Source organism: Paenibacillus sp. NPDC057934 (assembly GCF_042887565.1).
Taxonomy (GTDB): Bacteria; Bacillota; Bacilli; order Paenibacillales; family Paenibacillaceae; genus Paenibacillus_AQ.
Genome location: NZ_JBHVPB010000003.1, coordinates 525,969 through 583,639 on the forward strand (window position 1 = coordinate 525,969; position 57,671 = coordinate 583,639).

The window sequence follows — 57,671 nt, forward strand, 5'->3', positions numbered from 1 at the left end:
CGCTAAAGGCGCAGGTGTGTCCCTGGCCATCGGTATTGCGGGTCAAGACGGCGGAAGCGCACATCTGCTGGATGCCGATATCGTGATATCGGGCTTCCATGAACTTTCGATTTCTTCCTAAGTACAGTATAGAAAGGATGGACTGAATGCCCATGGATCAATTACAAACCTTGACTTCCTGGATTAAAGATAGTGAATCTATTGTTTTCTTCGGCGGGGCGGGTACTTCTACGGAAAGCGGAATTCCCGATTTTCGTTCTGCGGCAGGGTTGTATCAGACCGAGCATCAGTCGCCTTATCCCCCTGAGGAGATGCTCAGCCGCACGTTTTTCATGTCCTCACCGGACATTTTTTTTGATTTCTACCGCAGCAAAATGATTCATCCGCAGGCTCAGCCGAACGGGGCACATCTTCTATTGGCGGAGCTGGAGCAACAAGGCAAGCTCAAGGCTGTCATTACGCAAAATATTGACGGTCTGCATCAGAAAGCGGGCAGCCGCCGGGTGCTGGAGCTGCACGGTTCGATTCACCGGAACTACTGCATGGATTGTGCCCGTGATTACGGGCTGGAGCAGATTGCGGATAGCCAAGACGTCGTGCCTCGCTGCCCGGATTGCGGCGGTATGATTAGGCCGGATGTGGTGCTTTATGAAGAGGAACTGGACCATACGGTACTGACAGAGAGTGTGGAGGCTATCCGTGGGGCCGATTTGCTGCTGATTGGCGGCACTTCGCTGACCGTGTATCCGGCGGCTAGCCTGATTACTTATTTTCGCGGAAGGCATACGGTATTGCTGAATGGTGAACCTACACCATATGACCGTCATGCAAATCTTATCATTACAGATCGTATTGGTGAGGTGCTTGGCAAGGTGGGTTCGCTGTTGCGGAAGTCTTGATTGCTTTTTTCACAATGCTTAAGAGTACGTGGGCTCCTTAAGGTTAAAATAGGGTAGTGAGTACACTCGAAATTTAAGAGGGCTTGAATAACGGGAAAACATAACGTTAATGTTTCCCTTTTCCGTATTTATTGATGAATAACAGGAATTTCTCCAGTTAAAAACCTCTTTTCGCCGTAAATTGGGTAGTTACAAGAAGATTAACGGGATTTTTTGCAGTTATATCAAAAAAAGAAGGTAATTGAATCAAAATAACAGGAGCCAATCCTGTTACTCCAATCCCTTACCGAGTGAAGCTGATCTTTTTTGTCGCATTTGTCACCTTCGTAAGCTACGAGATGAGCGTTATTGAGACGTCAGAGTCATTTTCCAAACACTGAAGATCAAGCTTAGTCTTAACCTAGCGACTTATGGTAGGCACAATAACAGCCCGTTTCCTTATACAGAAACGGGCTGTTATTATGCCTAATGTTAGCGCTGGGAGGAGCGCTTATTCAGAGGTAAGGATTAGCGTGAAGATTTGTCTCCCTTTCTCGCTGTGGCGATGCGGTAAGCCGTCGGGGACTGGCCGCAAAAGCGCTTGAACTGGCGCGAGAAATATAGCGCATCTGTCAGGCCGACGGAGGCCGCCACCTGCTCTACAGACAGCTCCGGGCGTTCCCGCAGCAGCTGCCTGGATTTATCAATGCGCAGCTTCAGCAGGTAAGTCACCGGGGACAGTCCGGTTTCCTGTTTGAACACCCGGGACAGGTAGGCTCGGTTATAGCCCAGGCTGTCGCACATTTGTTCAATAGAGACAGGATGGGCATACTGGGAGGACATGTAGTGAATCATCTGCTTCACGGTTCGCTGCACCTGTGACCCCGCGCCGGGCAGACGTGAGTGAGAAGATAAACGCTCCGCTGCTTCTCCTATGATGAGATACAAATAACCTAGAGAGGTGAGATGTGCGCTCTCCCTATTGGCATTGAAGGCGCCCATCATCCCGGCCAGCGCTTCGGGTATCACGCTGCCCTCGGCAGCGGACAGCACCGGCGTGTCTGGACTGAACCCGGCCTGCTGCACCAGCCGGTCGGCCTCTGCCCCGGTAAAAGCGGCCCAGCGGTAGCGCCAAGGCTGATTCGGGTCGGAGATATAGCTAACCAACTGGGCAGGATGGATCAGGAAGCAATCCCCTTCGCCCAGTTCGTACTTGTGTTGCTCCGTATGAAAGCTGCCCGACCCTGATTCAATGAAGTGGAGCAGATAATAATCGTAGATCTTAGGACCGGCCTGGTGCATTGGCAGCGTCTGGCTCTCGCCGGCGAATAGGACGTGAAGCGGTTGGCTGTCGTAGGAGACGGGATTAGAGCCAACGGAATAGGTATAGGAATGGGAACCGGATGAATCCATAGGCAGGACAACCCCTTTTGTCGGCCGCTCAGAAAAATTGTTGGTTAGCCGGCGGTGTTTTTACAATTGATTATATCCGGAAAAGTCACATATATCCATACATTACACACATGATTGCATTATCAGACCAAGTCTGATTTTATTATAATATAAGCAGAAAGAAAGCATTACCAAATCCCGCGATCGCAAATAGTGAAAGGATGGAGTGGCATTTATGAGCATACAACAACTTAGCCAGACGTTTATCGAAAAATATGGGGAGAGCAGCAAGGAAGCTAGCGTGTTTTACGCACCAGGCCGTGTCAACCTCATTGGTGAGCACCTGGATTACAACGGTGGATATGTGCTTCCCGCAGCACTTGAATTCGGTACCACGCTGATCGTGCGCCCGCGCAGTGACAGCAAGGTCACTTTTGCATCGACTAACTTCCCTTACGAAGCATCTATAGATTTCAGTGATATTGGCAAGGCCAAGACCGGTGAGTGGGTGGATTACCCGATCGGCGTAATGGTTGAATTGCAGAAGAAGAACCAACCTCTGACTCAAGGCTACGATCTGCTGTTCCATGGGGATATCCCGAACGGAGCAGGCTTGTCTTCCTCCGCATCCCTTGAGGTGGTAACCGCCTATGCATTCCTGACGCTCGAAGGCGGCGATACCGACACTGTTGAGATTGCCCTGCTCTCCCAGCGTGCTGAGAACCAATATGTTGGCGTGAACTCCGGAATCATGGACCAGTTCGCCGTGGCTAACGGCAAGCGCGATCATGCCATTCTGCTTATGTGCGATACGCTTGAATACAACCTGGTGCCTTTCGTGACCGGTTCCTATAAACTGATCATCGGTAATACGAATAAGCGCAGAGGCCTGGTGGATTCCAAGTATAATGAACGCCGTCAGCAGTGTGATGAAGCCCTGTCCATTCTGCAAAAAGAAGTTCCGTCCCTGTCCTATCTGGCCCAGCTCACACGTGAGCAGTTCGAGACTCATCAAGACAAGATTGTTGACGAGACGGTAAGACGCCGCGCACGCCATGTGGTGGAAGAGAACCAGCGCGTGCTTGATTCGGTAGAAGTCCTGAAGAACAACGACCTGAAGCAGTTCGGTCAATACATGAACGATTCCCACGCTTCTCTTCGTGATCTGTATGAGGTAAGTTGTACGGAGCTGGATATCATGGTGGAAGAAGCACAGCGCATTCCAGGTACACTTGGTGCGCGTATGACAGGTGCAGGTTTTGGCGGTTGTACGGTATCCCTGGTGCATGAAGATGACGTGGAACGCTTTATTAGTGAAGTAGGCGCGGCTTACAAGGAAAGATCCGGTCTGACTGGCGAATTCTATGTATGCGGCATCGGCAATGGCGTAGAAGAACTGAAGGGAGAGAAGTAAACATGGCGATTCTGGTAACGGGCGGTGCCGGGTATATCGGTTCCCACACAGTAGCTGAGCTTCTGGCACGCGGCGAAGAAGTTGTAGTCATCGACAATTTGCTGACAGGGCATCGCGAGGCACTCCTGGGCGGCAAATTGTACGAAGGCGACCTGCGGGACAAGGAACTTTTGGCCAAGCTGTTCTCCGAGAATAACATTGAGGCGGTCATTCACTTTGCGGCCAGTTCCCTGGTGGGCGAAAGCATGAAGGACCCGGTTAAATATTATGACAACAACGTCTACGGTACCCAATGTCTGCTGGAAGCTATGCAGAAGGCAGGCGTGGACAAAATCGTCTTTTCCTCCACGGCCGCAACCTACGGCGAACCGGAAAAGGTGCCGATTGAAGAGACAGACCGCACCGAGCCTGCGAATGTCTATGGCGAGACCAAGCTGACCATGGAGCGCATGATGTCCTGGTTCGATAAAGTGCTCGGCATTAAATACGTGGCTTTGCGTTACTTCAACGCGGCAGGCGCACATGCCAGCGGCAAAATCGGAGAAGATCACCGTCCAGAGAGCCATCTGATTCCACTGGTACTGCAAACTGCGTTGAAGCAACGTGAGAGCATTGCCGTGTTCGGTGATGACTATCCGACGGAAGACGGAACCTGTGTACGCGACTACATTCATGTCAGTGATCTGGCTGACGCCCATGTTCGTGCAGTGAGCTATCTGCGCAGCGGAAACGAAAGTAACGTATTCAACCTTGGAAACGGCCTGGGCTTCTCCGTGAAGCAAGTGATTGAAACAGCTAAGAAAGTGACCGGTTTGGAAATTCCCGTAGTTATTCAGGAACGCCGTGCCGGCGACCCTGCCGTACTTGTGGCTTCATCGGCGAAGGCGCGCTCTGTACTGGGCTGGAATCCTCAGCATGCGGATCTGGAGAACATCATCCAAAGCGCTTGGAACTGGCATTCGGCTAATCCGCAAGGGTACGGGGAATAAAGGAGAAATTGAAATGGACAACGAGAAGATAACGGCTGCTGCCGGGCAAGAGGCACTGCATGCTATAGAGCAGTTGGTTCTGTTTGCTCTGCGGCAAGACCTCATCAAACCTGCGGATATTGATTATAGTCGCAACCTGTTGCTGGACCAGTTTGGGTTCACCGAGCCCTTTGCCGGAGAAGTGGATCACACGGTGCTGGAGGGCCCGCAAGGTCCGCTGGACCAATTGATTGATTACGGCTTCGAAATCGGTCTGTTCCCGGAGAACAGCGATACTTACCGGGATCTGCTCGACGCCAAGATTATGGGCCAGCTAATGGCTCGTCCTTCGGCAGTGAACGAGGAGTTCAATCGTTTGAGACAGGAACAGGGCGTTGAGGCTGCAACGGATCGTTTCTACAAGCTGAGCATTGATTCCAATTATATCCGTATGGACCGCATCTCCAAGAACGTCTACTGGCTGCAGGAGTCGTCTTATGGGGACATCGAGATGACGATCAACCTGTCCAAGCCAGAGAAAAGTCCAAAGGAAATTGCGATGGCCCGGCTGCTTCCACCGCCGGTCTATCCGAAATGCCTGCTCTGCCGTGAGAATGTCGGTTATGCCGGCCGGGTCAACCACCCGCCACGCCAGAATCTGCGCGTTATTCCGCTGGAATTGAATAAAGAGAAATGGCTGTTCCAATATTCTCCTTATGTTTATTATAATGAGCATTGCATTGTGTTCCATCATGACCATGTGCCAATGAAGCTGACAAAGAATACGCTGAAGCGCCTACTTGGCTTCGTGGAGTCTTTCCCACATTACTTTATCGGTTCTAATGCCGATCTGCCGATTGTCGGCGGTTCAATCCTGACGCATGACCACTTCCAGGGGGGACGTCATACGTTCCCAATTCAGAAGGCGCCGAAGGAAGATACCTTCAGTCATCCGGATTATCCGGGCGTTAGCATCAGCATTGTGAAGTGGCCAATGTCTGTACTGCGCATGAACAGCCAGAACCCGGCCGTGCTGCTGGAATGCGGCAATGCCATTTATGAGGCTTGGAAAGCTTACAGTGATCCTGAAGCCGAAGTTTTCGCTTTCAGCGAAGTGGATGGCGAGCAGCAACCTCATAATACGGTTACGCCGATTGTGCGTCGAGGTGAAGACGGAAGTTTCGAGATGGATCTGGTACTGCGCAACAACCGGACCAGCGAGCAGTATCCGGAGGGGATTTTCCATCCGCATCGGGAGATGCACCATATCAAGAAAGAAAACATTGGCTTGATCGAAGTCATGGGTCTGGCGATTCTGCCTGGCCGCCTGAAGGAAGAGCTGGATGCTATCGCTGGCATTCTTGCCGGTGATACGGCTTCTCGTGAGGCGTTAAAAGGTAATGCTGATCACCCACTGGTGCTACATGCAGCCTGGGTAGAGGAACTGGCAGAACGCTTTGGTACTTCTCTTGAGCGGGAAGCTGCTGTAAAGACAGTGCAGAACGAAGTTGGCATCAAATTCACACAGATTCTTGAGCACGCCGGTGTCTACAAGCGTACACCGGAAGGGCAAGCGGCTTTCCGCCGATTTGTCGGAAGCTTCGGAGCACAGTAATATATTCTTTAACCTTACAAAACAGGGATGCTTGGGAGTCGTGGACTCCTGCAGCGTCCCTGTTTTTATTGCGGTTCCAACCCTTTTCACAAGGATCATTCCATCACGACAAGGGGAATCACTATGGTGGAGACTATGCTACTGTTTTTATATTTGGTTATTTTTCGTCACCGATTTGAAAGGAGACAGACAGAAGTCTATAATAGTGGGTGCATTACCAAATCACGAACTTACGGAGGCCTGTACACATGCGGAATTTTGAATTCTACAACCCAACGAAGCTGATCTTTGGCCGGGATACCTTGGAAGCATTGCGTCAAGAAGTTCCCAAGTACGGAAAAAACGTACTTCTCATGTACGGAGGCGGTAGCATCAAGCGAAGCGGCCTTTATGATAAAGTTATTGCCCATCTCAAGGAACTGGATGTGCAGATCACTGAACTTAGCGGCGTTGAGCCGAATCCTCGCCTTTCCACAGTACATAAAGGGGTGGAGCTCTGTCATCAACACAACATTGATCTCATCCTGGCCGTGGGTGGCGGAAGTGTAATCGACTGTGCGAAGGCCGTTGCAGTGGGTGCCAAGTATGACGGCGATATGTGGGACTTCCTGGAACGCAAGGCGGTGCCGCAAGCTGCTCTCCCGCTGGGTACGGTTCTGACAATCGCTGCCACTGGTTCGGAAATGAACGGCGGTTCTGTGATTACAAACGAAGTTACGCAGGAAAAATTGGCTTGGGGAAGCATTCACGCTTATCCGGCGTTCTCCATTCTTGATCCTGTGCATACCTTTACCCTGCCTCGCGATCAGACCGTATATGGCATGGTAGACATCATGTCCCACGTGCTGGAGCATTATTTCCACACGGATGGCAATACGCTCGCACAGGACGGATTTTGCGAGGGTCTACTCCGCACGGTGATCGAGACTGGTCCCAAACTAGTGGAAGATCTGGAGAACTATGAGCTTCGCGAGACTATCCTCTACTGTGGCACCATGGCACTGAATGGAATGGTAAGCATGGGATTTGCCGGCGACTGGGCCACACACAACATTGAGCATGCGGTCTCTGCGGTATACGACATTCCGCACGGCGGCGGACTAGCGATCCTGTTCCCGCAATGGATGAAATATAACTTGTCCAGCAATCCGGCCCGTTTCCGTAAGCTGGCGGTTAATGCTTTTGGCGTGAATCCTGAAGGCAAGACTGACGAAGAGATTGGACTTGAGGGCATTGAAGCACTGCGCCGGTTCTGGGATTCTATCGGCGCACCGAAAACATTGGCCGATTACGATATTGGCGATGGTCAAATTGGTGTAATGGCGGATAAGGCGATGCGCTTTGGGGCTTTCGGTAACTTCCGCAAACTGAACCGTGAGGATGTTGTAGAGATTTATACAATGTCGCTATAAAGACACGCGTCATAATGTGATATTAGCAGCCTGAGCTTGTTAAGAGCCTGGGCTGCTTTTTTAAATTGGATTAGAAATGAATATCGTACTCCATATGTTTAGCCGTGCGTTGCGCCACATCTGTGCCCAGCAGGCGCTGAACGACGTGAAAGGCCATATGAATGCCAGCAGATATACCTGCTGAAGTGACGATCTTTCCAGCATCCACAAACTTCGTATTCTCTTTGACCCTAACAGATGGATAAGTCTCTCTCATTCGCTCGATGCTAGCCCAGTGGGTGGTGGCGGCTTTGCCCTCCAAAATGCCGGCTTGCGCCAACAAGAAAGACCCTGTACAGACCGAAGTCATGAGCTCTACCTCCGGGAACTTTTCCTGAATCCAGGAAATCACATTCCGGTTATGCACTTCCTTACGAGTACCCATCCCTCCAGGAATGACGAGAATGTCGTACGAAGGCGCGCTTGAAAAGCTGTAATCGGTGGTGACCTTTAGCCCATTGCGGGCGGTGATCATTCCCCCTTGCTCAGAAACAGTCGTAACAGAGAAGGGGGCGAAGGCTTCGGTTGTGGAACGCTGGGTAACGGTGACGGCGAATACTTCAAAGGGTCCGGCGAAATCAAGTACCTCAACATCATCAAACAGGAAAATTCCTACTGTGCGTACGTTCACGTTCATCACCTCTTCATGGATTTTTACTACTTGAAAATATAGGTTTGTGCATATTGTATTATAATAATAATTGTTCGCCTATCGCTCTAAAGGGTCATGTTTGCTCAGTGAAATCGGAATTAGAAGCGTATTCAAAGGGATTCCTAGAAAAAAATCCAAAGTTTGTGAAACCAAGGACGAACTTTTCACGTTTAATATAGCATGACAGTCCGGAACAAAGACGGGAGGAGAAAACTATGCAAACGCTGTATTTGGGCTGCTTGGCGCTAGGCGTCATTTTTGCCATAGTCAGCGTGTTGGTGGGAGATCTGATCGGAAGTGCACTGGATGGAATTTTCGATATTGTGTCCTTTGATTTTCTTAATCCCACCGTCGTGGCAGGAGCAGTGACCGTATTCGGCGGCGCTGGCATTCTGCTAACCCGCTACAGCACACTTGATGACGGGCCGATTGTCGCTTTATCCCTGCTGACTGCCGCATTCATGGGGGTGCTCTTGTTCCTGGGGTTTGTAAAACCAATGGATAAGAGCCAGACCTCAAATGGATTTTCCATGCAGGAACTGCCAGGAATGATCGGTGAGATTACGGTTCCCATCCCGGCAAAGGGCTATGGAGAGATCATGGTGAAATTCGGGGCTGGCAACAGTTTGCATACGGCGTCCAGCTTTGATCACCGGCCCTTGTTGGCTGGAACGAAGGTTGTTGTGGTTGATGTCAATGAGGGAGTAGCGCTGGTGTCAGAATTTGAAGAGAGAAGAGGAGTGGATATTTAATGTTCGGCATACCTGACTTTTTGTTAATTCCTGCTGTGGTAGTTGCTGTTCTGCTGGTACTTGGTATAGCGTTCTGGGCCCGTTACAAAACGGTGGGACCGGATGAAGGCATGATCGTTACGGGTTCATTTCTCGGGAAAAATCATATTTCAGATGACGGCTCTGGTCGGAAAATCAAGATTGTCCGCGGGGGCGGCGCCTTTATTCTTCCTATCTTTCAGAAGGCTGAATTCATGTCCTTGCTGTCTCATAAGCTCGATGTAACGACACCGGAAGTGTATACAGAGCAAGGCGTGCCGGTTATCGCGGACGGTGTGGCCATCATCAAGGTTGGTAGTTCCACTGAAGATGTGGCGACTGCTGCTGAGCAGTTTATGGGTAAGCCGATTGAATCTCTGAAGAGCGAGGCTCAGGAAGTGCTGGAAGGCCATCTGCGGGCGATACTTGGTTCCATGACTGTTGAGGAAGTATATCGTAACCGTGATCGGTTCGCGCAGGAAGTACAGGGCGTAGCGGCACGCGATCTCAAGAAAATGGGTCTGCAGATTGTCTCCTTTACTATTAAGGACGTCCGCGACAAACACGGTTATCTAGATGCACTTGGGAAGCCGCGGATTGCTGCCGTAAAGCGGGATGCAGAGATTGCCGAAGCGGAAGCTGTGCGGGATGCGCGTATCCAGAAGGCCAACGCCGAAGAGCAAGGGCAGAAGGCGGAACTGTTGCGTGATACGAATATCGCTGAGGCCTCCAAAGAGAATCAGTTGAAAGTAGCAGCCTTCAAACGCGATCAGGACACGGCGAAAGCGGAAGCTGACCAGGCTTACCATATTCAGGAGGCACGCGCCAAGCAGACTGTGGTGGAAGAGCAGATGAAGGTTGAACTTGTTCGTAAAATGCGGGAGATTGACCTGCAGGAGAAAGAGATTCAGGTCCGCGAGAAACAGTATGATGCGGAAGTGAAGAAGAAGGCCGAGGCAGATCGTTACGCAGTAGAGCAGGCGGCAGAAGCTGATAAGGCGAAAAGAATGCGCGAGGCCGATGCGGTGCAATACAGCATCGAGACGCAGGCGAAGGCGACTTCGGAGCAGAAGCGGCTTGAGGGCCAAGCGATTGCGGATGCTGAGCTGGCCAAAGGTAAGGCGGAGTCCGAAGTTATCCGCCTGCGCGGTCTGGCGGAAGCAGAAGCCAAGGAGAAGCTGGCGGAGGCATTCCAGAAGTTCGGCGAAGCTGCCGTGCTGGATATCATCGTCAAGATGCTGCCGGAACTGGCGGGCAAGATTGCCGAGCCGCTGGCATCTATCGACAAGCTTACAGTGGTCGATACTGGCAACGGCGAGGGCGCAGCCCGGGTCAGCAATTATGTGACCCAACTCATGTCCACTGCGCCTGAAATGCTGAAAAGCGTCTCCGGTATTGATGTGGAAGAACTGATCAAAGGACTGACTCGCAAAGCTGCTCCGGCATCGGTGAGCCCCTATACCCCTGTGTCTACCGTGGCTCCGGTAGCTTCGGTTCAGGCACCGGTCACAAATTTCAAAGCAGCCGTAGAGGAAAAACCTGGGGAATAGAGAATACCTAGTATAGTTGCAGTGAAATATGTCCGGCAATTTGCCGGGCATATTTTGTTGTTCTGACGGTTTCATCCCCGTCTACGCATACATAACAAGACACCTAAAGGAGCTTAATTAATGAACACTGAGCTAGACTTTAACAACACTCCACAAGCCAAGACCAGTCTGACGCCATGGCTGGCCGTCTGGACGGCACCGCGCCGCACGATCCGTGGATTTCTGGATTCCGATAACCCGCGCCGGAATATGATCTGGCTGTCTATGGCCGCTGGATTCCTAAGTGCGCTGGGGCGTGCATCTTCCAAGAACCTCGGCGACGTTATGTCGCTGCCCACGATCTTCCTGATGTCCATTCCAGCGGGCATCGTCGGCGGGCTGTTTGCACTTTATGTGGGCAGCTTCCTGCTGAAAATAATCGGCGGATGGTTGGGAGGCCAAGGCAGCCGGGCAGAGCTGCAAACGGCGCTGGCGCGAGGATTGTTTATGCCAGCAGTCCTGCTTGGGGTGCTGTGGGTTCCGGAGTTGCTATTCCTTGGCAAAGAGATGTTTACCTTGGAAATGCCGACGCTGGAGAGCAACTTGGCCGCAACGACGGTTTATTTTATTTGCGTAGTCCTGGAGCTTGTATTTGGAGTCTGGAGCTTCATAATCACCATGAAGGCCATTGGAGAAGCACACCGTTTCTCTGCCTGGAAAGCACTACTTAGCAGTGTAATGCCTTTCCTGATCCTGCTTGTGTTGTTCTTCCTTGTAATGCTGATGGTTCAGTAGGCCCTTCTTTTCCCGAAGTCTTGCTGTGGGGTTGGCTGCACATGTATAATCTACTAGTGCCCTTTAACGAAATAGCTGCTTCCAGCAGTGGGGATTCAGAATTAAAAGAGGTGTCTTTATTGAGCAGTATCACCGTAGCCAAGGTATTGAATAACAATGTTATCATTGCCGAGCATCCCCAATATGCCGAAGTAGTCGTGATTGGCAAGGGGATTGGCTTTAACCGCAAAGTACGCGATCATATTAATCTGTCCTCCGTTGAGAAGATGTTCATTCTCCGCAGCCGCGAGGAGCAGGAACAATATAAACAGCTAGTTCCTCAGGTCGATGAGAGGCTGATTGAGGTAGTTCAGGAGATTGTACTTCATATCATGCACAGCAGCCGTCAGCCGCTGAATGAGCATATTCATATTGCCCTTACCGACCATATCTCATTTGCCATACGTCGCCATGAACAGGACATTGCCATTCATAATCCGTTTCTGTATGAGACCAAGGAGATTTATCCCGAGGAATACAGCATGGCTGAATATGCGGTCGACCGGATTAACGAGGCTATGGGCGTTACGCTCCCGGCAGATGAAGTGGGTTTCGTTGCATTGCATATTGTCAGTGCGATCAGCAACAGACATATTTCGGAGGTTAAGGAGCACTCCCAACTCATCGGGGACCTTGTGAATCTGGTAGAGAACATTCTCGAGTATCATATTCCACGCGAATCGCTGGATTACTCCCGGCTCGTGACTCATCTGCGGTTTGTATTGGAGAGGCTGCGCCGGGGTGAAGCGGTGCAGGAGACGTCGTCACTGGATGGACTTATGAAGCGCGAGTATCCTGAGATGTATTCGTTATCCTGGAAGTTGACCAAGGTGATTGAGCAGCGTATGCGCATCCCTGTGTATCCCGCAGAGGTAAGTTACCTGACGATACATTTGCAGCGCCTAGCTCAGAAAAAAGAAGATGAGGCAGATATGCGGCGGAGTAGTAGCGACCAATGAGTTTTTTTGCAAAAGTGGCTTGCAAGTTCAAATAAACGGTGCTAAACTGGGTTCAGTTAAGTAACAAAACAGAATATCCAACGTGTAACTGATACGATCAGGCATGAGTGATTTACAGTATTTTGGTTGTTTAATCCCCTGTTGGGGTAATCTAACTTTAGAGTTAGATACAACCTGTATGCTGTATTGCTCATGCCTTTTTTGACTTTGTTGGTTTCTGTTGAATGAACATTAAGAAACTAAGGAAGTGACCACAATGTTCAAAAAGCTATTTGGCGTCCTGCAAAGAGTCGGCAAAGCGCTGATGCTTCCAGTGGCGATCTTGCCTGCGGCTGGCCTGCTTCTTGGGATCGGCAATATGCTGGTGAACCCTGACTTTCTTCAATACGTGCCTGCGCTGGAGAATAGCGTAGTTCAAGCTATTGCTAACGTATTGATGAACTCGGGGCAAGTAGTCTTTAACAATCTGTCGCTGCTGTTCGCAGTCGGTGTTGCCATTGGTTTGGCTGGCGGCGAAGGCGTGGCGGGGCTTGCAGCGATCATTGGTTATCTCGTAATGAACATTACGATGGGTACGGTAGTAGGCGTTAATGATTATGTACTCAGTCAGGGCAACTTTGCCTATGCTAATGTTTTAGGGATTCCAACACTGCAAACTGGGGTCTTTGGCGGTATTCTCGTCGGGATTCTAGCGGCTTCAATGTACACGAGGTTTTTCAAAATCGAACTGCCATCCTACCTTGGATTTTTCGCAGGTAAACGATTCGTTCCAATCATGACTGCGGTTACGTCGCTGATCCTTGGCCTTGTCTTGACGTTGGTATGGCCACCGATTCAGCACGGTTTGAACTATGTATCGCAGAGCATGATCGATACCAACAAGACACTTGCCGCCTTTATTTTCGGTTTGATCGAGCGTTCACTCATTCCGTTCGGCTTGCACCATATCTTCTATTCGCCGTTCTGGTATGAGTTCGGCAGTTATGTCGATAAAGCCGGCGACCTGATTCGCGGCGATCAGCGCATCTTCATGCAACAGCTTCGCGATGGTGTGCCGTTCACAGCGGGTACGTTTACTACAGGTAAATATCCGTTCATGATGTTCGGACTTCCAGCTGCGGCGCTGGCGATCTACCATGAGGCAAGACCAGAGAACAAGAAAATTGTCGGCAGTTTGATGATTTCCGCTGCGCTGACCTCGTTCCTGACGGGGATTACCGAGCCGCTGGAATTCTCATTCCTGTTCGTAGCTCCATTATTGTTCGCGGTGCACGCCGTATTTGCCGGACTTTCCTTTATGACCATGCATCTTCTGAATGTGAAGATTGGGATGACGTTCTCCGGCGGCTTTATCGACTTTGTGCTCTTCGGGATTATCCCGAACCGTACACACTGGTGGTTAGTGATTCCAGTAGGACTGGTTCTCGCGGTGATCTATTACTTCGGATTCCGGTTCGTTATTCGCAAGTTTAACCTCAAGACACCTGGTCGTGAGGACAAGAGTGAAGACGCTGAGGTTAATACAGCTAGCGTGTCTACCAGCGGAGATGATCTGCCGCGTAATATATTGGCCGCCCTGGGCGGCAAAGAGAACATTACCCATCTGGATGCCTGCATTACCCGCTTACGGGTTGAGGTTAAGGATAAAGGTGGGGTCGATAAGAACCGGCTGAAGAAGCTGGGCGCCTCTGGTGTGCTGGAGGTCGGTAACAACGTGCAAGCAATCTTCGGCACTCGTTCCGATACAATCAAGTCACAGATTCAGGATGTCATTAGCGGTAGAACACCTTCTCCGGCCGCGGATGCCCCGCAGCCTGTTCTTGAGAAGCAAGCCGGTGAAGAGGACGATGCAATGATCCCTGAGGATATTGTGTCACCAGTAAACGGGGAGCTGCTGGATATTACGCAGGTTCCAGATGCCGTGTTCTCGCAAAAAATGACAGGTGATGGCTTCGCCTTCCTATCGGATGACGGTAAAATCGCTTCACCGGTAAACGGAAAGGTATTCAATGTATTCCCAAGTAAGCATGCGATCGGCATCATGTCTGATGGGGGCAAGGAAGTTCTTGTTCATATCGGTGTGAACACCGTCAAGCTGAAGGGCCAGGGATTCACTATTCTTGTAGAAGAAGGGGATCTTGTAGCGGCTGGACAGCCGATTATGGAAGTGGACTTGGAGTATGTGAAGGCTCATGCGCCTTCCGTTATATCACCGGTTATATTCTCTAATCTGCCTGAAGGTTCCTCGGTTACGCTCAAGAAACCAGGTAAGGTATCCATTGGCGACAAGGATATTATCACCATCCAGTAATGTGCAATGGCCTAACACTTCCTTTATAATTTAAAGGGAGAGGAAGGTCTTTCACCATAAATTAACTTATACCTAGAAAGCGAGTTGGATATTATGCAAACAACATTCAGAATTATCGACGAAGATGGAATTCACGCCCGTCCGGCAACAGCGCTGGTGAATACAGCTACAAAATTCAAAGGCACTGAAGCTTTTGCAGAAGCTAAAGGCAAGAAAGTAACACTGAAATCTATCCTGGGCGTATTGTCCCTTGGTCTTGAAGCAGGCGACACCTTGACCCTGATTACTGAAGGCAGCGAAGAAGCAGAAGCTTTGAACGCCCTTCAAGAAATCATGGTTAAAGAAGGGCTGGGAGAAGTTCATGAGTAAGATTTCAGGAATCGCGGCTTCAGCAGGGATTGCAGTAGCCCGTGCGTTTATCCTGGAACACCCGGATTATTCCATTGCAAAGACAGCCATCAGCGACACCGAAGCGGAAGTTGCCAAGCTGAATGACGCGTTGGAGAAGTCCAAAGCCGAGCTGACGGCCATCAAGGAACGCACTTTGGCTGAACTGGGTGAGAAAAAAGCGGAGATTTTCGAATCGCATCTGCTGATTCTTGAAGACCCAGAGCTGATAAGCCCTGTAACTGATAAAATTCGTGAGGAACTGGTCAATGCGGATTATGCATTGAATGTAGTTGCCGCACAATTTATTGAGATGTTCGAGAACATGAAGAGCGCGTACCTCCAGGAACGAGCTGCTGATATGCGCGATGTGACCAAACGTGTGCTGAACCATCTGCTCGGTATTCACTATGTGAGCCCTGCTGAAATCCGCGAAGAAGTCATCGTTATCGCTGAAGACCTGACACCTTCCGATACAGCGCAGTTGAACCGTCAGTACGTCAAAGGCTTCACTACCAACATTGGTGGACGTACATCCCACTCGGCCATTATGGCCCGCTCGCTAGAGATTCCAGCGGTTGTGGGAACGAAGAATGTGCTTAGCCAAGTGAAGTCGGGCGATCTTGTGATCATCGACGGACTTAGCGGAGATGTCCTTATTAATCCAAGCGATGACGAAGTCGCTGAATATAAGAAGAAGCAGGAAGCTTACAATCTGCAAATTGCAGAATGGAAAAAGCTTCGTGATGAGCCAACCGTTTCGGCAGATGGCAAGCATGTGGAACTGGCTGCGAACATCGGGACTCCGAACGATGTGAACGGAGTTATCGACAATGGTGGGGAAGCTGTAGGGCTTTACCGTACAGAATTCCTCTACATGGGTCGTGACAAACTGCCGTCCGAAGAGGTTCAGTACAATGCGTATCGCACGGTGCTGGAGAATATGAAAGGCAAGCCGGTTGTTGTACGTACGCTGGACATTGGCGGTGACAAGGAACTGCCGTATCTGGATCTGCCAAAGGAAATGAATCCATTCCTCGGCTACCGTGCGATCCGTCTTTGTCTGGATCGTCAGGAGATCTTCCGCACGCAGCTTCGCGCGCTCCTGAGAGCAAGCGTGCACGGTGATCTGCGCATCATGTTCCCAATGATTGCTACGCTTGGTGAATTCCGTGCAGCCCGCGATCTGTTGCTTGAAGAGAAGAGCAATCTGATTGCAGAAGGCAAGGAAGTATCCGAGAACATCCAGCTCGGCATTATGGTGGAGATTCCATCCACAGCGGTGCTGGCTGATCAGTTCGCCAAGGAAGTGGACTTTTTCAGTATTGGAACGAACGATTTGATCCAATACACAATGGCTGCTGACCGGATGAACGAACAGGTATCCTACCTGTATCAACCGTACAACCCAGCTATCCTACGTCTCATCAAAATCGTCATCGATGCTGCCCATGCCGAAGGCAAATGGACCGGTATGTGCGGCGAAATGGCTGGCGACAGCACAGCGATTCCGTTGCTGCTCGGTCTCGGTCTTGATGAATTCAGCATGAGTGCCACCTCCATCCTGCCGGCGCGTAGCCAGATTTCCAAGCTGTCCGCGGCCGATATGAAGGATTTAGCTGCTAAAGCGCTGCAACTCGGTACTGCTGAAGAAGTGGCTGCGCTGGTGCAAAGTATCAACAAGTAAGATTTCGCCAAGGTTTTTCCCGTTTTACTCACTTTTCCGACTTCTTTTGCCGGCCCTATGGGGCCGGTTTTTTTATGGGTTTGGGTACGCAGCCAATATTTTATATTGGTGAATCCATTTCATAAATCAATAAGTGAAATGCGCATTATGAAATTGATTCTGGTGTCTGTCATTCGGTGGACATTATACTTTCTCCATACAACGGTTGTGTTCTTTGGACAACTTAAATGCAGAGGGGTGTACACCGATAGTATAATAGTAGGTAGGAAGTATAGGGATAAACCCAAACATGTGAACTTACGGCTACATATTATAGTAATATGTAGGGGAAGCAATGACCTGAATTCTTATAGATGTCTTGCAGAGCAGTGCAAGTATTAATATGGTCTTTAATGGAAATATATGGACTTAAAAGCTCCGCGTTGTAAGAACTGGGAGTGACTCAGGATGGTGATGACGAATGAACAGCAATTATATAAATGCAGGATCTGCGGTGGAATTTTACGAGGGCAAGGATCTGGGGATAACGTATACACCTAGGAGCAGTGTGTTCAAAGTCTGGGCACCCGCGGCCTTTGCCGTGTCCCTGGTGTTGTATGAGACCGGTGGAAATAATAATCTGCCGGAAGCTGGAAGCGGAATCAAGGACAACGGTAAGATCGTACAGATGCAGCACCAGGATACGGGCGTATGGCACACCACAGTTCATGGTGATGTTAAAGGGAATTACTACATGTACCGGTCTGTTTTCTCCGATGGAACCATCCGGGAGGCTGTGGACCCTTATGCTGTGGCCGTATCGGCCAACGGTATCCGGACAGCGATTGTGGACCTGAGAGATACCGATCCACTGAACTGGAACAGCGATATCTCGCCGACACTGGCTCACCCGTCGGACGCCATTATTTATGAGCTGCATGTGCGTGATTTCTCCTCGCATAGTAGCTCCGGCATGCAGTACAAGGGCCTCTTCAAAGCTTTCACCGAGAACGGGCTAACGGATGCAGACGGGAATTCTCTCGGTATTGACCATCTGGTTGAGCTGGGCATTACTCATGTACATTTACTGCCAGTGTTCGATTATCAGACGGTTGATGAGCTGAAGCAGGACGGACCAAGTGCGGCAGCGCCGCATTTTACCGACTATAACTGGGGTTATGACCCACAGAATTATAATGTACCGGAAGGTTCCTATAGCACTAATCCTTCTGATCCGGCTGCCCGTATCCTTGAACTTAAAGAACTGGTGCAGGTACTGCACAGTCACGGGATCTCTGTGATCATGGATGTAGTCTACAATCATACCTTTTCGGTGGAAAAAGGTCCTTTTGATGGGCTGGCGCCAGATTATTTCTACCGCCGTGATGTGTACGGTCAATTATCTAATGGTTCAGGTGTAGGAAATGAAGTTGCTACGGAACGTCCAATGGTGCGCAAATATATTAAAGATTCCCTGGCCTACTGGGCAACGGAATATCATATCGACGGTTTCCGGTTTGATCTTATGGGACTGATGGACCTTGTAACGATGCGGGAGATTGCCGAGGAGCTGCGGCTGGAGATTAATCCCGAGCTGCTCTTGTACGGCGAACCATGGACAGGCGGAGATTCCCCGCTGCCGGACAAGACGCTGAAGGGCGTGCAGAGAGGCAAAGGCTACGCCGTGTTCAACGACAACTTCCGTTCGGCCATCAAAGGGGACAGTGACGGCGGGGGTAAGGGATTTGCCACCGGGGAATACGGTAAGGAGGGCGAGGTTGCGTCAGGTATCCAGGGGGCAATTTATGATTTTGCCGACTCGCCGGTGGAAACAGTGAACTATACTACAGCTCATGACAACCTGAATTTGTGGGATAAAATATTGACCGTTCAAGGCCTGCGAGAAAATGCCGCTCTACCGGAACTAGAGAACGGCAGGCTGAAGAATGGAGGCAGTGTAGAGGCCGCTGTCGCTTTGGCCGATCCTTATGTCACTGTGGACAAAGGGGACATTTTGAAGAATGAGACGGTTCGCCGTTCTCTTTTGGCCAATGGGATTGTACTGACTTCACAGGGCATACCGTTCCTCCATGCCGGGGATGAACTGTTACGTAGCAAGTATGGCGACCATAACAGCTACCGAAGCAGCGATACCATCAATGGGATTCATTGGGGTAACAAGCAGGTATTCAAACCTGTATTTCAATATTATAAAGGCTTGATTGCGTTACGGCGTTCCCATCCGGCATTTCGTCTGCATGGACGCGAGGAGATTGAACGCTGTCTGGAAATTCTGCGCTGCGACAGCGGGATTGTGTCCTATATACTCAAGAATCATGCGGGGGGCGACTCGTGGCGGAATATTGTTGTTATTTTTAACGCCAATCCAGGGACTGTAACCCTCTGTCTTCCAAATGTCGCTGAACGCTGGAATGTGGTGGTGGATCACACTGCTGCCGGTCAAGATGCCTTCCGGCTGATTGAAGGCGGCGAGGTGGAGATTGAAGGACTGTCCATGATGGTGCTATACGATGTGTATGGAGAACCAGCCCCCCGCTCCAAGGTGATTGAGGTGCATTATGAGCGTCCAGACGGCGATTACCGGGGCTGGAACTTGTGGGTATGGGATACTGGCATTCAGGATGGCCAGTGTGATTTTCGGACATTGGAGGATGGACGCGCGGTAGCCCGCATAGAAGTGATGCCGGAAGTCGAATCCATTGGCTACATTCTGCGTCTGAATGACTGGGAAGAGAAGGACGGGGAAGGCGATCGTTTTATCGACTGTCCTCCAGGGGAAGATGTCTTCCGGGTGCTGATCCTCGAGCGTGAACAAGGGAACGGCGAGGCAACCGTGGAACATTTGCAATTAATGATCTAACGGAGGTCGGTTGCCGACAGGTGAGCGCCTAGCGGAAGCGCGACTAAGTTGAAGTATAAATGAGGGTTAACCCAAAAAGGCTGTTCATCTGGACCTATCGTAGCGGTAGTCCAGGTGAACAGCCTTTTAACTATGGGGAGAAGCAATCTGCCGCCTCAGCTATTCTTCTGCTCAATATATTCTTCTTCCATATTGGGGTCGTAGAGATTGGACTGATTACCGCCGCAGTTTTTGGAGTAATACATCGCAACATCGGCGGCATGAAGCAGTTCATTAATGGTATTGCCGTGCTGCGGATAGAGAGCTACGCCGATGCTGGCCGAGGTATGGAAGCTGGAGCTATTCTGCAAAGACCATGATTTGCTGAACAGTTGAAGCACCCGTTTTAACATTTCCTCAAGTCTCTCAGGGCTTGTAAAGCGGTGTAGTACCACTGCGAATTCATCTCCACCAATGCGGAAGGCCTGGCCCACGCCTTTGACTGTCTGCTGCAGTTCACCAGAGAGCAGCTGTAGGAACTCGTCGCCTGCAAGATGACCCAGTGTGTCATTGAGCTGCTTGAAGCGGTCGCAGTCGAGCATTGCGAGGGCAACCTCCTGCCTGCGCTCCGGCGGCTGCGAGATCAGATTTTCCATGTACATGATGAAATGCGCCCGATTGGGGATGGAGGTCAGATGATCATAGAAGGCTAGCTTGTGCAGCCGTTCTTCATACTGCTTCCGCTGGGTAATTTCCCGGGATACCAGCATAAATTGCGCTGGAAAGGCAGCACTGTCCTGCACAGGTGTGACTTTGGTCTCCAGCCATACCCAATGCCCCTCGGAGCCACGCATACGCAGTTCTGAGGTCCGCGGAGTTCCTTGAACAACGCTTTTCAGCTTGGCCCACGCAATCTCCGGCTCCCGGATATAATTGGATAGGGGTGCGCCTTTTTGTGGAACATAGCCGAGAATAACTGAGTGGGAAGGGGAGGCGTACAGGATCAGGCCGTTCGGATCAGTCAGAATAATGAAGTCGGACATTTTCTCACCGATCAACTGATAGAGGTTCTGTTCTTCCAGCTTTTCATTTTGGAGGGTGAGGATTTTACGGCCCAGATAAACAATAACCAAGAGGAGCCCGGATAACAGAATTGCGAACAGGGCAAGCAGAGTAAATTTCTTGCTTTGGAATTCATGATGTAACTGCTCGGCATCGCTGAGCGCCGCCTGATGGGGATCATGGTCTGCACTCAGGATTTGTTCGGAGCTGTGGTACATATTGCTGTCCAGGAAACTTGATAGTTTGTTGATGGTGTTATTCAAATAGACCAGTGAAGCAATGCTGATGCCGATCAGAAGCACAGAGATAGAGGAGAATAATAGAATTAATTTTCTTCTTAGGCTAACTTCGTACATATCAGCCACTTTCATTCACTCCTTCAAACCTATTCACGGCGGGATTTCAGTCTCACCATATTACCCAGTACAAATGGTAGTTTTCTTTACTATACCAGAATTTACAAATCTCACATACAGGTTTATCTATTATGTAATATTTGCAGAAAGCAGAAGGCAGGAGCAGAAGGCATTCATTGTTTCATCTACTCTAAAACTCAAAAGTGTTGCAGGGTCCTGTTGCCTTATTCATATTCCGGCTTCCGCGACCTAGTACATAGTTTGCAACCAAGTAGTGCAGAGGATTGTCCATCTAATCGCAAAAAACTGCCACCTCCCCATAAAATCATGGGAGGTGACAGTCGATCTTACCAGTATTTTGACCGTGCAGGTGCTTAGTCAACACGGAGTGCATGAATTGGCCGCAGTCTTGCTGCCTTATTCGCGGGCATCATTCCGAAGACTACACCGATCAATAGGGAAAAGAGGAACGATACCAGCACCATATTCCAGGCGATGGATACCGACAAAGGGGAATACTTGCCGAGCAGCCAGCTGCCCCCAACACCTATTCCTACACCGATGATACCTCCTAGGCCACTAAGGACTACGGATTCAATCATGAACTGGACGAGAATATCGAGCTTCTTGGCTCCGATTGCTTTGCGAACCCCAATCTCTCGTGTTCTTTCATTAACCGATACAATCATAATGTTCATGATGCCGATACCGCCAACCAGCAGCGAGATTCCGGCGATGCCAGCGAGCGCCATTGACAGCGTGTTGGTTGTGGAATTGACTGTATCCAGCATTTGCTGGGAGTCGAATACCGTGTAGGCGTTGGTAGCATTGCTGAATTTGGCGGCTAAAATGGATTCAAGTCGACTCTTAACCGTAGCTACAGTATCTGCCGAGGTGGTAGCAATCGTAATGGAGCGCACGCCTTTGCTTTGCAACTGACGTTCTGCCGTAGAGATCGGAATCAGGATCTTATCGTCGTTGGAGCCCCCAAGGCTGCTGCCCTTGGTCTCCAGCAAGCCGACGATTTTGTAGCTGATACCATTTAACTGGACAGTCTGTCCGACAGGACTATCTGTGCCAAACAAATCAGTGGCTGTACTGGAGCCGATCAGGGCGACCTTTTGCCGATACTGGGTATCAATATCCAGTAGAAAACGCCCGGATTGGACGTGAAAATCCTTCACATTCTCATAGGAAGGCGTAATGCCTTCCACAGAGACACTGACATTATCTGTGTTATGCTTGGCCGTCACATTACCACTGATTACTGGTGCGACATCCTTGACACCTGGTATATCGCCCAGCGCCAGCGCTTCATCATAGGTGAGGGAGGTGGTTGCTCCGCGTCCGGTGATGTTGACAGTCAATTGGTTGGTCCCTAATCCGTTTAACTGCTCGGTAATCTGTGAGGTGGTACCCTGGCCTACGGATACCAGAATAATGACGGAAGAGACGCCGATTATAATCCCCAGCATGGTGAGCAAAGACCGGACCTTGCTGCTGTAGATGCTTTTTAATGCCATTCTCATGCTTTGAAATAACTTCACCTACGCCTTCCTCCGATCTTCCACGAGATTGCCATCCTGTATACGTATGATGCGGTTGGCCTGTTCAGCTATCTCCAGATCATGCGTAATCAGGATAATCGTATGGCCTTGCTCGTTCAGTTGTCTGATCATTCCCATCACTTCCTTGCCGGTCCGGGTGTCGAGTGCCCCAGTGGGCTCGTCGGCAAGCAGGATGGGCGGGGAGCCTGCCATCGCCCGCGCAATGGCTACCCGCTGCTGCTGTCCACCGGACAGTTCGGCCGGCCTATGGTGCATGCGGTCACTCAGACCGACCTTGGTCAAGGCTTCCTCGGCAAGCTGTCGCCGTTGCCGCTGCGATAGTCCGCGATAGACGAGTGGAAGCTCCACATTCTCCACAGCTGAGAGCTTCGGAAGCAGATTGAAGCTTTGAAAAATAAAGCCGATTTTCTCGTTACGTATGGCTGCAAGCTTGTTGTCGGATAGCTTGCGGATCTCTTGTCCGTCTAGAAGATAGCTGCCTGTATCCGAAACGTCCAGGCAGCCGAGCATATTCATAAGTGTGGACTTGCCGGAACCGGAAGGGCCGATAATCGCTACGAACTCGCCAAAGTTTATCGTAAACGACAGGTTCTTCAGGACGGTCATTCGCTCACCAGCCATGGTGTAGCCATGACTCATGTCACTGACCTCGATTAGCGTGCCTGATGTACTCATTGTCCTCCACCCCTAGTCCCTGTACCGCCACCGCCTGTACCAGCTCCGGCTCCGCCAGAGCCACCACCTCCAAAGCCACCGCCGCTTCTTCCGCCTGCACCGAAGCCACCGGACCCTGGAATACCGCCGGTCGCACCGCCGCCAAAGCCGCCGAAACCACCAAAGCCTGTACCTCCTTGACCTTGCTGAGCTGCTGCGCTATTACCGGAAGAAATGACGGTTGGAATAACGATTTGATCGCCTTCTTTAAGGCCGCTGGTAATTTCCATGCGACTCTCGTCATGCAGGCCCACTTCAACAGTGATCATTCGCTGGGCAGGTGTTGTACCAGTTCCAGTTCCAGTGCCTGTTCCTGCTTTCCCGGCTTGACCCATACCTCCGCGGGCGCCTCGGGCACCACCACCGTAAGCCCCGCTTCCACTGGCTGTACCCCCAAAGTCGCCACGATTTCCTGCTACAGGGGCGCCGCCCGAGCCAGCGGTGTTACTCTTATCGTTTGTTCCGCCAGGAGCTGCGCCGCCTGCGCTACCGGGAACCTGCCCTGTACCTGCGGCCCCGGCCCCTTCCCCGGTCCCGACCGCTCCAGAGGTTGCCGGCACGGCGACCATGTAGGTACCGTTTCTATCCCGGACTGCTTCAATGGGCACGGTTAGAACATCCTTTTTCTCGGCGGTTGTGATGGACACTTCTGCTGACATTCCTGCACGTGCGCCCTTGGAGTCTGTCAAATCTACTGTAACATCAAACAGAGATACACCGTTGGAGCTGGTGCCTTCATTGGCAATAGCGGTTACCTTACCCTGATACTTCTTATCGGGCAAAGCGTCTAGCTTAATGGAGGCCGGCATACCCAGTTCCACCGATGGAACGTCGAGCTCATCAACCTGAACGACAGCGCTGAGGTTGGCATAATCAGTAATGTCAATCAGTTCCGAGCCATCCATAGCTTTTTCACCATCCGAAATATTTACCGCCGTAACGGTTCCGTCAATGGTTGCAGTCAGTGGAGCAGGCGGCACCATTGATTCCTCTACAGAGGCAACTTTGTATTGCTGATTCTCGACATCTGTCTTTGCTTTATCGAGCGAACGTTTGGAACTTTTTACTTGATCCTCTGGGGCACCGCTGTCAGCAAGCTTGTGATACTGTTCTCGCTTGTCTTCGAGGTCCAACTGTAAGTTGGCGAGATTGCTTTTTTCCTGCCGAAGATTATCGCTGAGGTCTGCTCCTTCGAATGTAATCAGAGTTTGTCCCTTCTTAACGATATCGCCTTCCTTGACTAATACCTTTAAAACTTTGCCGGAGTCCTTGGTCTTGACCTTGCCCGTACGGGGAGCTGTGACAGATCCTGCACCGGTCACACTCACCACAATGTCGCCCTTCGTGACAGCAGCCGTATTAAGGGGAACTTCTGCCAAAGCGCTGCTTTTGTCAGGCAGATAGGCATAAACCAGCAGTCCAGCTGTTACGACAGCCGCTGCCCCAATGGACAGTATTGCTACTCTCTTCTTTTTCATCGTTGTCCTCCGTCTAATCGTTAAATTTCTGGATCATTACTTGCTGTCGCCTGAAAATATCAAATGTGGCTGAATGCTAGCTGAAAATTGCGGCCAAAACCGGCCTTGAACCTTAAAGCCAGCTTAAGGGAAGATAAAGATTTGCCCAAATTTGTCCGGCTTGCCAATGCCAATGAATTTGCATATAATAAAGTGACATATCTTTTCATAGGGAAAGATGATTGAACATTTGAAAGAACTACCAAATGCAGTGATGGAGAAGAGTACGCAGTGCCTGACTTACAGGGAGGAGACGCCGTTGATTGAGAGCGTTTCTAAGGATGCAGAGCTGCTGAAGTTCACTCCGGAGCAGTTCCCTGAAATTATCTAAGAGGCTTAGCTCCTCTGGAAATGGGTAGGGGATACCGGCCGCAGACCGTTACTTCTGCATAAAGTGAGACAGGACTGTTGTTAGTGAAGGGTGTAGATTATACTCTTGAACGAAACAGGCTATGCTGTCTAACAAGGGTGGTACCACGGTCTTTTCGTCCCTTACCGGGAGGAAAGGCCTTTTTTTGTTGGCTTGGCTGACTACACAATGATTGAAGGGGGCTGTACACGGCCATGAAAGAAAAGTTGGAAGCATTGAAGGCTGAAGCGCTGGCGAAGCTGCAGGAAGTCTCAGACCCGCAGGTACTTAATGACTTGCGCGTGAAATACTTGGGGAAAAAAGGTGAACTGACAGAGGTGCTGCGCGGCATGGGCAGCTTGAGCGCTGAGGAACGTCCGGTTATCGGGCAAGTTGCCAACATCGTCCGGGGTGCGATTGAAGAGATTATTGGAACCAAGCAGGAAGTTTTCCAGCAGCAGGAGACGCAAAACCGTCTGCAAGCGGAGAAAGTGGATGTTACTCTGCCAGGACGCCGTTTGCCGCAGGGCGGAATTCACCCGCTCAGCAGAGTGGTGCAGGAGATCGAAGATGTTTTCATCGGCATGGGCTATCGTGTGGCTGAAGGTCCAGAAGTGGAGACTGATTATTACAACTTTGAGGCGCTCAACCTGCCCAAGAACCATCCGGCACGTGATATGCAGGACTCCTTTTATTTGACGGAAGACTTGCTCATGCGCACCCAGACTTCTCCGGTGCAGATCCGTACCATGCAAGCTATGAAGGGTGAAGCTCCGGTCAAAATCATCTGTCCCGGCAAAGTATTCCGCCGCGATGATGATGATGCAACCCACTCCTTCCAGTTCCATCAGATTGAAGGTCTGGTGATCGGACGGAATATCCGTATGAGCGACCTGAAGGGCACACTTCAACAATTTGTACAGGAGTTGTTCGGGCCAAGCACAGGCATTCGCCTGCGTCCAAGCTTCTTCCCGTTCACAGAACCAAGCGTTGAGGTAGACGTGAGCTGCTTCAAATGCGGCGGCGAAGGCTGCCGTCTGTGCAAGCAAAGTGGCTGGCTAGAAATCCTTGGTGCAGGGATGGTGCATCCGAATGTACTGCGTATGGGTGGTTATGACCCTGAGGAATTCAGCGGTTTCGCATTCGGTATGGGTGTAGAGCGGATAGCAATGCTCAAGTACGGCATCGACGATATCCGTCACTTCTATAACAATGACATGAGTTTTGTGAAGCAATTCAAGGGACTCTAGGCATTTGTCAGGCCGCTGGCAATGTTTTTTGTACGGAATAAATACATTGAATTAAGAGGAAGTGAGCCGAAATGAAAGTATCAACGTCATGGTTGAGTGATTATATATCGCTAGATGGAGTAACCGCCGATGAGCTGGCTGAGAAGATTACGGCTGCAGGCATCGAGATCGACGGTGTGGAAAATCGTAATAAAGGCATTACCGGCATTGTTACCGGCTATGTCAAATCCAAAGAAAAACATCCGGACGCGGATAAATTGAATGTCTGCATCGTTGACGCTGGACAGGGCGAGGATCTGCAAATCGTCTGCGGCGCGAAGAACGTCGAAGCCGGACAAAAGGTTCCTGTTGCACTTGTAGGCGCGAAGCTACCGGGACTTGTGATCAAGAAAGCGAAGCTGCGCGGCGTGTTGTCCCAAGGGATGATCTGTTCAGCCAAAGAACTGGGCCTGAATGACAAGCTGTTGCCAAAGGAATTGCAGGAAGGCATTCTTGTACTGCCGGAATCTACGGAAATTGGTCTGGACATTACCAAAGTGCTAGATCTGAACGACGAGGTGCTGGAGTTTGACCTGACACCGAACCGTTCCGACTGTCTCAGCATGATTGGCGCTGCCTACGAGGTGAGTGCGATTCTTGGCCGTGAGCTGAAGCTTCCACAGCCAGAGAAGGATATCGTGGAGGCGGGAGGTTCAGCCGCGAATGATATTTCCGTTCGAATCCTGAATGAAGAACTGTGCAGCCATTATACTGCGCGTTATATTACAGGTGTTAAGCCAGCGGCTTCCCCGCTGTGGATTCAGAACCGTCTGATGGCAGCAGGTGTGCGTCCCATCAACAACATCGTGGATATTACCAACTACGTGATGCTTGAATACGGACAGCCGCTGCATGCTTTTGATGCGGATACGATCGATGGAGGCATCCTTGGCGTTCGTCTTGCGGATGAAGACGAAGTACTGACTACGCTGGACGGACAGGAGCGGAAGCTGGAGCCGCACATGCTGGTAATCACCGACGCGGCAAAAGCCGTGGCGCTTGCCGGTGTGATGGGTGGTCTGGAGACCGAAGTTACCGATAGCACCGTGAATATCGTGCTGGAATCGGCCAAGTTTGACGGTGGCACGGTTCGCAAAACTTCACGCCAGCTTGGCCTTCGTTCGGAAGCTTCGCTGCGTTTTGAGAAGGAAGTGGACCCGAATAGAGTTATTCCTGCTCTTAACCGCGCAGCAGCGCTTATTGCGAAGTATGCAGGTGGTACAGTGCATGAAGGTATCATTCAAGCCGGAACGGACGTTGTGGAAGAGAAGGTTCTCACGCTGTCGCTGGATAAGCTGAATCGTTACCTTGGCACAGATTTGTCCCTGCTGGAAGTCAAAACATTGTTCGGACGTCTGCATTTCAAATGCGGTGATGCCGCTCAAGGGCTGATCGAAGTGCAAGTGCCAACAAGACGCGGCGATATTAGCTATGATGTGGATCTTATTGAAGAAATCGCTCGTCTTTACGGGTACGATAATATCCCTACAACGCCGATTGAAGGTCCTACTACTCCGGGAACCTTAACTAGATCACAAGCGATCCGTCGTGAAGTCCGTCATTTGCTATCGCATGGCGGATATCAGGAGGTACTTGGTTACTCCTTCATTCAGCCAGAACAAAGCAAGCTGTTCCCTGCGCTGACGGGTGAAGGCCTGGCTGTGAAGCTGGCGATGCCGATGAGCGAAGAACGCAGTGTGCTGCGCACTAGCCTTCTGCCGCAATTGCTTGACATTGCTGGATACAATACGAATCGCCGCCAAAGCGATCTGGCACTGTTTGAGATCGGAAATGTGTTCTACACGGAAGAAGAAGTGCTGACTCGTCAGCCGCATGAATTGCCGATGCTGGGTCTGCTGCTCAGCGGAACACGTGCTGCTAAACAATGGAACGTGCCAGTACAGCCGGTCGACTTCTTCGACCTGAAGGGAGCACTTGAGACCGTCTTTGACCACTTGGGTCTTACTGGCCGAGTAGTATATGAAGGAGATGCGCCGGAAGGCTACCACCCAGGACGCTCTGCTTCCATCCTGCTGAAAGGCCATGACGGTACGGTTAAAATCGGAACGCTGGGCCAGCTTCATCCCGAGTTGCAACGGAAGCTTGATCTGACCGATACTTATGTCGCTGAAGTTTCACTGCAGCCGCTGTATGAAGCGGCCCGGAACAAGCTGCAATACCATGAGCTGCCAAGATTCCCAGGGGTAGAGCGGGATATCGCAGTGGTTGTGGACACAGCTGTACCAGCGGGTCAATTGATGGATTCCATTCGTGAGAACGGTGGAAGCCTGCTAAAGAACGTTCAGGTATTTGATCTCTATACCGGCGGCAAGCTGGAGAGTGGGAAGAAGAGCGTGGCTCTCTCTCTGGTGTACCGTCATAATGAACATACTTTGACGGATGAAGAGGTTGCAGAAGTGCATGATAAGGTACTATCCGAGCTTCAGCAAACTTTTGGCGCAGAATTGAGAAAGTAGCAGGAATTGTGTAAAGCCGCAGCGAATCCATTAGAAACCGAGATTCGCCGCGGCTTTTTTTCATGCGGCAAACATGCGGAATCCCGGTTCAATCTACTGATTCGAGCAGCATTTTGCCAAATGTTTAACTATACAGATACAATGGAAGCAGGGAGACCAGCTTAGAATCTGCACATATATAAAGGAGGGCACAATTGTGGCTATGGACCGGACACGTGTCGCCGTGGAGATATACGGAACTTCTTATAAACTTGTAGGAAGCAGCAGTGATTATATGAAACAGGTTGCAGACTATGTGGATGAACACATGCGTGCAATCTCTAAATCCCATAACCGACTGGATACACCGCGCATTGCTGTGCTGGCTGCTGTACATATGGCCGAGCAGGCGCTTCAAGTGCAAGACATCAAGAAGGAAGTTAATATGCTGACCGGAGAACGCAGCGAACTGCGGGTGGAGGTATCGCGCCTACTCGAGGTGCAGCGGGAACGGCAGGAGGAATATGAACGTCTGGACGCTGCGGCCAAAGAAGAGGCGAAGCGGTTGATCGACGCTACCGAGGAAGAGCGCAAGCGGCATTTGGAAGTGCGTGAGCAGGAGCAGGCCCAGCATCTCCAGCAGCTGCTGGAAGCGGAGCAAGCTGCAGATGAAGCCCGCCACAAGCTGACCGAGGATCTTCAGTCCCGTGAGCAGGAGCTTAAGGAATTGAAGGCTGGTTATGAGCAGGAACAGAAGGCCCAGCGGGAGAACAACCGCAAGGAGTTGGCCAAGGCAGAATCTGTCCGTCTGGCACAGCTTGAAGACCTGAAGGCTGCACATCTTCTCAAACTGGAGGGCATCCAAGAGGTCCTGGTGCAGGAGAAAGTGGAGGCACTGGCTGCTGCAGAGTTAGAGCTTGCGACAACCCGAGAATCTCTTGGCAAAGAGCTGGAAGAAGTGCGAGCGCTTCTTGGTCAAGAATTAGCAGATACGAAGTCTGCGCTTGGTAAGGAGCTCGAGGATACGAAGACTCAGCTTGGCCAAGCGTTGGAAGAAGCCCAATCGACGCTGGGTAAGGAGCTTGAAGATACCAAGGTTGAGCTTGATAAGGAACAGGCTAAGAACAAGGAGCTGCGCCAGACACAGGGAGCACAGGAGCACAGGCACAAGCAGAGCGTGCAGGAGCTGGAGAAGCAACTGGCCGAGCTTCGTGGCGGTACCGGACAGCTTCAGTCCAGATTGCGGGCTGCGGAAGCTGGAGTCAAGAGCGAACGCGAAGCACGTCTTACTCTGCTGGGGCAATACGAAGTTATTGTCAAGCGCGAGGAACAGCTCAGCGGGGAGCTTCAGGCTACAACAGCGCTTGGCGAAACGCTTAGTGGTGAGCTGGAAGAAGTGCGTCAGCGTTATGATTCCTCGCAGAATGAGGTTGCAGTGCTGCGCGGTTCTCTTGGGGAAGCAGAGAGCGGCTTAAGTGCTGTTCAGGCAGAACTGCGCACAGCTAACGAACTGGGCGAGATGTTGGACGCTGAGCTTGGAGAAGAGCGTCAGCGATATGAAGCCTCGCAGAATGAGGTTACAGTGTTGCGCGGATCCCTTGAGGAAGCGGAGAGCAATCTGAGCGCAGTTCAAGGAGAATTGCGAACAGCCAACGAACTGGGAGAAACATTGGATGCTGAGCTGAAAGAAGTGCGTCAGCGCCATGGCGCTTCGCAAGAGGAGATCGCGGGGCTGCGCGAAGCTCTGGAAGAGGCCAAAAACAGCGTGAGCCATGTTCAAGCAGAACTGCATTCGTCCACGGAACTGGGCGAGATGTTGGACGCTGAGCTGGAAGAGTTGCGCCAGCTTCATGTTGCTTCGGAAGAGGAAGTTAAGGAGCTACGGGAACTTCTTACTGCTTCACAAGAGAAAGTTAAGGAGCTAAGCGATTCACTTAAGGAAGCTGAGAGTAATCAACACGTGGTACTGGAAGAATTGAGCACAGCCAACGAGTTAGGTGAGGTTTTGGATACGGAATTGAAGGAGCTGCAACAGCTTTATACCGCTTCACAAGAAGAAGTTAAAGAGCTGCGCCAGCGCCATGCTGATTCACAAGAAGAGGTTAAGGAGCTGCGTGTTTCTCTTGAGGAAGCTGAGAGTAACTTGAGAGCGGTGCAGGAAGAATTGAGCACAGTCAGCGAACTGGGCGAAGTCTTGGATACTGAGCTGAAGGAGCTGCAGCAGCTGCATGTAGCTTCGCAAGGGGAAGTTAAGGAGCTGCGCCAGCGCCATGCTAATTCACAAGAGGAGATCACGGGGCTCCGTGAAGACCTGCAAGAATCCAAGGGCAGCTTGAGCAGTGTGCAGGAAGAGCTGCGCTCGTCCATAGAGCTAAGTGAAATACTGGAAGCTGAGTTGGAAGAGCTGAGACAGCGTCATGTGGCTGCACAAGAGGAAGCTAAGGTACTGCAAGTTTCCCTTGAGGAAGCCGAGAGCAATCTGAGTGCGGTGCAGGAAGAATTACGCACATCTAACGAACAGGGCGCAGTCTTGAATACTGAGCTGAAAGAGTTGCGCCAACGTCATGCTGATTCACAAGAGGAGATCGCGGGGCTCCGCGAAGACCTACAAGAATCCAAGGGTAACCTGAACCAACTTCAGAAAGAGCTTCAGTCTTCAACAGATCTCGGTGAGATGTTGGACGCTGAATTGGAAGAGTTGCGTCAGCGCTATACTACGTCACAGAATGAAGTGACAGTGTTGCAGAATACTCTGGAAGAAGCTAAGAACAACTTGCTCCGTGTCCGAGATGAGCTGCGCTCGACAACGGAGCTCAGCGAAGTGTTAGATTCGGAACTGGAAGAGCTACGCGAGCGTTACGAGCTTTCGGTGAAGGAAGCTGCGGATCTGCGAACCTCCCTGAGAGAAACTGATGACAGTCTGAGCCAGATACAGCAAAAGCTTGACCGTGCTGAGGGTGAGGCGGCTTCCAATAGAGAGCTTGCTGACAAGCGTATGGAAGAAATCAATGAGCTGGAAATGAGTCTCCTGGAGACAGAAGACAAGGCTCAGGGGCTGAACCGAGAAAGCGAGGACCTGCGAGGCCAGTTGAATAGCTTGGTGAACAAGCTGGACGACGAAGTTCTCCGGCGTGCGGAAGCGGAGCAGCAGAACGGGTTGCTAGTGGGTGAGGGCGAGCAAGTACGTAAGGATCTGGCGGCATTGCAAGTCCGTTATGAGGACATGATCTCGCAGTATGATGAAGTTCTTCAGGACGGGGAGCGTCTTCAGGAGCGATACCGTCTGCTGGAGGAGGAACGCGAGGAGATGGCGGTCCGCCTCGAAGAGCTGTCCGAGGCCAGTCGCGAAGCGGCGGCTGCGGCAGCCGAGCAGCAGGATGTGCTAAAAGAAGCTCAGGAGTACGGAGCTTCCTGGAAGCACAGATATGATGAGCTGGCAGCGCGTCAGCAGCAGTGGGCCGAGGCGGAAGCCAAGCTTCGCGAGGAGATCGAGATCTGGCAGCAGGAGGCCACGGAGGCTGAAGCGAAGCGGGAAGCAGCACATCAGGAGCATAGGACAGTACTGGAGCAGCTGAACGAGGTCGGGGAGCATTACGAACTGGCGCAAGGCCAACTCCGATTGCTTCAGATCCAGTCGGAGGTTAAGCAGGACGAATTGGACAAGATCAATCAGGAGTATCGTAGCCTGCAGGCGGAATATTCCAAGCTGCAGCTTGAATATAATGAATGGATTCAACTGATCGAACAGGACAGTTGAATAACGGATGAAGGTAGAAAGCCGGTCCCGACGCGTATTGCGTTTGGGACCGGCTTTTTTTAGAGAAACAAATGGACTTCCATATTCTGTAACTTTGTCCAACTACGAGTCGTCTGATGATCGAGGTGATACCCTTGAAACTAAAGCGTAATTTAATGTTGCTACCAGTTTTACTAGTTCTGTTGATTTCAGGCTGTGAGGATGTGGAGAGGGGAAGCGTTTCTACATCAACTGCTTCTGCGGGGTCTAAAGCCATGAAGGGGACTGCTGAAGGAGCGGACCCAGATACAACGTCTGAGCCCAGAAGTGACTATAGACAAAACAACAACCAAAATTGTCCTGACGCCATTATCGAATGGTTAGATGTATTGATGATCAACAACATCAAATACCAGCGGAATTATGAAGGTACACAAGAAGTTAAAGCTGATCAGGTCGGTGAAAAGGTAGGGGAGGTAGCCTACATGCTGAGCGACAATGCTTGTTCTGACCACATCACGGTGAACGGAGATGCCGCTTTTCTACCAGTTGGCACTGATATTTATGAACTGAAAGGATACCGGCCGGAGTATCGGTTGGTGGCTAACCATTCTATCTATGAAGTGAGCGACAATCCCCAGGCGCAGACTATTGGTGATTTACTCGATATTGGGGGGAAGATTAGTAAAGTTAGTATTGAAAGCGGTAATGACGGCAGCCTGATCAGGTATTTTGACCCTGACGCAGCGAAGGCCTTTGAAGAGGAGCTGTTGGTGATAAAAGCATCTGATTTTAAGGAGATCTATGCTGTAACAAGCCGTACGAAGAATGAGTGGCGGATTTTTTTGCGCGTGCATCTTCAGGATGGCACCTCGCTGCGAATGGTCTTTTACCCGGAAGCCAATGCCATTCACCCAGGTGGATTTGGGAACGAGAAGCTGAAGGAAAATATCCTCTCGCAGAAAGCTGTTTACGGGAAATAGGTTGGATTGTCTGCTGAAGAAACTACCATGGTAAATTGACTGGGTAACTGAGAGTAGTAAGTGAGAGTAGTAAGTGAGAGTAATGGGTGAGAGAAGCAGGTGGGAGTAGTAAGTGATTGTAGTAACTAGCTGTAGTAACTAGCTCTCATTAACAGACGCCCTAGCAGTCCGTCGTCGAATAACTGGAATTTCTCCTGTTAAATTAAGGATTACATGCAGTTTACGAAGATTAACTGGAAAAACTCCCGTTAATATCGCATGTTGGAGCAAATGAGCATTCCAAAGTGCGAAATAACAGGAGTTTTTCCAGTTAAAATAAGGAATATTGATTGGTTTGGCGAAATAACAGGAACAATTCCCGTTACTTCCATAAGGTTCATGCTGCCCCAAAGCAAGCAGATGTTCTCCCAGCCGCTATCTTCTGCATACTACCGCTACTTCGCACTACCTAACGGCACTACCTAACGGCACTACCTAACCGTTCTACCCTGTCTACTCTCCACACCGTTCTCCCCAATCCTCACTCCTCAACGATCACATTTGCGACCATCCCGGTGTGGCCGGCGCCGCACATGATGGAGCAGGTCATTTGGAAGGTTCCGGTTTCCTCGGGGACGATGACTTTTGTATTTTTTTTGCCGCTTAGTTGCAGGTTCAGTTCGGGAACGAGAATGCCGTGATTACCGCTTTCATTTTCGAAAATGATTTTAACGGGTATGCCCTTCTTCAGGTGGTACTCCTCTTGGCCGAAGCTGTAGTTCTTAGCCTTGATGACGAGTTCGGTCTCTGCTTGAATCTCAGGCTCCTTTGCAGCGTTAGTGCTGCTTCCGGCGACGTTGCTCCCGCTATTGGTGCAGGCGGCGAGAATCAGAACACAGAATAATGATAGAAAAAGTGCAATTTTAGACTTCATTTTGCTCCCCCTCACCTGTGGAATGGTTAAATGTGACAATTCTGTAGACATCATAACTTAAAAATTCAGAAAGCGCTCTATAAAGTTGTGAAAAGTTGGTGAACAGAGAGAAATATAGCTGGTGCATAATTTTCGACATTATTCGCAATATTTTTGTCGAATAATGCAAATAAAAGATGCAAAAACAATATTAATTTATTATAATGTAAACTATTATATCATGGGTTAGAAGTAGGGGATCGATCTACATGGTCGCAGCAACTGATTCGCTGAATGCGGAGGTCTGGCACCGTAGAATATTGAATGGGTACTGGATGGTATTAGCTTTCATGCTGATCACCCAAGTTCTCTTTGTGCTGTGCGCGGATCAACTTAGGCTAAAAAGCAGTCCAGGGACTGAAAGCGGATATCTGTTCATTGCTTCCAATATCCTGATTGTTATTACTGTGACTTCTGCGGAGATTTGGCTGCGTTCTACTTTGCAGTATCACAAGCAAGCCATCGTTGGCTGCGGTTTTATCATTTCTTATTTATTTTATTTTGTAATAGAGCCTTTTGTGGACGGCGCCCAGATGGCGCTGATGATGCCGATCATGATTTCGCTAATTTATTTTGATCGCAAGCTTCTGTACACGCTGGGCCTTTTTAGCATATTCTTTTACGCTGCGGTATACTTCGGCCTGGAACGAGTGTACCTGAAGAAGCCGCTGCTCGAATTTATTGCTATGGAGTTTGTTTTCTTACTGTTCATGCTTATGGCACGGGCCGTGATTATAAGGTCGAAGGAAACCGGGGAATACCTGGAGCAGTTAACGAAATCAGAACAGGGCTTGCTGGTAGAGCGGGCCATTTCGGATAAGCTGTTGAAGATTGATGCGCTGACTGGATTGTACAATCACAAGACCTTCCATGAATACCTTGATTCCTTGCTGGAACAGTGTGAGAACAACGGGCTAATGCTGCAACTAGCGTTGTTTGATATTGATAATTTCAAGCGGGTGAACGATACTTATGGGCACTGGGTTGGTGATCTGGTGCTGAAGGAAGTCGCAGCCAAAGTGGGCGGGATGATCGGGCTTAATGATTTTGCCGCGCGTTACGGTGGAGAAGAGTTTGCGGTTATTTTTACAGATAGAAACTGTTCTGAAGCCTATAGTGCAGCAGAGGAGCTGCGGTTGACCATTGAGCAGATGGAGCATCCCTACGCCGGCGGCCATCCTATAACGGTTAGTATCGGTTTATGTCGTTATCAGCTCGGAGACGGCAAGGAACAGTTATTTCGCAAGACAGATGATGCGTTGTATCAGGCGAAAAGATCTGGCAAGAATAGGGTCGTTACATCTTCTGTCGATCCACAAAAAGCTGGCATCCTATCCTTTGGATGAATATGAACAGCCCCCCTCTTCCGAGATAATCGGATCAGGGGGGCTGTCTTCGCACTTAAGGTGATCGTTATTTCGCTGCTTCAAACGGAGTGGATACCGGCAGGAACAGGTCGATAATACCGATGACCAGAGCTGCCAGAAGCGCGCCGAGAATGGAAACACTAACACCGCTGACTACAAACTGTGCGATCCAGATGACTAGCGCGCTGACTAGGAAACCGACAATACCGCGACCGAACGGGGTCGCTTTTCCGCCGAAAATGCCTTCGATCACCCAACCAAGCAGGGCGATCACAAGTGCCAGCACCAATGCGCTCCAGAAGCCGCCGATGGTGAATTGGGGAACGATCCAGCCGACAATGAGCAGGACAATCGCTGATACAACAAAACGGACTACATGACCTAAAAATCTCACTGGTTTAACCTCCTTTGGCCCAAGCTAAGGATATGTGCAGTTGTTATTATGACCCGGATACGGAAAAGTTATGTTGGGAAACGATACCCAAATAGCGAAAATCGCCCATATTCGGTATAATGGAATCATCTATGAAGGGAGCTGTGACTGTAATTGGACGACAAAATTTTGCATACGCTTGAATATCGCAAGATTTTAAATAAATTAATGCAATATACGCAAACCTCGATGGGGCGTGAAACGGCGGAACAGCTAAGACCTTCCGGTGATTTTGAAGGCGTAAAACTGCTGCTGAAGGCTACTGATGAAGCTGCTAACGTGGATCGCCTGAAGGGCATTCCATCGTTTGGCGGAATTACCGACATTAAGGCAGCGCTGAAGCGGGCGTCTATTGGTGGACTGCTTGGAACGCATGAACTGCTTTCCGTCGGCTTTACTATTGGCGGAGCCCGCAGAATCAAGCGTTTTTTGGCTGCTATGCATGAGGATGAGGCTGTCGAATCTCTGTTTGCGCTCAGTGACCTTTTGTCAGAGCAGAAGCATGTAGAGGATGCCATCCGCGCGTGTATTGACGAGAATGCCGATGTGATGGATTCAGCGAGCCCTGAACTGGCAAATATCCGCCGCGAGCTGCGTGGGGGCGAGGCCAGAATTCGCGAGAAACTGGACTCGATGATTCGTTCCTCCTCAGTATCTAAAATGCTGCAGGACCAGCTCGTCACGATCCGCGGCGACCGATTCGTGATTCCGGTCAAAGCCGAATACCGCGCTCACTTCGGTGGTATTGTCCATGACCAATCTGGTTCTGGTGCGACCCTGTTCATTGAGCCTGAATCCATTGTAGCGATGAACAATAAGCTTCGGGAGACACGGCTTCGTGAGGAACGGGAAGTGGAGATTATTCTACACCGGCTGACGGCGCAAGTCGGCGGCATTGCGGAAGAGATGACATACGATGTTGATATTCTGGGCGAACTGGATTTCATTTTTGCCAAAGCTCGTCTGGCTCGTGATATGAAGGCTTCCCAGCCGCGCATGAATGACCGGGGATACCTTAAGCTGCGCAAGGGACGTCATCCACTGATCCCGGCCGAGCATGTAGTGCCGCTGGATGTGGAACTTGGAAACCAATACAGCACGATTATCGTTACCGGACCGAATACCGGCGGTAAGACAGTGACCTTGAAGACCATCGGGCTGCTGAGTCTGATGTCCATGTCAGGTCTGTTTATTCCGGCGGAGGAAGGCAGCCAGATGTGCGTGTTTGACGCGATCTATGCTGACATTGGCGATGAGCAGAGTATTGAGCAGAGTCTCAGTACCTTCTCCAGCCATATGACCAATATTATTTCCATTCTGCGTAAAATGACCCCGAAGAGCCTTATTCTTCTGGATGAAGTCGGCGCGGGTACGGATCCGGCGGAAGGATCGGCGCTGGCTATCGCGATCCTGGAGAACATCCACCGGACGGAATGCCGGATGGTGGCTACCACTCACTACAGCGAGCTGAAGGCCTACGCTTACGAGCGCAAAGGGGTCATCAACGCCAGTATGGAGTTTGATGTACAGAGCCTTAGCCCAACCTATCGGCTGCTGGTCGGCGTGCCCGGACGAAGCAACGCATTTGCGATAGCAGAGCGTCTCGGCTTGCCGAGTGCTATTCTGGAGCACGCGCGCGGCGAGGTCAAGGAAGAGGACCTGCGTGTGGAGCACATGATTGCTTCGCTCGAAGAGAATCGCCTTGGCGCGGAGAATGAGCGGGAGAAGGCGGAGCATATCCGCCGTGAAGCCGAAGAGTTTCGCAGTAAACAGAAGCAGGAACTGGAGAAGCTGGAGAGCCAGCGCGACAAGCGTCTGGAGAAGGCTGAGAAGGATGCCAGCGACATTCTGGACAAAGCGCGTAAGGAAGCCGAACAGATCATCAGTGATCTGCGTAAGCTGGCGCTGGAGGAAGGCGCCTCGGTTAAGGAACATAAGCTGATCGAGGCCCGGCGCCGTCTGGATGAAGCTGAGCCCGCGCCGCGCAAGAAGGCAGCTTCCCGCACAGCGGTCAAGCCGCCGCGTCAGATTGGACCTGGAGACGAAGTTCGGGTCTACAGCTTGAATCAGAAGGGTCATGTCGTGGAGATGAGCGGTTCCAAGGAAGCAGTGGTGCAGCTTGGCATTATGAAGATGAAGGTGCAACTGGATGATCTGGAACTGGTCGCTGCCCAGAAATCGGGCAATCCCACGCCATTGCGGCAGGCTACGACCGTGAAGCGTACGCGCGACGAGAATATCCGCAGGGAGCTCGATCTGCGCGGGGCTAATCTGGAGGAAGCGATACTGGAGACGGATCGCTTCATCGACGAGGCATTCCTCGGAAATCTGGGCCAAATTGCGATTATTCACGGCAAGGGAACCGGGGTATTGCGGTCAGGCATTCATGATTACCTTCGCAAACACCGGAATGTTAAGAGCTACCGTCTAGGCAACTATAACGAAGGCGGAGCAGGCGTGACGGTAGCCGAGCTGCAATAGCGAAGGAACCATGTGGAGGAGAGAAGGGTGAGCATGCAGGAAAATGTTGATCTTTTGCTGAGGCATCCGCTGGGGTCGCTGCTTGGCTACTTCACCGTAGCAATTTTGGGGCTGGTTGTATTCCTCTCCTTTTTTGAAATGGTGACGAAGTATAACTGCTGGGAAGAAATTCGCAAAGGAAATGTATCGGCGGCCATGGCAACCGGAGGCAAAATTTTCGGGATTTGCAACATCCTCCGCTTCAGTATCCAGGCCGGGGCTTCGATTTACGAGACGATGAAATGGTCAGTTGTGGGCTTTTTGTTGCTGCTGTTGGCCTATTTCCTCTTTGAGTTCCTAACGCCCGTATTTTCTATTGATGAGGAGATTGCCGCAGACAACCGGGCCGTAGGCTTGACAGCGATGCTGATCTCGGTGTCCTTATCGTATGTTATTGGAGCTTCCATCATGTAGGAGGAAACCATGAAGATTTTAACCCGGGTCCTGTTTGGTTGTGCCGTTGCTTTTTTGATCGGTGGCATCATATATCTAACGATTCATTAAATATTAAGCATGTTAAGAAGGAGATTTTAAAGATGGAAACGACTGTATGCCCTTGGTGTGATACCGAAATTGTGTGGGATGAAGAATTCGGACCCGAGGAGTATTGCCCGCACTGCAACAATGAGCTGAAAGGCTACCGGACAGTGAATGTCACCGGTGATGATCTGGAGGACGAGCTGGAAGTGAAAGAGGACACGGACGAAGAGTCAGTGAATGACGACGATCTGTGGGATGACAGTGAAAAGGATGGCGTTGTGCCTATCTTCAACACATTGGAACAGTTCCGGGACGATTACGATCTCCAAAAGTATGAACAGAACAGTTCGGCTATTCTGTCACAGCAAGAAGAAGCACCGGAATGTCCGCAGTGCCATGAATTGCTGTTACTAGCTGGAACACAGGAAGTGAACCAATTCGATCCTTCAACTCCGGCTGTTCTTGGCGGACCTGTGCTGAAGGCACCGTTCTCACTGAACGTATTCGTATGCCCGTCTTGCTTCCATGTCCAGCACAATCTGGCACAGAAGGACCGGGTACAACTTGTTCGCAATTTGAGCATCGGCAGCTAGGGAATTGATCAATTCCTGCCTGTATGGGCATGATATTCAGAATCATGGCTATAGGCAGGGGGAAAATCATGAAGGTTGCATCAACGAAGGTTCAGGCTTCGCTGCTGCTGGGAGTGAACGGTTTGTTTCTGCTGGCAGGAGCGTTGTCGGGTACCTTTCTTAACGTTTATTTATGGAAAAGCCGTCAGGATTATATGATGATCGGCTGGTTCACTGTGGCCCAGCAGATTGCGCTGGGCCTTAGTTTTTGGCTCGCTGGCAAATGGGTCAAGGAGCGCAACAAGATGATTGCCCTACGGCTTGGTATTGCCGTTTCAGGCCTTTTTTATCTGATCGTGCTGGGGATTGGCGGAAATGCGATTCAGTATATTTGGCCGCTAGGCCTGCTCCTGGGTGTGGCTATCGGATTGTTCTGGTTGGCCTTTAATATCGTCTATTTTGAGATTACGGATGCCGAAAACCGTGATTTCTGGAACGGCTGGATGGGACTGTTGGGGTCGCTGACAGGCATAATTGGTCCTTGGCTGTCAGGTTGGTTGATTTCGTCTCTGTCCGGTGACCGCGGCTATCGGATCGTATTTATGATTTCGCTCGGTATCTACGGAGCAGCGGCGGTGCTCAGTTTCTTTCTCAAAAAGCGCAAAAGCGAAGCGGATTATGGTTGGCTGGAGCCGTGGCGGCAACTGAAAGGTTCACAACAGTGGCGAAGGGTAGCTGGAGGGCTTTTTTTTCAGGGCCTGCGAGAAGGGGTATTCTCCTTTCTAATTGGTCTGCTAGTCTTTGTTGCCGCTAAGGAAGAGAGCAAGCTGGGGCAATTTGCACTGGTGACATCAGCAGTATCACTAGTCAGTTACTGGGTCGCCGGTAAGTTCTTCAAGCCAACATACCGGTCTACCGGCATGCTGGTTGGAGGCGCGCTGCTAGTTGGGGTGATTACGCCGCTGCTCTGGCAGGTGAACTACGGAACTTTACTGATCATGGGAATAGGCACTTCGCTGTTTATTCCGTTGTACATGCTACCAATGACTTCAACCAGTTTTGATCTGATTGGAGAGTCTGAAGAGAGCGTGAGTAATCGGGTCGAACTTGTCGTGTTGCGGGAGTTAAGTTTGATGAGTGGCAGACTGCTGGGCATCCTGGTGTTCATTGGAGTGTTGTCAGTTAGCCGATCGCCGCGAACGATAACTGTGCTGCTGCTGGTGCTTGGTGCGGCACCTCTAGGAAGTTGGTTGATTCTTAGACGCTCTCTATCCCGACAGGAGGACAATCATCCGGTCTAAACGCTTTATTTTATTGTTATGGGAGAGGCCTACATTGGTCAAAAGAAAACGGATTAACAGCATGGTCACGACGATTGCCATCATGGTGTCCGCAGTGGTGTTTTCGGTACTGCTTGTACTGTATATTATCTTCATTAATCATATTTTACCCCAGACCCGAAAAGCATTGGAGGGCAAGGCGCTAAGTATTGCCCACACTGTTGCCCTCACACCGCTGGTGTCCAAAGGCCTGGAGGAGGGGGTGAGCAAGGATATTCAAGCTTATGCGGGCAAAATCGCCCGTCGCAATGATAGTTTGTTTGTAGTGGTACTAGACATGGATAGTATCCGTTACTCGCATCCCGATCCAGCCCTTATTGGCAAGCCTTTTGTTGGCGGAGGACAGGAATTGGCGCTGAAGGGCGATGATAGCATTTCAGTAGGCTGGGGGACCATGGGTAAATCCTTGCGCGCATTCGTGCCGGTATATAACGACAAAGGGCATCAGGTTGGAGTTGTTGTCGTCGGCTTCTCCATGAAACGGGTACATGATATTATAAAGAAGAACGAGTGGACGATCATCTTGATCCTGCTATCCGGTGCCCTGCTTGGCACTTTGGGTGCTATTGTGCTAGGAAAAAAGATTAAGAAGATGATGTTCGGGATGGAGCCATCGGAAATTTCAAGACTGCTGGAAGAACGCAGTGCCATGCTGCAGTCAGCCCGTGAGGGTATCATTGCTATAGATGCTGAGGCGCGAATCACGTTGATCAATGTGGAAGCGGAACGACTGTTAACGGCAGCTGGAATTACAGGAAAGGCATTGGAATCATACATAGATGATTATTGGCCGGCTTTGCGCCTGGATAAGGTCTTGAAATCAGGCGATGTGAAGTTGGATGAGGAAATTGACCTGAATGGGATTTCGCTACTGGCTAATAGTCTGCCGATCCGCGTGGGTGGCGAAATTGTTGGAGCGATCGTCACGTTCAGAGATATGACGGAAATTACTCAGCTTGCAGCGCAGTTATCCGGAATATCTGTCTATGCGGACGCACTTCGGGCAGGTGCGCATGAATATATGAACAAGCTGCATGTCATTTTGGGTATGACCCATATGGGAATGTACGATGAATTGCAGCAGTATATTTCAGGAACGGTGAGCAATTACCAGAGCGAGATCGGTTCCATCACCAGAGCAATCAAAGATCCGGTTATGGCGGGATTTCTGCTAGGTAAATTAAGCAGGGCTCGCGAAGACGGCATTAATCTTGTGCTGGAGGAAGACAGTTATCTGCCGGAGTCAGCCCAAGCGGAGTTAACCCATGAGTTGATCACGATTGCCGGCAATCTGCTGGATAATGCAAGGGATGCCCTGAGCGATATGACGTCTGAAAACAAGGAAATACGGCTGGCTTTTCATTATGGTGAAGGCCGTTTGATCTGTATAGTCAAGGACAACGGTCCAGGCATACCGGAACCGCTGCAAGACAATATCTATACGCAGGGCTTCTCCACAAAAGGAGAGAACCGGGGGATGGGACTCCATCTGGTCCGGCGAAGTGTGAATAAACTGAACGGACATTTGCAGTTGCTTCCCGGTCATGGGCCTGGAACGGTTTTTGTGGTAAATGTGCCGTATTCGACTAAAGGTGATGAGTCTAAATGATTAACGTAATAATCGTGGAAGATGATCCGATGGTAGCGAAGTTTAACCGGCATTACCTGGAGCAGATGGATGGATTCCGGTACACTGGCTGTGCTGCCTCTGTTGAAGAGGCCAGATTGCTACTGGCAAGCCAACAAGTGGATTTGATTCTGCTGGATATCTATATGCCCAAGAGTAACGGGCTTCAACTGCTATCCCTTTTACGTGAACAAGGAAGTACGGTAGATGTGATTGTTATATCAGCTGCTAGCGATAATGTCAGTATCCGTAATGCTTTGCAGCACGGTGCAGTGGATTATTTGATCAAGCCCTTTGAGTTTGCCCGCTTCCAAGCGGCTTTGACTACGTATCGGGAGAACAATCTGCTGATGAGGCATAGGGAACACCTTAATCAGGAGCAACTGGATAAGCTTGTCCGGCATCGGGGGGAGACAGAGCAGTCTGCAGTCGCAGTATCTTCTGCTCCCGTGCTCCCCAAAGGCCTCAGCGAGAGTACCTTGGACAACATCTGGGAGATCATCCACAGTCTGTCGCAGGATTCCTTCTCCACAGACGATATTTCTACAAAGGCCCCTATCTCCAGAATATCAGTGCGCAAGTATTTGATGTATCTCACGGAGACTGGTGCGTTGTCTATGGAGATCAGCTATGGTGCGATAGGGCGCCCAGTGTATATGTACAGAGTAATGTCAGAGGGGCATAATTGAATTGCCCAATATAATATGAGCAGACAAGCGTTTGCGTAGAGGCTGGAGAGCCTCAAAATGCGAGAACCCCAGGTCATTACGACCCGGGGTTCTTTATATGCTTAGATTAATATAGAACGTCGCTCAGGATTAGCCTTTTGGATTGATGATGTCGATATCATGGTTGTTTTTGCTCTTATTGCTGCGAATGGAATACAGTATGAATAGTAAAATAAACCATAACGGGGTAAACAATAACGCCGGTCGTGTCTCTTCTGCGAAGAGCATGATAATAAGAATTACGGCAAACAACGTTAGAACCGCATAATTAATAGCCGGTGTGAGCGGTGCTTTGAACTTGGATTTAGCCTGTAAACCCGGCCGGGTTTTCTTATATTTGATATGGCATACAAGAACAACACCCCAAACCCATATAAAACAAATGGCACTTATAGTAGTGACGATTCCAAAAGCCTGACCTGGAATGATTTTACTTAACAGAGTGCCTATGGATATAACGAGCGTAGAAATAAATAACGAGTTCCCGGGTACGTGATTTTTATTCAGCTTGGCAAAATGAGGTGATGACTGGTTCTTCCTGCTCAAATTATAAAGGATCCGACTTGTCGAGAACATCCCGCTGTTGCAAGCGGAAGCGGCTGAGGTTAATACGACGAAATTAATGATTCCCGCTGCGATAGGTATTCCTACTAGACTAAAGGTTTTTACGAATGGACTCTCTGCCGCATTGAGTTCTGTCCATGGGTTAATGCATAGGAGGACGAACAGTGCGCCAACGTAGAAAAATAATATCCGCAAAGGAATTTTATTAATAGCAGATGGAATGTTTTTCTCTGGATTGGATGTTTCCGCTGCCGAAACACCAACTAATTCCACGCCTACATAAGCGAATACAACCATTTGAAAAGAAAATAAAAAACCTGAAGCGCCGTTTGGAAAAAAGCCACCATGTTCCCAGAGATTTCGGATAGTTACCGATCCTGAATCCGTCTTGAATCCGATGATCAGCAAAATGACCCCGATGCCGATCAAGGCAAGAATCGTGATTACTTTGATTAAAGCAAACCAAAATTCCAATTCCCCGAAATTTTTTACTGTTAATAGATTGAGTGCTAATAAAATGATCAGACAGATGATGGCCGGCACCCATTGCGGAATATCAAACCAATAGTTCACGTAGATGCCAACGGCGATAACATCAGCCATAGCCGTCATGATCCAGCAGAACCAATAAGTCCAACCCGTGATAAAGGCTGCCCGAGGGCCGAGATAATCTTCGGCAATATCCGTAAACGATTGATAGCCTGCCTTAGATAACAGAAGTTCTCCCAGTGCTCTCATTACAAAAAACACAGCAATCCCCACGATTAAATACGTGATCATGATGGAAGGACCTGCTTGTTGTATCGCTTTGCCCGATCCCAGGAATAATCCCGTCCCAATGGTGCCGCCAATGGCGATGAGCTGAACATGCCGATTAGCCAGTTCCCGCTTTAATTCTGTTTGTGCCATACCTGTTTCCCCCTTAATCAATATAATGCCAATAAAAATAGAGATTGGATGTCATCCAATCTCTAGGTAAAAAGAATATTAAATAATCCTTGCCCTGCTAATGATAATCAGCATGACAAATACATATTCAGTACTCTTCTGTCCTTTTGCCTGAGATTGTGAACCCTTCGGCGCCGCAGATAGCCTGCGGTCTCTCCAGAAGCTGCTCCTGCTATAGTGTGATCCATAGCAATCATAGCTTGTAGTTTATGAAGTTAATGTTGGTGTAACGGCGGTGTTGTTCTGATATGCAACATATTACATTTAATCTGAATATCCGAACAGTGATAAAAGTCTCCATGTTACTTATATAGTATCACTATAACATGATATTCATTAAGGAGGGTTACTTTAATGACGAAACGATTTCTTTAATTACGTAAACTATCATGAACAGCACGTTTACGGTTATGATTAATTGTGAAAAAATGCACAAGGGGGCAATTATAAATTATGAAAAAGAAATCAGTGACTGCGCTTATTCTCATTCTCTCTGTTATGCTCGTGATCGCAGGCTGCGGTAGTAACGGCAATAACAACAGCAGCGAGAATAAGAGTAAGGACAACAGGGAAGCAAAAACGGAAGCTGTTTCGGGAGCATCGGAAGCAAGCTATACACCGCTCGACCAACTAAAAGATACATACGATATCATTATTGTCGGTGCAGGTGGTGCAGGGATGTCTGCCGCGCTTGAGGCTAAAACTAAAGGGATGAACCCTGTTATTTTTGAAAAAATGCCGGTTGCTGGCGGAAATACAACCAAGTCTTCTTCAGGAATGAACGCTTCTGAAACGAAGTTTCAAAAGGAGCAAGGCATCACAGACAGCAATGATTTATTTTATGAGGAGAGCTTGAAGGGTGGTCATGATACGAACGACAAAGAGATGCTTCGTTTCTTCGTTGATCATTCCGCAAGTGCTATCGACTGGCTCGACTCTATCGGGATTAAATTGAATAATATCACCATTACGGGCGGTATGAACGAGAAGCGTACCCATCGTCCTGAAGATGGCTCCGCAGTAGGACAATACCTGGTTAAAGGCCTAGTGAACAATGTTCAAGAGCAAGGCATCCCGCTTTTTGTGAATGCCGATGTTAAGGAAATTACCGAGCAAGATGGCAAGGTCAATGGAGTCAAAGTCATCTTTAACCAAGCGGATGAGAAAACCATTACAGCGACGGCGGTCGTTGTGACCACTGGAGGTTTTGGCTCCAACAAGGAAATGATTTCTGAAGTCAGACCCGATTTAGACGGTTATGTGACGACCAATCAAATCGGTAGCACCGGTGACGGCATTAAGATGATTGAGAAGCTTGGTGGTGTAACCGTCGATATGGATCAAATCCAAGTTCACCCGACAGTGCAGCAAGAAAAATCCTATCTTATTGGGGAAGCCGTTCGCGGGGAAGGAGCCATCCTAGTATCTAGCGAAGGTAAACGATTCACCAACGATCTGGGTACTCGTGATAAAGTAACCGCCGCAATCAATCAGCTTCCTGAAAACTCAGCTTTTCTGGTCTTTGATTCCGGCGTAAAATCCCGTGTTAAAGCCATCGAACAATATGAGAAGATGGGCTTCGTGATCCAAGCCGATTCTATCGAAACTTTGGCCGGGGAAATGGGTGTACCAGGTGAGCAATTGCAAAAAACACTGGATACCTGGAACAGCTCTGTAAAAGGTAAAGAGGATGCCGAATTTGGCAGAACGACAGGGATGGACAACGACTTGTCCAGCGCGCCTTACTTTGCAATTAAAATCGGTCCTGGGGTCCATTACACCATGGGCGGTGTGAAAATCAATACCAACACAGAAGTTTTAAATAAAGAGGGTAACCCTATTACAGGTCTGTTCGCTGCAGGTGAGGTGACAGGAGGTCTGCACGGTCAAAACCGGATCGGCGGGAACTCGGTAGCGGAAATCATCATTTTCGGTCGCCAAGCGGGAATCAAATCGGCTGAATTTGTAAAAGCAAACTAAGTAATACTCCGTTCATAATTCATATATGAAAATAAACAAAGGCTTGGACTGATTACAGTCCAAGCCTTTATTGTGGGCATAGTCACAATTATATTCCGCCTGTCCTTTCATGAAACACTGTGGGGTGAAGGCTTGGATGAACGGGTCAGCGAGAACAGTTCCAGTTCCGGCCTGTACTTTCCGCCAAGAGTGTCCGTTAATAACTCTGCCGCAATATTGCTGTAGGCAGTGCCGTTGCCGCCGTATCCTTCAATGAAGTAACTATGTGGATAATCCGGGTGCGGGCCAATATAGGGCAGCCCGTCACGCGTCGTTCCGAATACCGCTCCCCAAGTGTATTCAATCTCTATGCCGCGGATTTCCGGGAACAGCGCTTCGAGCTCCTCCAGTAGCCGTTTACCCTGGGAGAGAACCCTTACCTCGCGCTGCTTGTCATCAGTCAGTGGTTCATCCTTACCACCAACAATGATGCGTCCCTCCGGGGTGGTTCTGAAGTAAAGATAGGGACGAGCCGTTTCCCAGAGCAGGCTTTGCTCATGCCATTTGGGAAGCTCTTTCAGGGGATGGGTCATAATAGCATATGTATTAATCAGCTCGGCGCCCCGGTCCTTTTTCATCTCCTGTGTCTCATAGCCCATAGCAAAAATAACATTTTTCGCAAAAATCCGGCCATGCCGAGTGTGGCAAATGACACCGTCTTCCTTAAATTCATAATGCTGCGCTTTAGTCTGCTCGTATACAGTAACCCCATTCTTGGCGGCCTGATGAATCAGGCTATGCACCGTTCGGAAGGGATTGGTCTCCGCGTCTCCCCGGGAATACAGACCTGCTGGTTTGGCAAAAGAGTACAGTGCAGCAATCTGGTCCTCCTCCCAAAACTCGGAATGAAAGCCGTGAGCGGTCAGATTGCGGTGCTCCTCACGTAAAGCAGGCACATCCTCTGGTGTACTGGCATACAGCAGGCTGGAGCGGGGAATAATTTGCGGGTCTATCTCCAGCTTGGCAGGGAGGTCAAGAATGTTGCCGAGTGCCTTCTGACAGAGCTTATAGAACAGCACGCCTTGATCCACTCCAAACGTATTGATACAAGCAGTCAGTGACTTGTCATTGGAGATCTGCAATAGTCCGGTGTTGGCATGTGAGCTTCCGCCTGCTATAGATCGTTTGTCGATCAAAATGACATCCGCCCCGCTAACGGACAGCTGATACGAAGTCATGGCTCCGCCCATTCCACCGCCTACTACCAGACATTCACAGTGGGCATCTCCTTGTAATGCTGGGTAAGTAGGAGGATTTAGCAATGTATCACTCCAGGGCGTTTGCCCGCTAATTAATTTCATCGTCGATCTCCCTTTCGTATCTTCCGGCGTAGTATTCGCAGGAAACGATGGACTCATGCATGTTTTGGACGTTCTGCCTTGCGCTTTTTAGCACATAATGTACTGGGTCCAGGGCCATACTAAAAGAGGTTTGAACCATCTATAAGGAGGGAAAACATCATATGCAATCTACACAAATGCAGGCACTTAGCGGCAAAGAGCTGGAATACATCGCCGACTCCATTTCTAATGAGGATTTGCTAATCAAGCAATTAGCCGCTACAGCGGGATCAACACAGAATCAGGCTGTTCGCCAAATCTGCATCCAGCATATCCAAAGCCATACCCAGCATATGGGGGTGTTGACACAAATGCTGCAGCAGCACCAGCAATATGCCCCAACGCAGCCACAATAACAGAGATTCCAACTTTAAGGAGGTTATCTTAATGAATGCACAAAACGGATCATTTATGGCGGATGAGGACCTGATGAATACGGTGCTGGCCGACCTGAAACGGACGGTTCGCGAATATACCACTGCTGCAACAGAATCTGCCTGTCCATCTGTACGTCAAGCCTTTAACAACTTGACGATGGATACGCTGCGTCTTCAAGGGGATTTGTATACCCACATGTCGCAAATGAATATGTACACGGCCCCCTCCAAGGCTTTGCGTCAGGATGTGGACAAGCAAATCCAGACTGCGCAGCAGACACAGCAAAAATGCCAGCAGTTTGTGCAGCAAAAAACAGGGGGCGTCGGCGACTATAGCCATAATCCCAACGTGACTCATCAACAGAACAATTCACATAATTCTTACTATATGTAACCCGTCTCCCGGGCTTGTGAAGCATTGATTCATATCGCTTAAGCAGGTCCACTGGGTGATACAAAGCAAAGGTTGGTTCCCGAAAGTAAGGGAAACCAACCTTTTTTTTATATTTCAGTATTCTGTATCTTGATAATATACCCACCCCAAACAACTTTCACAACCTTTTACTATGATGAAACGACCAGAATAGTAAGAGGTTAACGCCTCAAGACACTCCAAGGGGATGTTGAGATGTTAGATAAGTTATTTGAACTGATGGATAAAAATTATGGTAGGGATACTTTCTTTATGGGGTTGGCTTTCAAGTTCGATAAAGGCATTGCAATGATTGACAAGCACTTTGCAGAAAACATTGATGATGGCTTTGTAGTCGAATGGGTAAGTTATGTAGACATTGAGAAGCCAGTATCAGTAATCTGTGAGGACATTTCCGAACTTCATACTCTACTTAGAGAACTAGCCCTGTAAATCTTTAGGGCTTTTCTTTTTGTCTAGGTAGTCTGTCCAAAGGGGTTTTCCCACCATTAACTTATCGTTTGCCCCTTACTCTCTCAGTAGTCAATCTATCCCCTTAGATAGTTGCGGTGGGTGCGTACAAAAAGTTATTCAGTTCACATCGCTACTTATATTGCTGCAGAGGTGGTTTGTTTTGAAATGTAAATGTAGTCGGTTTATTACGCAACAGGCTAAGGTGTTAGCTAAAGTATATGAATCTACTGGCGGCATGTGCATCCACTGTTTATCGGAGACGCTTAATGTCCCATATCAAGAACTATTAGATAGATACTCAGGAATCTACGAATGCCGCCCGTGTGCTCAAGACAAGAAAAAAGAAGAGTTGAGAAGAAAATTACTTGGTTTAGAGGGATAAACACGAGGGATGAGCGGCACTTTCAAAATGGTCAGGGAGAAAGCCAAACAAGGAGATTGAAGTGGAGTGGATTCGATAATGGACGAGTACGTAAAGTGTATCAAATGTGAGTTCAGGTATGTGACAGACAAAGCAAGGGAGAACTTTTTAGCAGAAGGGCTTGAGGGAGACCCCCTGCTTTGCCTTCATTGTATTGGTGAGGTTACTGGAAAAGTCATGAACCGTTTCGGGTACTTAGTAAATCCAGAAGATTTAGAAAGTGAGAATCAACGTATGCAAGTATTACCACAGACAATCACAGGTTGCAGACCGTGCATGAAGAAAAGAGGAGTGTTATGAAGAGTGAAAGGCTTTACTTGAGAGCTACTCCTGAAACTAAAGAGTACCTTCAAGGCATTGCAGATAAATACTTTGAAGGAAAAATGTCTGCTGTATTTGACTACATGATAGAACGATTAGAGTTACGTTTGGAAGGCGTTGAATCTTAATGACTGATTTACCTATCCGTAAGAAAGGTACACAGGGGGATGAAGTAATGGATGAAAATGTTGGCAGGGTTGTAGTCAGTGTTGGCACGAAGGGTAGTGGTAAAACGAAGAAGCTTATCAGTTTATACGAAGAAATGAAAAGTGATGGACTTCGTGTGGCTGTATTTAAGCCGTTTATGTCTCATGAGGTTGAGGAGGCTGATTGTGTACGCGCTAGGGATGGCAGAAAAGCTCCTGCCATCTCTGTTGATTTTCTAGATGAAATACCGAGAATAGCCGACGAAGAATCCTTACAGGCAATCTTAGTGGACGAGATCCAGTTCTTTGAGGACTTCGAGCCCTACAAGATACTCGAGGGATTGGCAATGTCTGGAATAGAAGTTTATGTTTTCGGTCTGGACGTAACATCTGACAATGTGACTTGTGAAAACATAGGTCATATTTTAGCGCATGCTGATGAAGTTCACAAGTTACGTATTCCCTGTGTCCAGTGTGGTGAAGAAGCTAGAATTAGCAAATTTGTGGGTGAACAGAAGGAGGGGGTTGTTCAATTACGTGACCATGATGACTACGCCCCATATTGCCGTGCTTGCTTTTATGGTTGGAAAGAGAAGCTGGAGCAGATGAAGAAGAAGGTCTCCCTAACTGTAGACAGTAAAGATTTCTTCTTTATTTGTGATATTGATATTGACCGTATTCGTGAATTAGGTTATGAACCTGAGAAGATTTCTGAAGAACTCCTCTCACTTGAATCAGTTGTTGAGTTCATCGCCAAAATGAAGAAAGTGGAATGATTAGTGCTCCAATGATGACCACGGAAAGGTTATACCTGACATGTAAAATTTACACTCTATATATAGTAAAAAGATACATTCAAAAGATAAAGATAAAGATAAAGATAAAGATAATAGATAAAAGAATAACATTGGGAGCAATCCTGAAGGTAGCATCAGACTATGTACAGGGCTTTGTTAGAGTGTTTATTGAATAACTTATAATGTACGTACAGAACTGAACCGATCTCCACAAAGTGAATACGTGAAAGATAGGGGTGTTTGAGAAAAAACTGGACTAAGAGTATTCGTACTAACTTGAGAAGGTAGACTAGACTTCGAGCATGTTGCTATTTAAAAATACCGCTAAGGGGAGAAATGCAAAATGGCAGGTAAGAAATTGACGGTGGCCAAGAAGGCGGCACTCGATACAGAAAAAACTGAGGTTGTAGAAGTACCTGAAGTTTACAAAAAACCTAAGCAGGCGATTGAGAGTGTCAAAGCAGAGGATATAGAAGGTGATGTAGTGGAAGAGTTCACTCAACAATTGTCAATCTTCGGTCAACTTATTTACAACGCTAGTAATGAAGATGTAACTCTAATTGTAGACAATCTGGGCTTTGGTGATATCTACGTTAGTGACAAGAATGACGTTCGAGTGGGCAATGAATCACAGCGATTGCTTTACAAGGAGCAACGGGCATTTAAGGCACAACAACTATTCTTGATTTCAGCAAGTCAACCTGTTGCTTCAATTATCGAAATCAAGTAGAGCGGGCTGAGGTGGACAAGAAATTAAATCTTCCTACTGGTTCTGCGAAGCCATGACAGCGAGTCTATCAATGTTCAATGAAGCTGTACGTAGTGCGGTTAAGAGCATACCCCTTTCAGCTTATATTGATTTACGAAGAGGATGTGATGCAACATGGGGAAGATAAATGTCTCTGATGTATATGCGCGCATATCCACATACCCTTCGTGAAAACCCTGAGATTATAGCTACGCTAGGGTTGACGGGTGAATCTGCTCTGGAAGACTCAGCTACCAAGATTCAGAAGAGGAAGAAGCCATAGGGATGAGTTCAGCACAACTTACCCTTGATATCTTTCTACAAAAATCCGGGGCACAGAGGGGTGAATTACCTTGAGTACAGTTTCATCGTAGACTTCGATATCTACACTCAGGATGACGTTGAATTGACTATTAACATAGCTAACCAGAATACTCAACACTTGGACGACAAGTTCATGTTGGGGCTGAAAAAAGGAAGTGTGTTTAAGGGTAAATAGGTCACAAGTGCTGAAGATGACACTTACCTAACAAACACTTACAAGTATTTCACCCAAATAGGATTCACTATTGGGATAGATAACTAATTGAAGGAGGTCTCTAAAATGGGAGTTACAAAAAATAAAAAAATGCTGATTAAAGGCGCAGGTAAGTTCATGGCTAAAATCCCGAAGTGTGATGACCTAATCACAATCGGTACACTGAACAACATGCGTCTGGACATTCAGATGGACATGCAAGACATTGAAGGCGGCGACACTAGCGTAGCGCTGGATACTTTGCTTCGTAAGAAAACGATTGATATTACTGCGGAATCAGCAAAATTCGATTTGAACTTGGTACGTCTCGTACTTGGTTCTAAACTTCGTGAGGGTGTTTCCGGTTCTGCTTATAGCATGGTTACCGAAACTGTCCTTGTTCCATCTTCCTCGCCTTACCAAGCTACACTGACTCAAACAGCACTAGCATCCCCTGCTGTTAAGGTATTTAAAGGAACAGTGGCTGGTGAAGATGTAACGGTTGACACTACTGTATCAGGAAAAACTGCGGTATTCGATATGTCCCTGGCAGGTAAGACTGTGGTTATCGTTTATGCTGTAGCACTTGATGGGGTAACTCAAGATCCTGATGGTTTCGTGTGGGTACTTGAAGAGAAGCATACGGTTAAGCAAGTAGGAACGGCTTTCACTGTTGAACTTGTGTACGGTGGATCTTTGAACATTGACCCTCAGATTTCCGTAAGGACTTTGGCGGGAAATAAGCTTCTTAAGAAGACAACTGGCGTCCCTACGGAATCGCAGTACACTGTAACAGGAGGTAAACTTTCCTTTAACTCTGCTTTGAAAGACGTAGATATTTATGTGAATTACAAGCGGAACGAAGTGGTTGATATCCTTGATATTACGTCTAAGGATATGCCATTGACTGTACACGTTGTTCATGACGGTCAGTTCGAGCAAAAGGATGGAACTATCCAAGGTTACCAAACCGAACTGTACCAATGCCGTGTGAAGTCTAACTTCACTCTGGATGCACAACGTCAACAAGCATCTACGCACAGTGTAACACTAACCGTTATTGACCCTGAACGCACAGACGGCAAGCTTGGTTCTATCAAGCGCTACGAAGTCGGTTCTATCACTGCCGAAGATTGCTAATAGTAAGACCTTCTTAGACCCTCTTAAGAGGGTCTTTTTTACATAACCAGGTGTTAGAGTGTAGGCCTACATACTTAGAATGTTCAGTGAGGTGACTGCACGGGCTTCCCCCGCCATGTAGTCGCTTTGATTTCTTGGTTACCTTGGGGGAGAAAATAAAGGGGGCTATTTGAATGAGTGAACGTAATCTGGTTATCCCAAAAGCAGAAGACAGCATTTCAAAAGGGACTACAAATCAAGTTGAGGAGCAATCTTCGAAGGTGGAAGAGGAAGAAAAGAAGCCGCTGACACAAGAGGAAGCCGATATTCGTGAGAAGGTCTTCTTTGAAGAAGACGAAAAGGTGCGTTTACGTGACGGAAAGACTTATTATATCCCTCCTTTGGGTTTGAAAGATGCAAGAACTCTGATGAAGAAACTCAATACCATTGAATCGGGCATTATCATTGCCAACTTAATTCCAGAAGATGGCGAAGATAGATTTGAAGAGTTGCTTGATGTACTTCTGATGGCGTTTAAGCCTTACTACAAGCATATTACAGTCGAACATCTGGAGGAGTACGTTGATCTGGAGACGGCTAAGAAGATTATTGATAGCATGATTGGGATAAATGGGCTAAAAAAGTCAATGTAACCACTAAGGAAGAGGAAGAAGACTTCGACAGCAAGCCGCCTGTCGATTGGGCAAACATCTTCTTCAAACTTGCACACTATTGCAACTTGAAGAAGCAGGACGTGTGGAAGTTAACCTTGCCTCAGCTAGGTTACTATCTGGAACAATGCAATGAACACATTCAGTTTACTATAAAGGTTTCTACTATGTCGCTTGGCGGGTTGTTTGGTGGAGGAATTTCTTCAGGCGAACCTGCCGGAGAAGAGGAAGGACCTGATGGTAAATACGTGGATGGTTATAAGGTGGCTGACGCGGAAGACATGAATTTCCTCGCACAGTTATTGTAGACCCTCCTGCTCTGCTTCCTTCTAGGGAGGGGCAGGAGTTTTATTTTATTAGGGCAGGTGATATCGTGAACAACATTCAGTCAGATGTGATTTTAGAATTTCAGAAGTCCATAGAGAACATGACTCGATTCGGGCAGGAGATGGAAACTCTCGATGCTAGATTTGGGAGGATATACCAACGTATTAACGCAATGAAGTCGTCACTTTCTGGCTTGCAGACACAAGTCTCACGCGGGTCTGGCGGAAATCTTCGTCAATCGCTGACCAATGAACTCAACAATCTTATTTCGAGTAATGGTATTGTCATGCAGCAACTGGGTTCGGCAGGGTTAACCATCAAACGCGAGACTATTAGAGATGTACTCGGTAAGGTAGAGAATGAGATCAATCAAGAATTGCGTAAGTATGCTCGCAACATGAATATCGAAATTGATCCTAACTATGCAAGTGGTCAGAAGCTTCCCATGAGTACCGAAGGCTTTAATGAGATTAACAAAGAAGTGGCCGGAGTCATCAAGTTGCAAATTAGCAATCTTGTCAATGCTATTCAAAGCCACAGTGCTAATCTGATTAAACCCGAAGCTTTGGAAGGTTTACAAATTACTGTAGGTAAAGAGACGGTAATGGCTTTTGTCAACAAAATAAAGAGTGAGGTCCTTCACAAGCTTGCCAATCCTAACATTGCTGAAGCAAGTGACCTGAAAATCACTAAAGCAGACTTAAGTAAAGTTGTAAAAGAAGTGAAAGGAAAGCTTCTAAAAGCCCTTAATATTGATATTCCAGAAATAGGCGGTTTGGATGTTTATTCCAGTGTCAAAAGGATTCCCAAAGAAATAGAGAACAACCTGAAACAGTATGTAAACAGAACGGTTGAAGGTATCAATGGGGCGATTGCAGGTAAGGCGGAAAACCCCATTGGCGACCTGAGTATGAAGCTCAAAAGTATCATTGCGCAGGAGCTGGATACTTCCGTAGAGCAGTTGAACAAACTAGGCCCTGTCGATATAGGTTCGGTGCGCGGCTCTGAACTCAAGGATCAACTTGAGAAAGTGACGAAGACCATTGACAAGAAAATGAGAAATAGCATTACCGAAGAAATTTCTGATGTAGTAAGGTCTATCAATGGCGTGGAATTCACTCCTGAACCTAAGCTGAAGCTGCATCTTGCCAATCAGATTAATCGTATCAACAATGCTCTTATTAAGAAAATTCGTGAGCAAGTGGATGTTCGGGTGCAGTCAATCATTCAAGAGATTAATGATATCCAGTCGAGACCAGGGGGCTTGAACCGTAATGCTCAGATTCGTAACGCAGGCGACCTTGACCTGACAGGGCAAAGAACAATCGTTAAAGCTAATGGAGGGCAGAGTAAGGATACAAGTGCTTCTACACCTACGTCCAACGAGAGTGCAATTCCTCCTAATTCAAGCAGTAGCAATGGTTTGTTTGACGCTGTTACCAATACAATCCGACGCATCGTGCCGAGCAATATCGTTCGTGACCCCACGGCGATAATGAAACAAGGGGCGGAGATATTTAAGAACGTCCAAATCGAACAGGTTAAAATGACCCAGAACTTGAAGCGGAAGGATGAATATAACAGGGATTCTCATGGTAATCCTTTGGCCAGCCCCAATATGGTAGGAGTAGCGAATGCTGTAAACGAACTTCAGACATTTATTAGGCAACAATCCATTTTGTATGGGAATAATTACTATGATCTTTACAAGGTCGGTGGAATGGGTTCTAATTTTCTTTCTGATCCTGTTGAAATTAAGAAATTTGTGCAATTAACCTCTCAACTTCAGTCTGTTGACCCCGGAAGTAATCCTCTCAAAATCGCCAATGGACTTGAGAATATACAGGCTCAGTTTGGCTTGGAAATGGCTGATATGGAAGAGAAGGTTGCCCGACCACTTGCGGCTGTATCCAACATGACTAAAGCAAGCGTTGAAAAGTTGATTGAAGCCACAAAGCGTTCTGATTCTGCTAAGTCTAACTCCAATGGTGACCCTGAAACAGCAATCGTCTTGGCTGGTACATCCATGCAAACAAAGGCCCTCGAAGGAGCAAACATCGGAAACTTTTACAATAGTATCTTGAATAGACTACAGTCTGATAACACAAAAACTAAACCGGATGGATCAGGGGCTGACCCTTACTATGGTAAGGACGATGCCGCTGTAGCCAACAGAATGCAGTCTCCTGAAGCGATGAAGAAGCTGCAAGATCTTGGATTGGCCTCAATGACTGAGTCCGGAGCTAAACTACTGGTGCCGGCAAACGAATTATTCAAGTCACTTGCCCAGAAGTTGTCGGGGGCTAATGACCTGACCAAACGTAACACATACGATACGATATTTGGTACTTATCAGTCATCAAAAGGTGCGGCAACCATGCACGAAATCATGAACACCTTTGTTAAGGTATCTGGTGTCACTGATAAAGAGCAGTATGACCAACTGATTAAGTCCTCTTTGAATAATCCTTTGGTAAATACAAACCGAGCTAAACAAAGTTATACTATAGCATTCGATTCACTGATTCAAGAGATGACACCTGCTATCAACAAAGTCTCCTATGCTCTTATTAATATGGCTGACAACGTAGCTAAAAACGCTCAGCTGTTCGCATCACTGGGTGACATAATGTCCAGCGCACTAATCGGTATGATGATGCTTAAAGGAATAAAATGGGGGATAGGCAAGGTAGGTCCTGAAGTTGAGAGAGAAAAACAACGTACAGGATTCCGTA

47 protein-coding genes, 1 riboswitch and 1 other annotated feature (2 of these 49 cut by a window edge) are annotated in these 57,671 nt (G+C 48.8%); of the genes, 37 read left to right on the forward strand and 10 right to left on the reverse strand.

Going from position 1 to position 57,671, the window contains the following annotated elements; all coding sequences use genetic code 11:
- Both ACFVRY_RS09695 and ACFVRY_RS09700 read left to right on the forward strand, forming a co-directional pair.
- A protein-coding gene (locus ACFVRY_RS09695; RefSeq protein ID WP_387499599.1) for an HAD family hydrolase crosses the window boundary here: on the forward strand, positions 1-121 show its final stretch. 647 nt of this gene lie to the left of the window's left edge; the window shows 121 of its 768 coding nt (coding positions 648-768); the start codon falls outside the window, past its left edge; the stop codon is at positions 119-121.
- A 31-nt stretch (positions 122-152) separates the two neighbouring features.
- A complete protein-coding gene (locus tag ACFVRY_RS09700; RefSeq protein ID WP_387499601.1) occupies positions 153-899 on the forward strand; it encodes an NAD-dependent protein deacylase in 747 nt (248 codons plus the stop codon).
- A gap of 507 nt (positions 900-1,406) precedes the next feature.
- Here the strand turns inward: ACFVRY_RS09700 and ACFVRY_RS09705 are convergent.
- Positions 1,407-2,291 (reverse strand): AraC family transcriptional regulator, encoded by an 885-nt coding sequence (locus ACFVRY_RS09705; protein WP_387499603.1) that lies wholly within the window; start codon positions 2,289-2,291, stop codon positions 1,407-1,409.
- A gap of 214 nt (positions 2,292-2,505) precedes the next feature.
- On the opposite strand from ACFVRY_RS09705, the gene ACFVRY_RS09710 reads away from it, so the two are divergent.
- The 4 genes from ACFVRY_RS09710 to ACFVRY_RS09725 all read left to right on the forward strand — a co-directional run bounded on the left by ACFVRY_RS09710 (position 2,506) and on the right by ACFVRY_RS09725 (position 7,679).
- Positions 2,506-3,684 (forward strand): galactokinase, encoded by a 1,179-nt coding sequence (locus ACFVRY_RS09710; protein WP_387499605.1) that lies wholly within the window; start codon positions 2,506-2,508, stop codon positions 3,682-3,684.
- 2 nt (positions 3,685-3,686) lie between these two features.
- Entirely contained in the window at positions 3,687-4,673 is a 987-nt protein-coding gene (galE, locus tag ACFVRY_RS09715) for a UDP-glucose 4-epimerase GalE (protein ID WP_387499607.1), read from the forward strand.
- Between the two features lie 13 nt (positions 4,674-4,686).
- Positions 4,687-6,267, forward strand: a complete 1,581-nt coding sequence (locus ACFVRY_RS09720; RefSeq protein ID WP_387499738.1) for a UDP-glucose--hexose-1-phosphate uridylyltransferase — start codon at positions 4,687-4,689, stop codon at positions 6,265-6,267.
- 248 nt (positions 6,268-6,515) lie between these two features.
- Entirely contained in the window at positions 6,516-7,679 is a 1,164-nt protein-coding gene (locus tag ACFVRY_RS09725; protein ID WP_387499609.1) for an iron-containing alcohol dehydrogenase, read from the forward strand.
- A gap of 70 nt (positions 7,680-7,749) precedes the next feature.
- Here ACFVRY_RS09725 and ACFVRY_RS09730 read toward each other — a convergent pair whose 3' ends face one another.
- Positions 7,750-8,355, reverse strand: coding sequence for a DJ-1/PfpI family protein (locus ACFVRY_RS09730; protein ID WP_387499611.1), 606 nt, complete (start codon positions 8,353-8,355; stop codon positions 7,750-7,752).
- A gap of 230 nt (positions 8,356-8,585) precedes the next feature.
- Between ACFVRY_RS09730 and ACFVRY_RS09735 the strand changes: the two genes are divergently transcribed.
- The 8 genes from ACFVRY_RS09735 to pulA all read left to right on the forward strand — a co-directional run bounded on the left by ACFVRY_RS09735 (position 8,586) and on the right by pulA (position 19,707).
- Positions 8,586-9,122: an NfeD family membrane protein gene (locus ACFVRY_RS09735; protein WP_387499613.1), complete on the forward strand. Its 537-nt coding sequence runs from the start codon at positions 8,586-8,588 to the stop codon at positions 9,120-9,122.
- Positions 9,122-10,690, forward strand: coding sequence for a flotillin lipid rafts scaffold protein FloT (locus tag ACFVRY_RS09740; protein ID WP_387499614.1), 1,569 nt, complete (start codon positions 9,122-9,124; stop codon positions 10,688-10,690). The genes ACFVRY_RS09735 and ACFVRY_RS09740 overlap by 1 nt, the downstream gene beginning before the upstream one ends.
- Positions 10,691-10,810: 120 nt before the next feature.
- Positions 10,811-11,464, forward strand: a complete 654-nt coding sequence (locus ACFVRY_RS09745) for a Yip1 family protein (protein ID WP_387499616.1) — start codon at positions 10,811-10,813, stop codon at positions 11,462-11,464.
- A gap of 119 nt (positions 11,465-11,583) precedes the next feature.
- Positions 11,584-12,462 carry a glucose PTS transporter transcription antiterminator GlcT gene (gene glcT / locus ACFVRY_RS09750; RefSeq protein WP_387499618.1) on the forward strand — a complete coding sequence of 293 codons (879 nt, stop codon included), beginning with the start codon at positions 11,584-11,586 and terminating at the stop codon, positions 12,460-12,462.
- 256 nt (positions 12,463-12,718) lie between these two features.
- The gene (gene ptsG, locus ACFVRY_RS09755; RefSeq protein WP_387499620.1) at positions 12,719-14,773 is read left to right on the forward strand and encodes a glucose-specific PTS transporter subunit IIBC; all 2,055 of its coding nucleotides are present in this window, start codon (positions 12,719-12,721) and stop codon (positions 14,771-14,773) included.
- A 93-nt stretch (positions 14,774-14,866) separates the two neighbouring features.
- Positions 14,867-15,142: an HPr family phosphocarrier protein gene (locus tag ACFVRY_RS09760; RefSeq protein WP_175374104.1), complete on the forward strand. Its 276-nt coding sequence runs from the start codon at positions 14,867-14,869 to the stop codon at positions 15,140-15,142.
- Positions 15,135-16,847: a phosphoenolpyruvate--protein phosphotransferase gene (ptsP, locus tag ACFVRY_RS09765; protein WP_387499622.1), complete on the forward strand. Its 1,713-nt coding sequence runs from the start codon at positions 15,135-15,137 to the stop codon at positions 16,845-16,847. Before ACFVRY_RS09760 ends, ptsP begins: the two co-directional genes overlap by 8 nt.
- A gap of 460 nt (positions 16,848-17,307) precedes the next feature.
- Positions 17,308-19,707: a type I pullulanase gene (pulA, locus tag ACFVRY_RS09770; RefSeq protein WP_387499624.1), complete on the forward strand. Its 2,400-nt coding sequence runs from the start codon at positions 17,308-17,310 to the stop codon at positions 19,705-19,707.
- 155 nt (positions 19,708-19,862) lie between these two features.
- On the opposite strand, the gene ACFVRY_RS09775 is transcribed toward pulA, so the two are convergent.
- From ACFVRY_RS09775 to ACFVRY_RS09790, 4 genes are all read right to left on the reverse strand, one after another.
- Positions 19,863-21,104 carry a diguanylate cyclase domain-containing protein gene (locus tag ACFVRY_RS09775; protein ID WP_387499740.1) on the reverse strand — a complete coding sequence of 414 codons (1,242 nt, stop codon included), beginning with the start codon at positions 21,102-21,104 and terminating at the stop codon, positions 19,863-19,865.
- A 374-nt stretch (positions 21,105-21,478) separates the two neighbouring features.
- On the reverse strand, positions 21,479-22,651 hold the full coding sequence (locus ACFVRY_RS09780) for an ABC transporter permease (protein ID WP_387499626.1): 1,173 nt from the start codon (positions 22,649-22,651) through the stop codon (positions 21,479-21,481).
- Positions 22,652-23,347 (reverse strand): ABC transporter ATP-binding protein, encoded by a 696-nt coding sequence (locus tag ACFVRY_RS09785; RefSeq protein ID WP_387499628.1) that lies wholly within the window; start codon positions 23,345-23,347, stop codon positions 22,652-22,654.
- Positions 23,344-24,864: an efflux RND transporter periplasmic adaptor subunit gene (locus ACFVRY_RS09790; RefSeq protein ID WP_387499630.1), complete on the reverse strand. Its 1,521-nt coding sequence runs from the start codon at positions 24,862-24,864 to the stop codon at positions 23,344-23,346. Before ACFVRY_RS09790 ends, ACFVRY_RS09785 begins: the two co-directional genes overlap by 4 nt.
- A 241-nt stretch (positions 24,865-25,105) precedes the next feature.
- Positions 25,106-25,399: a binding site (T-box leader), on the forward strand.
- A 68-nt stretch (positions 25,400-25,467) separates the two neighbouring features.
- Here ACFVRY_RS09790 and pheS point away from each other — a divergent pair.
- From pheS to ACFVRY_RS09815, 4 genes are all read left to right on the forward strand, one after another.
- The gene (pheS, locus tag ACFVRY_RS09800) at positions 25,468-26,502 is read left to right on the forward strand and encodes a phenylalanine--tRNA ligase subunit alpha (RefSeq protein ID WP_387499634.1); all 1,035 of its coding nucleotides are present in this window, start codon (positions 25,468-25,470) and stop codon (positions 26,500-26,502) included.
- Positions 26,503-26,573: 71 nt separating this feature from the next.
- A complete protein-coding gene (pheT, locus tag ACFVRY_RS09805) occupies positions 26,574-29,018 on the forward strand; it encodes a phenylalanine--tRNA ligase subunit beta (RefSeq protein ID WP_387499636.1) in 2,445 nt (814 codons plus the stop codon).
- A gap of 202 nt (positions 29,019-29,220) precedes the next feature.
- A complete protein-coding gene (gene zapA, locus ACFVRY_RS09810) occupies positions 29,221-32,754 on the forward strand; it encodes a cell division protein ZapA (RefSeq protein WP_483875146.1) in 3,534 nt (1,177 codons plus the stop codon).
- Positions 32,755-32,909: 155 nt separating this feature from the next.
- A complete protein-coding gene (locus ACFVRY_RS09815; protein WP_387499640.1) occupies positions 32,910-33,716 on the forward strand; it encodes a hypothetical protein in 807 nt (268 codons plus the stop codon).
- A 520-nt stretch (positions 33,717-34,236) separates the two neighbouring features.
- On the opposite strand, the gene ACFVRY_RS09820 is transcribed toward ACFVRY_RS09815, so the two are convergent.
- Positions 34,237-34,629: a cytochrome C oxidase subunit II gene (locus ACFVRY_RS09820; RefSeq protein ID WP_387499642.1), complete on the reverse strand. Its 393-nt coding sequence runs from the start codon at positions 34,627-34,629 to the stop codon at positions 34,237-34,239.
- Between the two features lie 248 nt (positions 34,630-34,877).
- Here ACFVRY_RS09820 and ACFVRY_RS09825 point away from each other — a divergent pair, with 248 nt between their 5' ends.
- A complete protein-coding gene (locus ACFVRY_RS09825) occupies positions 34,878-36,014 on the forward strand; it encodes a GGDEF domain-containing protein (protein ID WP_387499644.1) in 1,137 nt (378 codons plus the stop codon).
- 67 nt (positions 36,015-36,081) lie between these two features.
- Here ACFVRY_RS09825 and ACFVRY_RS09830 read toward each other — a convergent pair whose 3' ends face one another.
- A complete protein-coding gene (locus ACFVRY_RS09830) occupies positions 36,082-36,429 on the reverse strand; it encodes a phage holin family protein (RefSeq protein WP_066373733.1) in 348 nt (115 codons plus the stop codon).
- 153 nt (positions 36,430-36,582) lie between these two features.
- Between ACFVRY_RS09830 and ACFVRY_RS09835 the strand changes: the two genes are divergently transcribed.
- From ACFVRY_RS09835 to ACFVRY_RS09860, 6 genes are all read left to right on the forward strand, one after another.
- Entirely contained in the window at positions 36,583-38,949 is a 2,367-nt protein-coding gene (locus tag ACFVRY_RS09835; protein WP_387499646.1) for an endonuclease MutS2, read from the forward strand.
- A 33-nt stretch (positions 38,950-38,982) separates the two neighbouring features.
- Positions 38,983-39,402 carry a DUF350 domain-containing protein gene (locus tag ACFVRY_RS09840; RefSeq protein ID WP_387499742.1) on the forward strand — a complete coding sequence of 140 codons (420 nt, stop codon included), beginning with the start codon at positions 38,983-38,985 and terminating at the stop codon, positions 39,400-39,402.
- Positions 39,403-39,524: 122 nt separating this feature from the next.
- Entirely contained in the window at positions 39,525-40,061 is a 537-nt protein-coding gene (locus tag ACFVRY_RS09845) for a hypothetical protein (RefSeq protein WP_387499648.1), read from the forward strand.
- Positions 40,062-40,129: 68 nt separating this feature from the next.
- Positions 40,130-41,341, forward strand: coding sequence for an MFS transporter (locus tag ACFVRY_RS09850; RefSeq protein WP_387499650.1), 1,212 nt, complete (start codon positions 40,130-40,132; stop codon positions 41,339-41,341).
- 34 nt (positions 41,342-41,375) lie between these two features.
- Positions 41,376-42,989 carry a DcuS/MalK family sensor histidine kinase gene (dcuS, locus tag ACFVRY_RS09855; protein WP_387499652.1) on the forward strand — a complete coding sequence of 538 codons (1,614 nt, stop codon included), beginning with the start codon at positions 41,376-41,378 and terminating at the stop codon, positions 42,987-42,989.
- On the forward strand, positions 42,986-43,696 hold the full coding sequence (locus ACFVRY_RS09860) for a response regulator (protein ID WP_387499654.1): 711 nt from the start codon (positions 42,986-42,988) through the stop codon (positions 43,694-43,696). The genes dcuS and ACFVRY_RS09860 overlap by 4 nt, the downstream gene beginning before the upstream one ends.
- A gap of 129 nt (positions 43,697-43,825) precedes the next feature.
- On the opposite strand, the gene ACFVRY_RS09865 is transcribed toward ACFVRY_RS09860, so the two are convergent.
- A complete protein-coding gene (locus ACFVRY_RS09865) occupies positions 43,826-45,208 on the reverse strand; it encodes an amino acid permease (protein ID WP_387499657.1) in 1,383 nt (460 codons plus the stop codon).
- A gap of 128 nt (positions 45,209-45,336) precedes the next feature.
- A riboswitch (glycine riboswitch) is annotated at positions 45,337-45,417 on the reverse strand.
- Between the two features lie 283 nt (positions 45,418-45,700).
- On the opposite strand from ACFVRY_RS09865, the gene ACFVRY_RS09870 reads away from it, so the two are divergent.
- Positions 45,701-47,227: a flavocytochrome c gene (locus ACFVRY_RS09870; protein WP_387499659.1), complete on the forward strand. Its 1,527-nt coding sequence runs from the start codon at positions 45,701-45,703 to the stop codon at positions 47,225-47,227.
- A 107-nt stretch (positions 47,228-47,334) separates the two neighbouring features.
- On the opposite strand, the gene ACFVRY_RS09875 is transcribed toward ACFVRY_RS09870, so the two are convergent.
- Positions 47,335-48,567 (reverse strand): NAD(P)/FAD-dependent oxidoreductase, encoded by a 1,233-nt coding sequence (locus ACFVRY_RS09875; protein WP_387499661.1) that lies wholly within the window; start codon positions 48,565-48,567, stop codon positions 47,335-47,337.
- Positions 48,568-48,728: 161 nt separating this feature from the next.
- Between ACFVRY_RS09875 and ACFVRY_RS09880 the strand changes: the two genes are divergently transcribed.
- From ACFVRY_RS09880 to ACFVRY_RS09930, 11 genes are all read left to right on the forward strand, one after another.
- On the forward strand, positions 48,729-48,962 hold the full coding sequence (locus tag ACFVRY_RS09880) for a hypothetical protein (protein ID WP_066373765.1): 234 nt from the start codon (positions 48,729-48,731) through the stop codon (positions 48,960-48,962).
- Positions 48,963-48,993: 31 nt separating this feature from the next.
- Entirely contained in the window at positions 48,994-49,377 is a 384-nt protein-coding gene (locus ACFVRY_RS09885) for a spore coat protein (RefSeq protein WP_066373767.1), read from the forward strand.
- Between the two features lie 234 nt (positions 49,378-49,611).
- Positions 49,612-49,848 carry a hypothetical protein gene (locus ACFVRY_RS09890; protein WP_387499663.1) on the forward strand — a complete coding sequence of 79 codons (237 nt, stop codon included), beginning with the start codon at positions 49,612-49,614 and terminating at the stop codon, positions 49,846-49,848.
- 469 nt (positions 49,849-50,317) lie between these two features.
- Positions 50,318-50,590: a hypothetical protein gene (locus tag ACFVRY_RS09895; protein ID WP_387499665.1), complete on the forward strand. Its 273-nt coding sequence runs from the start codon at positions 50,318-50,320 to the stop codon at positions 50,588-50,590.
- Positions 50,587-50,739 (forward strand): hypothetical protein, encoded by a 153-nt coding sequence (locus ACFVRY_RS09900; protein ID WP_387499667.1) that lies wholly within the window; start codon positions 50,587-50,589, stop codon positions 50,737-50,739. The genes ACFVRY_RS09895 and ACFVRY_RS09900 overlap by 4 nt, the downstream gene beginning before the upstream one ends.
- Positions 50,740-50,786: 47 nt before the next feature.
- Positions 50,787-51,533, forward strand: coding sequence for a hypothetical protein (locus ACFVRY_RS09905; RefSeq protein ID WP_387499669.1), 747 nt, complete (start codon positions 50,787-50,789; stop codon positions 51,531-51,533).
- A gap of 364 nt (positions 51,534-51,897) precedes the next feature.
- Positions 51,898-52,284: a hypothetical protein gene (locus ACFVRY_RS09910; protein ID WP_387499671.1), complete on the forward strand. Its 387-nt coding sequence runs from the start codon at positions 51,898-51,900 to the stop codon at positions 52,282-52,284.
- 622 nt (positions 52,285-52,906) lie between these two features.
- Positions 52,907-53,959, forward strand: coding sequence for a hypothetical protein (locus tag ACFVRY_RS09915; protein WP_387499673.1), 1,053 nt, complete (start codon positions 52,907-52,909; stop codon positions 53,957-53,959).
- Positions 53,960-54,132: 173 nt separating this feature from the next.
- The gene (locus tag ACFVRY_RS09920; protein WP_387499675.1) at positions 54,133-54,591 is read left to right on the forward strand and encodes a DNA polymerase III subunit gamma/tau; all 459 of its coding nucleotides are present in this window, start codon (positions 54,133-54,135) and stop codon (positions 54,589-54,591) included.
- A gap of 86 nt (positions 54,592-54,677) precedes the next feature.
- The gene (locus tag ACFVRY_RS09925; protein WP_387499677.1) at positions 54,678-54,917 is read left to right on the forward strand and encodes a hypothetical protein; all 240 of its coding nucleotides are present in this window, start codon (positions 54,678-54,680) and stop codon (positions 54,915-54,917) included.
- Between the two features lie 65 nt (positions 54,918-54,982).
- Positions 54,983-57,671: the 5' portion of a hypothetical protein gene (locus ACFVRY_RS09930; RefSeq protein ID WP_387499679.1), read on the forward strand. Its footprint extends 2,579 nt past the window's final position; only the first 2,689 of its 5,268 coding nucleotides appear in the window; the start codon lies at positions 54,983-54,985; the stop codon falls past the right edge of the window.

What these genes read in the sequence shown, in the direction of transcription:
- ACFVRY_RS09700 (WP_387499601.1), top strand. Translation starts at nt 153, where the DNA reads ATGGATCAATTACAAACCTTGACTTCCTGGATTAAAGATAGTGAATCT.
- ACFVRY_RS09705 (WP_387499603.1), bottom strand. Translation starts at nt 2,291, where the DNA reads ATGGATTCATCCGGTTCCCATTCCTATACCTATTCCGTTGGCTCTAAT.
- ACFVRY_RS09710 (WP_387499605.1), top strand. Translation starts at nt 2,506, where the DNA reads ATGAGCATACAACAACTTAGCCAGACGTTTATCGAAAAATATGGGGAG.
- galE (WP_387499607.1), top strand. Translation starts at nt 3,687, where the DNA reads ATGGCGATTCTGGTAACGGGCGGTGCCGGGTATATCGGTTCCCACACA.
- ACFVRY_RS09720 (WP_387499738.1), top strand. Translation starts at nt 4,687, where the DNA reads ATGGACAACGAGAAGATAACGGCTGCTGCCGGGCAAGAGGCACTGCAT.
- ACFVRY_RS09725 (WP_387499609.1), top strand. Translation starts at nt 6,516, where the DNA reads ATGCGGAATTTTGAATTCTACAACCCAACGAAGCTGATCTTTGGCCGG.
- ACFVRY_RS09730 (WP_387499611.1), bottom strand. Translation starts at nt 8,355, where the DNA reads ATGAACGTGAACGTACGCACAGTAGGAATTTTCCTGTTTGATGATGTT.
- ACFVRY_RS09735 (WP_387499613.1), top strand. Translation starts at nt 8,586, where the DNA reads ATGCAAACGCTGTATTTGGGCTGCTTGGCGCTAGGCGTCATTTTTGCC.
- ACFVRY_RS09740 (WP_387499614.1), top strand. Translation starts at nt 9,122, where the DNA reads ATGTTCGGCATACCTGACTTTTTGTTAATTCCTGCTGTGGTAGTTGCT.
- ACFVRY_RS09745 (WP_387499616.1), top strand. Translation starts at nt 10,811, where the DNA reads ATGAACACTGAGCTAGACTTTAACAACACTCCACAAGCCAAGACCAGT.
- ptsG (WP_387499620.1), top strand. Translation starts at nt 12,719, where the DNA reads ATGTTCAAAAAGCTATTTGGCGTCCTGCAAAGAGTCGGCAAAGCGCTG.
- ACFVRY_RS09760 (WP_175374104.1), top strand. Translation starts at nt 14,867, where the DNA reads ATGCAAACAACATTCAGAATTATCGACGAAGATGGAATTCACGCCCGT.
- ptsP (WP_387499622.1), top strand. Translation starts at nt 15,135, where the DNA reads ATGAGTAAGATTTCAGGAATCGCGGCTTCAGCAGGGATTGCAGTAGCC.
- pulA (WP_387499624.1), top strand. Translation starts at nt 17,308, where the DNA reads ATGAACAGCAATTATATAAATGCAGGATCTGCGGTGGAATTTTACGAG.
- ACFVRY_RS09775 (WP_387499740.1), bottom strand. Translation starts at nt 21,104, where the DNA reads ATGTACGAAGTTAGCCTAAGAAGAAAATTAATTCTATTATTCTCCTCT.
- ACFVRY_RS09785 (WP_387499628.1), bottom strand. Translation starts at nt 23,347, where the DNA reads ATGAGTACATCAGGCACGCTAATCGAGGTCAGTGACATGAGTCATGGC.
- ACFVRY_RS09790 (WP_387499630.1), bottom strand. Translation starts at nt 24,864, where the DNA reads ATGAAAAAGAAGAGAGTAGCAATACTGTCCATTGGGGCAGCGGCTGTC.
- pheS (WP_387499634.1), top strand. Translation starts at nt 25,468, where the DNA reads ATGAAAGAAAAGTTGGAAGCATTGAAGGCTGAAGCGCTGGCGAAGCTG.
- pheT (WP_387499636.1), top strand. Translation starts at nt 26,574, where the DNA reads ATGAAAGTATCAACGTCATGGTTGAGTGATTATATATCGCTAGATGGA.
- zapA (WP_483875146.1), top strand. Translation starts at nt 29,221, where the DNA reads ATGGACCGGACACGTGTCGCCGTGGAGATATACGGAACTTCTTATAAA.
- ACFVRY_RS09815 (WP_387499640.1), top strand. Translation starts at nt 32,910, where the DNA reads ATGTTGCTACCAGTTTTACTAGTTCTGTTGATTTCAGGCTGTGAGGAT.
- ACFVRY_RS09820 (WP_387499642.1), bottom strand. Translation starts at nt 34,629, where the DNA reads ATGAAGTCTAAAATTGCACTTTTTCTATCATTATTCTGTGTTCTGATT.
- ACFVRY_RS09825 (WP_387499644.1), top strand. Translation starts at nt 34,878, where the DNA reads ATGGTCGCAGCAACTGATTCGCTGAATGCGGAGGTCTGGCACCGTAGA.
- ACFVRY_RS09840 (WP_387499742.1), top strand. Translation starts at nt 38,983, where the DNA reads ATGCAGGAAAATGTTGATCTTTTGCTGAGGCATCCGCTGGGGTCGCTG.
- ACFVRY_RS09845 (WP_387499648.1), top strand. Translation starts at nt 39,525, where the DNA reads ATGGAAACGACTGTATGCCCTTGGTGTGATACCGAAATTGTGTGGGAT.
- ACFVRY_RS09850 (WP_387499650.1), top strand. Translation starts at nt 40,130, where the DNA reads ATGAAGGTTGCATCAACGAAGGTTCAGGCTTCGCTGCTGCTGGGAGTG.
- ACFVRY_RS09860 (WP_387499654.1), top strand. Translation starts at nt 42,986, where the DNA reads ATGATTAACGTAATAATCGTGGAAGATGATCCGATGGTAGCGAAGTTT.
- ACFVRY_RS09865 (WP_387499657.1), bottom strand. Translation starts at nt 45,208, where the DNA reads ATGGCACAAACAGAATTAAAGCGGGAACTGGCTAATCGGCATGTTCAG.
- ACFVRY_RS09870 (WP_387499659.1), top strand. Translation starts at nt 45,701, where the DNA reads ATGAAAAAGAAATCAGTGACTGCGCTTATTCTCATTCTCTCTGTTATG.
- ACFVRY_RS09875 (WP_387499661.1), bottom strand. Translation starts at nt 48,567, where the DNA reads ATGAAATTAATTAGCGGGCAAACGCCCTGGAGTGATACATTGCTAAAT.
- ACFVRY_RS09880 (WP_066373765.1), top strand. Translation starts at nt 48,729, where the DNA reads ATGCAATCTACACAAATGCAGGCACTTAGCGGCAAAGAGCTGGAATAC.
- ACFVRY_RS09885 (WP_066373767.1), top strand. Translation starts at nt 48,994, where the DNA reads ATGAATGCACAAAACGGATCATTTATGGCGGATGAGGACCTGATGAAT.
- ACFVRY_RS09890 (WP_387499663.1), top strand. Translation starts at nt 49,612, where the DNA reads ATGTTAGATAAGTTATTTGAACTGATGGATAAAAATTATGGTAGGGAT.
- ACFVRY_RS09900 (WP_387499667.1), top strand. Translation starts at nt 50,587, where the DNA reads ATGAAGAGTGAAAGGCTTTACTTGAGAGCTACTCCTGAAACTAAAGAG.
- ACFVRY_RS09905 (WP_387499669.1), top strand. Translation starts at nt 50,787, where the DNA reads ATGGATGAAAATGTTGGCAGGGTTGTAGTCAGTGTTGGCACGAAGGGT.
- ACFVRY_RS09910 (WP_387499671.1), top strand. Translation starts at nt 51,898, where the DNA reads ATGGCAGGTAAGAAATTGACGGTGGCCAAGAAGGCGGCACTCGATACA.
- ACFVRY_RS09915 (WP_387499673.1), top strand. Translation starts at nt 52,907, where the DNA reads ATGGGAGTTACAAAAAATAAAAAAATGCTGATTAAAGGCGCAGGTAAG.
- ACFVRY_RS09920 (WP_387499675.1), top strand. Translation starts at nt 54,133, where the DNA reads ATGAGTGAACGTAATCTGGTTATCCCAAAAGCAGAAGACAGCATTTCA.